Origin of the sequence: Hafnia alvei, assembly GCF_900095695.1 — a bacterium.
In the GTDB taxonomy this organism is placed as follows: domain Bacteria; phylum Pseudomonadota; class Gammaproteobacteria; order Enterobacterales; family Enterobacteriaceae; genus Hafnia; species Hafnia alvei_B.
On sequence record NZ_FMIQ01000011.1, the window covers coordinates 1 to 47,001 of the forward strand.

General features: G+C 46.7%; 69 protein-coding genes and 1 pseudogene. 48 read left to right on the top strand and 22 right to left on the bottom strand.

Going from position 1 to position 47,001, the window contains the following annotated elements; all coding sequences use genetic code 11:
• Positions 1–33 precede the first annotated feature (33 nt).
• The 20 genes and pseudogenes from BN1044_RS04220 to BN1044_RS04315 form a co-directional block, all read right to left on the bottom strand.
• Positions 34–1,317, bottom strand: a complete 1,284-nt coding sequence (locus tag BN1044_RS04220; RefSeq protein ID WP_072307681.1) for a tyrosine-type recombinase/integrase — start codon at positions 1,315–1,317, stop codon at positions 34–36.
• A gap of 33 nt (positions 1,318–1,350) precedes the next feature.
• Positions 1,351–1,602, bottom strand: coding sequence for an excisionase family protein (gene xisR, locus BN1044_RS04225; protein WP_061553955.1), 252 nt, complete (start codon positions 1,600–1,602; stop codon positions 1,351–1,353).
• A 220-nt stretch (positions 1,603–1,822) separates the two neighbouring features.
• Positions 1,823–2,365 (bottom strand): phage N-6-adenine-methyltransferase, encoded by a 543-nt coding sequence (locus BN1044_RS04235; RefSeq protein WP_072307682.1) that lies wholly within the window; start codon positions 2,363–2,365, stop codon positions 1,823–1,825.
• Positions 2,362–2,601, bottom strand: coding sequence for a DUF4060 family protein (locus BN1044_RS04240; protein WP_072307683.1), 240 nt, complete (start codon positions 2,599–2,601; stop codon positions 2,362–2,364). The genes BN1044_RS04235 and BN1044_RS04240 overlap by 4 nt, the downstream gene beginning before the upstream one ends.
• Before the next feature lie 207 nt (positions 2,602–2,808).
• Positions 2,809–3,117, bottom strand: a complete 309-nt coding sequence (locus BN1044_RS04245; RefSeq protein WP_072307684.1) for a hypothetical protein — start codon at positions 3,115–3,117, stop codon at positions 2,809–2,811.
• Entirely contained in the window at positions 3,118–3,306 is a 189-nt protein-coding gene (locus BN1044_RS23820) for a hypothetical protein (protein WP_072307685.1), read from the bottom strand.
• Positions 3,306–4,235, bottom strand: coding sequence for a hypothetical protein (locus BN1044_RS23825; RefSeq protein WP_247650304.1), 930 nt, complete (start codon positions 4,233–4,235; stop codon positions 3,306–3,308). The genes BN1044_RS23820 and BN1044_RS23825 overlap by 1 nt, the downstream gene beginning before the upstream one ends.
• Positions 4,236–4,246: 11 nt before the next feature.
• Positions 4,247–4,528 carry a hypothetical protein gene (locus BN1044_RS04260; RefSeq protein WP_139130886.1) on the bottom strand — a complete coding sequence of 94 codons (282 nt, stop codon included), beginning with the start codon at positions 4,526–4,528 and terminating at the stop codon, positions 4,247–4,249.
• Entirely contained in the window at positions 4,515–4,847 is a 333-nt protein-coding gene (locus BN1044_RS04265; protein WP_072307687.1) for a hypothetical protein, read from the bottom strand. The genes BN1044_RS04260 and BN1044_RS04265 overlap by 14 nt, the downstream gene beginning before the upstream one ends.
• Positions 4,848–4,857: 10 nt before the next feature.
• Complete coding sequence (locus BN1044_RS04270) at positions 4,858–5,040, bottom strand: DUF1317 family protein (RefSeq protein ID WP_072307688.1); 183 nt, start codon at positions 5,038–5,040, stop codon at positions 4,858–4,860.
• Positions 5,041–5,043: 3 nt separating this feature from the next.
• Positions 5,044–5,880, bottom strand: coding sequence for a recombination protein RecT (gene recT / locus BN1044_RS04275; protein ID WP_072307689.1), 837 nt, complete (start codon positions 5,878–5,880; stop codon positions 5,044–5,046).
• Positions 5,873–6,691 (bottom strand): annotated as a pseudogene (locus BN1044_RS04280) (PD-(D/E)XK nuclease-like domain-containing protein); the annotation flags it as partial. The gene recT and the pseudogene BN1044_RS04280, both read right to left, overlap by 8 nt.
• On the bottom strand, positions 6,691–6,969 hold the full coding sequence (gene gamL / locus BN1044_RS04285) for a host nuclease inhibitor GamL (protein ID WP_008814380.1): 279 nt from the start codon (positions 6,967–6,969) through the stop codon (positions 6,691–6,693). The pseudogene BN1044_RS04280 and the gene gamL, both read right to left, overlap by 1 nt.
• Before the next feature lie 109 nt (positions 6,970–7,078).
• Entirely contained in the window at positions 7,079–7,213 is a 135-nt protein-coding gene (locus BN1044_RS23280; protein WP_020303614.1) for a protease FtsH-inhibitory lysogeny factor CIII, read from the bottom strand.
• Positions 7,214–7,618: 405 nt separating this feature from the next.
• On the bottom strand, positions 7,619–8,065 hold the full coding sequence (locus tag BN1044_RS04290) for a hypothetical protein (protein ID WP_072307691.1): 447 nt from the start codon (positions 8,063–8,065) through the stop codon (positions 7,619–7,621).
• 32 nt (positions 8,066–8,097) lie between these two features.
• Positions 8,098–8,466: a DUF2528 family protein gene (locus BN1044_RS04295; RefSeq protein ID WP_072307692.1), complete on the bottom strand. Its 369-nt coding sequence runs from the start codon at positions 8,464–8,466 to the stop codon at positions 8,098–8,100.
• 37 nt (positions 8,467–8,503) lie between these two features.
• Positions 8,504–8,674, bottom strand: coding sequence for a hypothetical protein (locus BN1044_RS23540; RefSeq protein ID WP_168780261.1), 171 nt, complete (start codon positions 8,672–8,674; stop codon positions 8,504–8,506).
• Between the two features lie 236 nt (positions 8,675–8,910).
• Complete coding sequence (locus tag BN1044_RS04305) at positions 8,911–9,513, bottom strand: HNH endonuclease (protein ID WP_072307693.1); 603 nt, start codon at positions 9,511–9,513, stop codon at positions 8,911–8,913.
• Positions 9,514–10,069: 556 nt separating this feature from the next.
• A complete protein-coding gene (locus tag BN1044_RS04310) occupies positions 10,070–10,621 on the bottom strand; it encodes a hypothetical protein (RefSeq protein WP_072307694.1) in 552 nt (183 codons plus the stop codon).
• Between the two features lie 5 nt (positions 10,622–10,626).
• Positions 10,627–11,319, bottom strand: a complete 693-nt coding sequence (locus tag BN1044_RS04315; RefSeq protein ID WP_072307695.1) for an XRE family transcriptional regulator — start codon at positions 11,317–11,319, stop codon at positions 10,627–10,629.
• Positions 11,320–11,418: 99 nt separating this feature from the next.
• Between BN1044_RS04315 and BN1044_RS04320 the strand changes: the two genes are divergently transcribed.
• The 23 genes from BN1044_RS04320 to BN1044_RS04425 all read left to right on the top strand — a co-directional run bounded on the left by BN1044_RS04320 (position 11,419) and on the right by BN1044_RS04425 (position 22,881).
• Positions 11,419–11,646 (top strand): helix-turn-helix domain-containing protein, encoded by a 228-nt coding sequence (locus BN1044_RS04320; RefSeq protein ID WP_072307696.1) that lies wholly within the window; start codon positions 11,419–11,421, stop codon positions 11,644–11,646.
• A 106-nt stretch (positions 11,647–11,752) separates the two neighbouring features.
• Positions 11,753–12,046 carry a CII family transcriptional regulator gene (locus BN1044_RS04325; protein WP_072307697.1) on the top strand — a complete coding sequence of 98 codons (294 nt, stop codon included), beginning with the start codon at positions 11,753–11,755 and terminating at the stop codon, positions 12,044–12,046.
• A gap of 28 nt (positions 12,047–12,074) precedes the next feature.
• Positions 12,075–12,236 (top strand): hypothetical protein, encoded by a 162-nt coding sequence (locus BN1044_RS23545; protein ID WP_168780262.1) that lies wholly within the window; start codon positions 12,075–12,077, stop codon positions 12,234–12,236.
• Positions 12,220–13,122 carry a DNA replication protein gene (locus tag BN1044_RS04330; RefSeq protein ID WP_072307698.1) on the top strand — a complete coding sequence of 301 codons (903 nt, stop codon included), beginning with the start codon at positions 12,220–12,222 and terminating at the stop codon, positions 13,120–13,122. Before BN1044_RS23545 ends, BN1044_RS04330 begins: the two co-directional genes overlap by 17 nt.
• The gene (locus BN1044_RS04335) at positions 13,112–14,512 is read left to right on the top strand and encodes a DnaB-like helicase C-terminal domain-containing protein (RefSeq protein ID WP_072307699.1); all 1,401 of its coding nucleotides are present in this window, start codon (positions 13,112–13,114) and stop codon (positions 14,510–14,512) included. The genes BN1044_RS04330 and BN1044_RS04335 overlap by 11 nt, the downstream gene beginning before the upstream one ends.
• Positions 14,512–14,781: a hypothetical protein gene (locus BN1044_RS04340; protein WP_072307700.1), complete on the top strand. Its 270-nt coding sequence runs from the start codon at positions 14,512–14,514 to the stop codon at positions 14,779–14,781. The genes BN1044_RS04335 and BN1044_RS04340 overlap by 1 nt, the downstream gene beginning before the upstream one ends.
• Complete coding sequence (locus BN1044_RS23550; protein ID WP_072307701.1) at positions 14,768–15,094, top strand: phiTE_015 family protein; 327 nt, start codon at positions 14,768–14,770, stop codon at positions 15,092–15,094. The genes BN1044_RS04340 and BN1044_RS23550 overlap by 14 nt, the downstream gene beginning before the upstream one ends.
• Positions 15,087–15,371: a hypothetical protein gene (locus BN1044_RS04350; RefSeq protein ID WP_072307702.1), complete on the top strand. Its 285-nt coding sequence runs from the start codon at positions 15,087–15,089 to the stop codon at positions 15,369–15,371. Before BN1044_RS23550 ends, BN1044_RS04350 begins: the two co-directional genes overlap by 8 nt.
• Entirely contained in the window at positions 15,371–15,811 is a 441-nt protein-coding gene (locus BN1044_RS04355; protein WP_061554988.1) for a recombination protein NinB, read from the top strand. Before BN1044_RS04350 ends, BN1044_RS04355 begins: the two co-directional genes overlap by 1 nt.
• A complete protein-coding gene (locus BN1044_RS04360) occupies positions 15,808–16,230 on the top strand; it encodes an ASCH domain-containing protein (protein WP_072307703.1) in 423 nt (140 codons plus the stop codon). The genes BN1044_RS04355 and BN1044_RS04360 overlap by 4 nt, the downstream gene beginning before the upstream one ends.
• Positions 16,227–16,394, top strand: a complete 168-nt coding sequence (locus tag BN1044_RS23290) for a NinE family protein (protein WP_095661790.1) — start codon at positions 16,227–16,229, stop codon at positions 16,392–16,394. The genes BN1044_RS04360 and BN1044_RS23290 overlap by 4 nt, the downstream gene beginning before the upstream one ends.
• Entirely contained in the window at positions 16,387–16,677 is a 291-nt protein-coding gene (locus BN1044_RS04365) for a DUF1364 domain-containing protein (protein ID WP_025796672.1), read from the top strand. Before BN1044_RS23290 ends, BN1044_RS04365 begins: the two co-directional genes overlap by 8 nt.
• Positions 16,674–17,036 carry a RusA family crossover junction endodeoxyribonuclease gene (locus BN1044_RS04370; protein ID WP_072307704.1) on the top strand — a complete coding sequence of 121 codons (363 nt, stop codon included), beginning with the start codon at positions 16,674–16,676 and terminating at the stop codon, positions 17,034–17,036. The genes BN1044_RS04365 and BN1044_RS04370 overlap by 4 nt, the downstream gene beginning before the upstream one ends.
• Before the next feature lie 220 nt (positions 17,037–17,256).
• Entirely contained in the window at positions 17,257–17,460 is a 204-nt protein-coding gene (locus tag BN1044_RS04380; RefSeq protein WP_072307705.1) for a protein ninH, read from the top strand.
• Complete coding sequence (locus BN1044_RS04385; protein ID WP_072307706.1) at positions 17,457–18,242, top strand: antitermination protein; 786 nt, start codon at positions 17,457–17,459, stop codon at positions 18,240–18,242. Before BN1044_RS04380 ends, BN1044_RS04385 begins: the two co-directional genes overlap by 4 nt.
• Positions 18,243–18,563: 321 nt before the next feature.
• Complete coding sequence (locus tag BN1044_RS04390) at positions 18,564–18,737, top strand: type II toxin-antitoxin system HicA family toxin (RefSeq protein WP_061059845.1); 174 nt, start codon at positions 18,564–18,566, stop codon at positions 18,735–18,737.
• 50 nt (positions 18,738–18,787) lie between these two features.
• Entirely contained in the window at positions 18,788–19,195 is a 408-nt protein-coding gene (locus BN1044_RS04395; RefSeq protein ID WP_072307707.1) for a type II toxin-antitoxin system HicB family antitoxin, read from the top strand.
• Positions 19,196–19,372: 177 nt separating this feature from the next.
• The gene (locus BN1044_RS04400) at positions 19,373–19,588 is read left to right on the top strand and encodes a class II holin family protein (RefSeq protein WP_004094663.1); all 216 of its coding nucleotides are present in this window, start codon (positions 19,373–19,375) and stop codon (positions 19,586–19,588) included.
• Positions 19,588–20,130 (top strand): lysozyme, encoded by a 543-nt coding sequence (locus BN1044_RS04405; RefSeq protein WP_072307708.1) that lies wholly within the window; start codon positions 19,588–19,590, stop codon positions 20,128–20,130. Before BN1044_RS04400 ends, BN1044_RS04405 begins: the two co-directional genes overlap by 1 nt.
• Complete coding sequence (locus BN1044_RS23295; protein ID WP_072307709.1) at positions 20,127–20,588, top strand: lysis protein; 462 nt, start codon at positions 20,127–20,129, stop codon at positions 20,586–20,588. Before BN1044_RS04405 ends, BN1044_RS23295 begins: the two co-directional genes overlap by 4 nt.
• Before the next feature lie 69 nt (positions 20,589–20,657).
• Complete coding sequence (locus BN1044_RS04415) at positions 20,658–21,383, top strand: scabin-related ADP-ribosyltransferase (RefSeq protein WP_072307710.1); 726 nt, start codon at positions 20,658–20,660, stop codon at positions 21,381–21,383.
• 200 nt (positions 21,384–21,583) lie between these two features.
• On the top strand, positions 21,584–21,913 hold the full coding sequence (locus BN1044_RS04420; protein ID WP_072307711.1) for a hypothetical protein: 330 nt from the start codon (positions 21,584–21,586) through the stop codon (positions 21,911–21,913).
• Between the two features lie 278 nt (positions 21,914–22,191).
• Entirely contained in the window at positions 22,192–22,881 is a 690-nt protein-coding gene (locus BN1044_RS04425) for a phage antirepressor KilAC domain-containing protein (protein WP_072307712.1), read from the top strand.
• Between the two features lie 172 nt (positions 22,882–23,053).
• Here the strand turns inward: BN1044_RS04425 and BN1044_RS04430 are convergent, their stop codons facing one another.
• A complete protein-coding gene (locus tag BN1044_RS04430) occupies positions 23,054–23,314 on the bottom strand; it encodes a hypothetical protein (protein WP_072307713.1) in 261 nt (86 codons plus the stop codon).
• A gap of 326 nt (positions 23,315–23,640) precedes the next feature.
• On the opposite strand from BN1044_RS04430, the gene BN1044_RS04435 reads away from it, so the two are divergent.
• The 24 genes from BN1044_RS04435 to BN1044_RS04550 all read left to right on the top strand — a co-directional run bounded on the left by BN1044_RS04435 (position 23,641) and on the right by BN1044_RS04550 (position 44,992).
• Entirely contained in the window at positions 23,641–23,835 is a 195-nt protein-coding gene (locus BN1044_RS04435) for a hypothetical protein (RefSeq protein WP_008813116.1), read from the top strand.
• 2 nt (positions 23,836–23,837) lie between these two features.
• The gene (locus tag BN1044_RS04440) at positions 23,838–24,350 is read left to right on the top strand and encodes a terminase small subunit (protein WP_072307714.1); all 513 of its coding nucleotides are present in this window, start codon (positions 23,838–23,840) and stop codon (positions 24,348–24,350) included.
• A gap of 33 nt (positions 24,351–24,383) precedes the next feature.
• On the top strand, positions 24,384–25,844 hold the full coding sequence (locus BN1044_RS04445; RefSeq protein WP_072307735.1) for a terminase: 1,461 nt from the start codon (positions 24,384–24,386) through the stop codon (positions 25,842–25,844).
• A 12-nt stretch (positions 25,845–25,856) separates the two neighbouring features.
• Positions 25,857–27,320, top strand: coding sequence for a DUF1073 domain-containing protein (locus tag BN1044_RS04450; protein ID WP_072307715.1), 1,464 nt, complete (start codon positions 25,857–25,859; stop codon positions 27,318–27,320).
• Positions 27,253–28,260: a phage minor head protein gene (locus BN1044_RS04455; RefSeq protein ID WP_072307716.1), complete on the top strand. Its 1,008-nt coding sequence runs from the start codon at positions 27,253–27,255 to the stop codon at positions 28,258–28,260. The genes BN1044_RS04450 and BN1044_RS04455 overlap by 68 nt, the downstream gene beginning before the upstream one ends.
• On the top strand, positions 28,257–28,478 hold the full coding sequence (locus tag BN1044_RS04460; RefSeq protein WP_072307717.1) for a hypothetical protein: 222 nt from the start codon (positions 28,257–28,259) through the stop codon (positions 28,476–28,478). Before BN1044_RS04455 ends, BN1044_RS04460 begins: the two co-directional genes overlap by 4 nt.
• Positions 28,479–28,489: 11 nt before the next feature.
• The gene (locus tag BN1044_RS04465; protein ID WP_072307718.1) at positions 28,490–29,866 is read left to right on the top strand and encodes a DUF2213 domain-containing protein; all 1,377 of its coding nucleotides are present in this window, start codon (positions 28,490–28,492) and stop codon (positions 29,864–29,866) included.
• Positions 29,866–30,327 (top strand): hypothetical protein, encoded by a 462-nt coding sequence (locus BN1044_RS04470; protein ID WP_072307719.1) that lies wholly within the window; start codon positions 29,866–29,868, stop codon positions 30,325–30,327. The genes BN1044_RS04465 and BN1044_RS04470 overlap by 1 nt, the downstream gene beginning before the upstream one ends.
• On the top strand, positions 30,324–31,373 hold the full coding sequence (locus BN1044_RS04475) for a major capsid protein (RefSeq protein WP_072307720.1): 1,050 nt from the start codon (positions 30,324–30,326) through the stop codon (positions 31,371–31,373). The genes BN1044_RS04470 and BN1044_RS04475 overlap by 4 nt, the downstream gene beginning before the upstream one ends.
• 32 nt (positions 31,374–31,405) lie before the next feature.
• Entirely contained in the window at positions 31,406–31,720 is a 315-nt protein-coding gene (locus BN1044_RS04480; RefSeq protein WP_072307721.1) for a hypothetical protein, read from the top strand.
• A 2-nt stretch (positions 31,721–31,722) separates the two neighbouring features.
• Positions 31,723–32,100 (top strand): DUF7370 family protein, encoded by a 378-nt coding sequence (locus tag BN1044_RS04485; RefSeq protein ID WP_072307722.1) that lies wholly within the window; start codon positions 31,723–31,725, stop codon positions 32,098–32,100.
• Positions 32,101–32,102: 2 nt separating this feature from the next.
• On the top strand, positions 32,103–32,273 hold the full coding sequence (locus tag BN1044_RS04490; RefSeq protein ID WP_072307723.1) for a 50S ribosomal protein L13: 171 nt from the start codon (positions 32,103–32,105) through the stop codon (positions 32,271–32,273).
• Complete coding sequence (locus BN1044_RS04495) at positions 32,270–32,617, top strand: hypothetical protein (protein WP_072307724.1); 348 nt, start codon at positions 32,270–32,272, stop codon at positions 32,615–32,617. The genes BN1044_RS04490 and BN1044_RS04495 overlap by 4 nt, the downstream gene beginning before the upstream one ends.
• A gap of 2 nt (positions 32,618–32,619) precedes the next feature.
• A complete protein-coding gene (locus BN1044_RS04500) occupies positions 32,620–33,060 on the top strand; it encodes a hypothetical protein (protein WP_072307725.1) in 441 nt (146 codons plus the stop codon).
• Positions 33,057–33,440: a phage tail termination protein gene (locus BN1044_RS04505; RefSeq protein WP_043494603.1), complete on the top strand. Its 384-nt coding sequence runs from the start codon at positions 33,057–33,059 to the stop codon at positions 33,438–33,440. The genes BN1044_RS04500 and BN1044_RS04505 overlap by 4 nt, the downstream gene beginning before the upstream one ends.
• A 64-nt stretch (positions 33,441–33,504) precedes the next feature.
• Positions 33,505–34,254 (top strand): phage tail tube protein, encoded by a 750-nt coding sequence (locus BN1044_RS04510; RefSeq protein ID WP_072307726.1) that lies wholly within the window; start codon positions 33,505–33,507, stop codon positions 34,252–34,254.
• A gap of 59 nt (positions 34,255–34,313) precedes the next feature.
• Positions 34,314–34,985: a DUF6246 family protein gene (locus BN1044_RS04515; protein WP_072307727.1), complete on the top strand. Its 672-nt coding sequence runs from the start codon at positions 34,314–34,316 to the stop codon at positions 34,983–34,985.
• A 64-nt stretch (positions 34,986–35,049) separates the two neighbouring features.
• Complete coding sequence (locus BN1044_RS04520) at positions 35,050–35,520, top strand: hypothetical protein (RefSeq protein ID WP_043494594.1); 471 nt, start codon at positions 35,050–35,052, stop codon at positions 35,518–35,520.
• A gap of 58 nt (positions 35,521–35,578) precedes the next feature.
• Positions 35,579–38,521: a tail protein (tape measure) gene (locus BN1044_RS04525; protein WP_072307728.1), complete on the top strand. Its 2,943-nt coding sequence runs from the start codon at positions 35,579–35,581 to the stop codon at positions 38,519–38,521.
• Position 38,522: 1 nt separating this feature from the next.
• Positions 38,523–39,020: a hypothetical protein gene (locus BN1044_RS04530; protein ID WP_072307729.1), complete on the top strand. Its 498-nt coding sequence runs from the start codon at positions 38,523–38,525 to the stop codon at positions 39,018–39,020.
• Positions 39,021–39,022: 2 nt separating this feature from the next.
• Positions 39,023–39,493, top strand: a complete 471-nt coding sequence (locus BN1044_RS04535; protein WP_046360880.1) for a DUF1833 family protein — start codon at positions 39,023–39,025, stop codon at positions 39,491–39,493.
• A 3-nt stretch (positions 39,494–39,496) separates the two neighbouring features.
• The gene (locus BN1044_RS04540; protein ID WP_072307730.1) at positions 39,497–39,928 is read left to right on the top strand and encodes an NlpC/P60 family protein; all 432 of its coding nucleotides are present in this window, start codon (positions 39,497–39,499) and stop codon (positions 39,926–39,928) included.
• The gene (locus BN1044_RS04545; RefSeq protein WP_072307731.1) at positions 39,876–42,341 is read left to right on the top strand and encodes a host specificity factor TipJ family phage tail protein; all 2,466 of its coding nucleotides are present in this window, start codon (positions 39,876–39,878) and stop codon (positions 42,339–42,341) included. The genes BN1044_RS04540 and BN1044_RS04545 overlap by 53 nt, the downstream gene beginning before the upstream one ends.
• A gap of 56 nt (positions 42,342–42,397) precedes the next feature.
• Positions 42,398–44,992, top strand: a complete 2,595-nt coding sequence (locus BN1044_RS04550; protein ID WP_072307732.1) for a tail fiber/spike domain-containing protein — start codon at positions 42,398–42,400, stop codon at positions 44,990–44,992.
• 47 nt (positions 44,993–45,039) lie between these two features.
• On the opposite strand, the gene BN1044_RS04555 is transcribed toward BN1044_RS04550, so the two are convergent.
• Positions 45,040–46,122 (bottom strand): acyltransferase family protein, encoded by a 1,083-nt coding sequence (locus BN1044_RS04555; protein WP_023281007.1) that lies wholly within the window; start codon positions 46,120–46,122, stop codon positions 45,040–45,042.
• Positions 46,123–46,482: 360 nt separating this feature from the next.
• Here BN1044_RS04555 and BN1044_RS04560 point away from each other — a divergent pair, with 360 nt between their 5' ends.
• Entirely contained in the window at positions 46,483–46,860 is a 378-nt protein-coding gene (locus BN1044_RS04560; protein WP_072307733.1) for a HumD family translesion DNA polymerase, read from the top strand.
• Positions 46,861–47,001 lie beyond the last annotated feature (141 nt).

Below are 47,001 nucleotides of genomic sequence, written 5' to 3' on the forward strand. Positions count from 1 at the left end.
CTAGCATGGTAATGCTATTGTTTTATAAAGAGTTTAACTGTTGCTAACTTTGCTATGGGGCATGGGTGGGGCAAAGTCAGATAATTTCTGGTTCAGCATGGCTACTTGCTCGCTATTTGTTTCCTCCATCCAAGCTCCATAAACCTGATAAACCATTTGGGCGTTAGTGTGGCCCATTTGTGATGCAATGAAGTTTGGGTTAGCTCCAGCAGACAAAGACCAACATGCATACGTATGGCGGGACTGATACGCTTTCCTATGTTTTAGTCCGGCGCGCTTTAACGCAGTATCCCAACTTTGGCTGATCGAACCAACAGAATAATGGTCTCCTGATCTGCCATTTGTGGCGGAAACTGACGGTATGAATACAAATGTGCATTTGTGAGTAGTCTTCCTGCCATACTCTCTCTGAGTTACTGGGATATCGTGCTGCTTGCTCAGTCTAGTTAGCTCTGACTGGTCGCGAAGAATTTCTATCGCTGGCCTTATCAGATTAATGGTTCTTTCTCCTGCGGCAGTTTTTGGAAGGGTAAACTCTCCAACCTTTGCAAGATTTCGACGGACGGATAGTGTCCCTGCTTTTAGGTCAATATCCTCCCACGCCAGCGCGCATATCTCCCCATGTCTCATTCCTGTATAGACTGCTAGTGACCATATATTTCTAATCTGGCGTTCTCTAAAGGCATCTATCATTCTCACAAATTCCTCTCTGGTTAGAGGGTCTGGTTCGGGTTTTCCTTTCCTCAGAGGAGTAATGTTTGCAGTTGGATCTGAAGTAATATAATTATTGGACAGAGCAAAACGGAACAATGATGTCAGTCCGGATATATAGGAATTTACCGTTGGAACAGATCGGCCTTTCCTGATCACTTTGTGCATGTAACCGGGGGTTTGAAATCCGGTAAGTAACTCCTTTCTAAGGTTAAGAATATCTTCTTGAGTTATTGATGAAACCAAGCGGTTAGAACCGATGAATGGAAGTGAGTTTTTTATTTTAGACCGGTATCTATCCAGAGTGCTTCCAGCAATCTCTGTCTCCTTGATTGAAAGCCATTTATCAGCCAAATCTCCGATCGTAATCTCTCGCTTTGTTGTCACGAACCTTGTTAGGTTAGGCGAGCTTGGGAACTGTTCTGCATAATCAAAAGTCCCCATTTTTATTGCAAAACAAATCGAAGTTCTAAGCTCTCCAGCTATCTTCCTGTTCTTAGGTGTGTCAGGGACACCTAATGACTCCCTGACTCTTTCACCCTTATAGATGAACCATAGCCGCAAATTGCCACCATGGTTCTCTACACCCGTTGGGTATTTAGCCATTCACACATCCTCATAAGTTAGTGGGGAAGCTATTTAAGCAGATTTCCGACGAGGGATCGCTGCTGGCTGTCCGTCCATCCAGCGCTCAACCATTTTCCAATCATAAAAACAGGTGCTGTTATCTCGTGGTTGTCCGTCTGGAGAGATGTGCTTGTATTCTCGTCCCTCCATCCAGCAATCTTCACGAGCTTTCTTTATGGTGTTCTTTTTGAGGCCTGTTATCCCCATTAGAACGCTTTCTGATACCCATTTAGCTGGTACTAACTGAATTACGTTGTTATCCATCATTTATCCTCAAACTGCCCATTCAAAACACCAATAGTCCAAAGGAACCTAACGAATGGAATTCCGAGAGGTTTAATGGTTTCGTAGTGGCTGAGAAGAATGGGGCGGGTGATTGTGTCGATGTTGGTTTTTTTTTGGCGCGGACTTTATTGCAGATTTCATTGCTTCGTTGCATCTCCGCGCCACATTTCTTATCGCGTTGTCATGTTCTGCTGTCATGTCATGCCGCTTTCACTCCCGCCATAATGTCGCTGCCGATTGCGATCAGTTCGTCACGTGATACGGTTGTGAATTGGCAACGTGGTTTGATGAATGGCCGCCAGATAAATAACAGGCTGCCTTTGCTGTTTCCGTTTTTACCGGGTTTGCCGGTGCCAGCATTGATGAATGACAGCCGACCGCCTGTGATTAGACGAACTTCATCAACAGACTCGAGCGCCAGAGAAAACCAGCCGGTTGATGTATCAGCGGGGAGTAACATCACAATCGGCTGGCTTTGTGCTTTGCACTGCTCAGCGGCTTTTTCTACCCACGGAGTTATTGCGGAGTAGGGCGGATTGCACCAGATAGCGCCGTAGCTTACCCATTCGCTATTCAATGCATCATCGCGCTCTGTCAGATATCTGGCACACAAGGCGTTTCCGTGGTCGGCTGCCGCGTCGAGATAGAAACCAAACTCAGCATCAAGCGCGGCGAATACCTCTATCGGCGTCTGCCACCGGTCTTTATGTTCTAGCGGCGTATTGCTAGCAAACTCACTCACGCTGCATTCCCCCACACTTTGGATAAATCCCTAGGGCGCATCATCGATGTAGCCACATATGATTTTTCTCGGTTGATAATCTCTATGAAGAATTTCTCTTCGCTAACTTTGATTGTGTACGTGACGCCTTTCTTGGTTGGCCCATAGTCTCCGTACTTGGCTTGATGGAGATTGAGAGCAGCCTTTATAGCCGCTCTTTCTGTACTCTCTGGATTACCCTTGATGATGTGTCGCATGCATCCTCCGGCAATAAAAAAGCCGCTGGTTAGGCGGCTATTAATCTTGGTTAACTGGTAAGCACATTAGAACGTGGTTAGGCCGCTTCTCATGAATCAGCTTTATCCATTGTTCACAGGTTTCTTTTGGCATAACTTCAGGTGTAACGGGGAGGGCATCGCAAGCATCTAATCCGCAGGCGCTGACTAGAAGGATATAACCGGCTATCAGCATGGCTTATCAACCTTACGCCAGCCAGCATCATAGAGAGCTGCCGCCGCTTCATGGTTCTGCCAGGAGTCAGGCAATCCATCTAGCAAGCTGGTAATTTCGCTGATTTGCTTCTCTCGCTCCGCAGCCTTGCGTTCCTGAGCAATTTCATTGCAAAGCTCAATGCATGGTAGACATATTGATAATCCATCAGGCCCACCAACCATATTTTCTTTGCCACAAATTCCTTTGCAGAAATTGCATACATCTTCTGGCTTCGGCTCATACTTTTCGAATGCTAAAAATCCGTTAAATGTGACGGTCATCTATTTCTGCTCCTGTGCTGTAGGCGTTGAAAATGCAGCGCGAGAGGGTGACCAATCGCAATACGTATCCGATTCAGCGTGCCCGAAAATGGCTTTACAACGCCGAATATGTACGCAATCACCGCACGCTTTACCCACTGGCAGTTTCATTTTGTCCGGATCTGCTGGGTCATAATTAAGAATTGCCATTATTCGCTCTCCTGCGCAGGGGCTGCGGCAAAGTGTTCAATCCCTTTAGACCAAATATCCTTGATGGTTGTCCAACGGACGGGAACCGTAACCTCGATAATCCCGCTACCATCACAAGTTTCACACTCATCATCACCAAAGCATTCGGGGCAGCTAATCTCTGTCTGCTCAGTGAATTCACCAATCATGCATGACTTGGCTCCGTTCTCTGCCGTTAGCTTGCATGGAACCAGCTTCCAGCCTTGAGGCAACTTGTAAGGCTCGCTTACAGGTTGTGCTGATAACAACTTAGCGGCATCTGCTGCCAGTTCTGTAATGCTGATAGTGGCGCAACCTTCCATGCCGTTCCGATCCTCGCCGTAGACGTCAAAATCATCACTATCGATGTCAGATGCATCAAAAGCCGCAAGCTCATTCAAGAACCACAGGACGTTATCGCCGTAGCGTAGTTCTGACTGTTCTGGTATTACAGGTTGTGCGGGTGCTGTAATCTCAAGGTCTGAAATAATGTCAATCACAGAACTTAATCGGATAGCCATTGCCGAGGCTTTTTGAGTCGGAACTGGAAGCTCTTTTAATATCCAATTCAAGATTCTGTTTAGTATTTCCACTTGCTGACTCAAATCTACAAGTTCAGGCTGTTTAGGTAATACCGGTGCTGCATAAACCAGAACCTCGCCATCTTGCACAGGCCATTCCCCATCACGGCAATAATCTGTTGTGGCCTCAACTTGACCGCCTGATATGTGGAACGAACCAATCGGATTCTTAGCTGCTTGCTCGTATGCCAGAAGCTTTGCCTGTAACGACTCACACTCACCGAACTTAGAAAGAAGAGTTTCAGCAATTTTATGCTGTGTAGTGTTATGCATATCGTCTGTCATTGTTTCGATGAAAAACTTAACTTGTTCTTTTGTTAACTTAGTCATTGCTCTGCTCCTCAAATTGCGCTGCGAAGTTTTTCGATAACGTGATCAGGATTAATGTCGTAGTTTTCGCAATACTCTAAGAAGCTATCGCCGTCAGACCCGATAAAATCAGATAGAACTGATGCTTCTTCTGGTGTTAGCTGGTTATCCCTAATATCTTCGAATGCCACATACACCAATCTTCCACCGAGTATTTCTGTAGCACCGCTTACCGCCGGCTCTTTGCCTTTTTCATACTCAACGACAAATGTGTATTCGCTTGCGCCGCGCTCTTTGCTGTTACTGTGCATCATTAATCCCCTTGCGAAGCTGGGCGGCGAAATCTTTTGCGGATTTGATGTAGGATTCCATCCACTCACTTTTTTCTTGCTCAACCAAAGCATCAACACCTTTTGCCATCAGCTCTCTGGTGAATTTTTCGGTGGCTGGGGTTTCAGGAATGCCGTCAATTGCATCAAAATATGTCTCGTTTTTGTCATCCCATACCCAGCAATCATCTTTTATAAATTTATTTAACGCAGCATTCTCAGCCGCCATATCAGCCAGCTTCTTCTCTAGCGCATCACGCTGCTGAACTACTGATTCGTATGTCTCTATTGGTAGGTTGTTCATGAATATCTACCTATGCGGACCAATGCAGCTCGCGCGCCAGTTTCGTTAGAAAGGCGTTATGTTTTTCTGCTAGTCGCTGGGCTTTTATTGGATTGGATGTGAAGGTGTTATCGGGGAGTAACCAGCCGTTGTTTTTTCCTGAGTAGGGAATGGTTACTTTCCCCACTCGGATATCATTGTGAGGATGCCACAAGGCTTATTCCTCGCTACTTCCATCAACTACTGAATACTCTCCGTGAATTACTGAGGCGTTCTCTTGATCAAGTCCAGCCTCGGCTTTCTCATCCATAATGACGGCTTTCTGCATTTCGATACTGACTGGAAGATACTTAAATAGGCGGCGAATGACGGTCTTTTTCGCCATTTCTTCCCAGTGGGTTGACCACGGACCGCTGTTTCCTGCTTTGCTTTGGCTGCGAACCTTTTCAACTTGCTTGAAGGTCATAACTTCGAACTGTACGCCGCCATCTTTCAGCTTTGCTACAGCATAAACATGAGTGATTTTTGCATCTTCGTTCTCGCCCGGTATGTGTGTCAGGGTTTCATTTAGCCCGTACTCAAACTTGAACTCATCCCCTTCACGAACTGTACGGGCAGAGATGCTAACTATCTGACCAGACCGTCGTGCTAGGTCAATCATCCCGCGATACCCAATGATTAACTGCACATCCTTGCTAACGACTTCCCATTTCCCCGTTGATGGATTCTTTTTATTTTTATTGAATGGCAGGAGGTATGCGTGGCCTAAAGAGTTTCCGGGCTCAAGGCCAAGTTGTGAGCATTGAACTACGGAACCGATAAAGCTCTGCTGATTACAACCTGCCAGCTCCGGGTTTTTTCTTATTTCGGTAGTGATGATGCGGATCATCCGATCAGCAGTCATATGTCGCGGTAGCGCGGCTGCCAACTGATTTTTCATCGCTGGCTGATTCATGAATGCTACAAGAGTTTGTTCTGGGGATTTTTCTGCTGGCGGTTTGGATTGCTGTGTCTTCTGCAGGTCTGCGGTTGCAATTGGTGGCTGGCTACTCATTTCTTAATTCCTTAGCCCAATAAGGGAGTGATAATGTTTCGATGCCCGGCCACTCATTTGTGGACAGACATTCAGAATAGGTGCGTAGATTTCTCTTATATTCTTCACGCCCAGCCTGTCTAGCCTGTGCATCTGAAGTGAAGATTTTGACTGGATAACGACCACAATTTATTGATGTGCTGATCGCGAGGAATACGAAGGTAGGATGCTCGCCAAATTGCTTGTGATACCCATCTGAATAGAACGGGTCTTGGACGTGGTATCGGTAGTCGTAATATGATCGACCGAATCTATCCATATCCGCTGTGCTCTTAACGTCTAAGCACCAGTTGAACTCAGTTATCATTTTGTCAGGTCGGCAACGGCATAAAACGCCTGTCTCACTATCTTCCCAATAGATGCTCGCCTCCTGAACCCCTTGAGCTTCAAGCATCCATCTTGCTGTAGGGTGGGCGAGGGCGCTTTCGCGCATAATCTTTAATTTACGTCCCTCATCAGAGGTCATGATTGTCTTGTTCAATCCTTCGCATTGCTTAAGAAATTCCTTTTCTTCCTCTTTCCCTGCATTGCTTCTGCGATTGAACTCAGGGGCCACGATAAATCGCTTGTCGAACTCATCAGGCTCAAGTAACAAGCAATGTAGAGCTGAGCCCATGTCGAGAGATTTAATCTTCTCTTCATCAACTGGGGCGTTTTTACGCCATAAATAAAAAGCTGGGTTTACTGCAATATCATCCAGCTGCGACTTACTAATCCCTTCACCAGCATGATAATCTTCGTTTGAAATATCATAATAAATGCCTGTTTCTATCATGCCGCCCATCCATACTTATCGTTCCATTCGGTTTCTGCTCGTTCCCATGCCATTACCGTGATGAACTCGTTGTATGCATCTTTAGCTTTTGATGTATACAAGCCCATCCGAACCGATTCAGGAAGGTTAAAGCCAGCAAATGACTCTGGCCCATCTGGGTACTCTGAAAGGATTTCTTCTGCGCGATTATCAATCCAATTCTGACGCTCAAGTTCGGCGTCGCTTTGCTTTATTCGCTGATCTTCAATGTAATCCTGCAACTGGTATGCGTTCACTTCACACCTCCGTTAACCCTTGCTAGGTCGCTTGCTATATCCCATAAGACACCATCTCGTAACCGGCATGACTCCATAGCCAATGCTCGAAGTAGCTTTACTGAGTAGCTCATAAGGGATTACCGGGCTGATTCAATAAGTCGATAAGACGGCGGGCGGCATCTTTCGCTCGCTCGATTAAATTACGTAAGTGCGACTGTTTGAGGTTGCCCATGTTCGGGCAACCCGCGATTGCATAAATCATGGGTAACTCCTAGTTATTGATTGTTGGTTTCATTGCAAAACGCCTACGCTTTGCGATGAATTAGTTTGTTTAGATGGGGTATATCAACGCTTTATGAACAACAGGCGTAAGCACAAAATCACTATGGATAAACTGATATAATGGACATCCACCCCAGAAGTGGGCTTTGACTTGTCATATATCGCTATATGGCCTTTTTAGACCTGATACCCTGCGTCCGTATCAGGTCTTTTTTTTGCCTGAAATCCGGGTATAAAAAAGCCCCTAACGAGAGGGGAAAAACGTGTCATCTAACCAGAGAACAGTAATTCTCCAGTTATGAGCGGGATTGCTCACAGCAGATACTCAGTGAATACCTGCGATGTGCATTACTCGACTTCTATTCGATTTCTACGCTGTAACCGTTCATCCGGATAACTTGGAATTCCATGATTCAATTGCAGTCACTGGATGGTCGAAAGTTACAGCAGCAATCCACCCGCAGCACTTCAACTGAAACTTATTGAGGATGTAGGGTTCAGGGCTTAATCGGCAGCCTTGGTTCCATTCGAATGCCTTGATAGTTGGATTACGATTACAGAATGGGCACTCTCTAGCATCTGGTAGGTTTTCAAATGAAACATCTGGAAATGATGCATCATCTTCTGCCCATTGCAGTTCTTTAGGAACGAGTACCGAGTATCCATTCCAACGATCGAACTCGGGAGAAAGAACATTGTCATATCCAGCCCCGCGAAGCCTGAACTTTGCCCTCGCGATGACAGTAATACCCTTAGCTACACGGCTGCCCATGCGCCACAAATACACGCCCGCAGATTCTGGCTTGCGTTCTGAATAATTCACCCACTCCATATCTATCTCCATTCTGGATATAAAAAAGGCCGCTAGGAGGCCTTGATTGTCATGTCATCTGTGTCGAATACACCTGAAGTATCGAATCCTGTTATCTTAATGCCTTCACTTCCATCCATTGGCGGCCAACCCTCCTGACCGTTCCCTTCATCCCATGAGAACTCACTGACTACCCCATAAACGTTGTAGTCATTGGATACACCGATAAGCATTGATTGCTGAGCTAGCATAATGAGCACTGCGTTTAGTACAGAGCCATGCTTATCAATACGACTCTTGGAATTGCTCCAGAAATTGTTAATCTCATGAAGCTTTTCTTCTGTCATGACGTCGTGGTCAATCTCTACTTCAAGTTCGGCCTTCCAGTCATAATCAACCGTGTAGCGTTTGATATTCCCCATCTCACACCCCTTGTTCACCCAATAAAAAAGGCCGCCGTCAGGCAGCCTCAAATCCAGTTACTTCTATCCGGCATATCGGATAGGTATAAAGGTTTTTCTCCTGAATCATGCGCTGCGCCTCTTCCATGTTTTCGGCGCCATCAATGAACTTAATGTTCTCGCCTTCATCTTCATGCTTCCCCGCTAGAACTGTGTAAATTAGCTTCATACCTACCTCTCTAAATTAAGGGAATGCTCTTCCCGCGAATCTTCTGACGCCCGAACGCTGAAATGTTGACGCCGGACACAACCCGATGTTGCTTATGCTCTACCTCTACCAACTCTTTAGCTGCTCTTGGTGTCGGTAGGGATAGTGCTTTTACTGTTCTCTCTGAGCATCCAGAGAGCGTGGTAGCGATTTTGTTTGCAAACCGGCGCTCTGCATTGGCTGAGTTTCTTTCTTCACTACGGCGCTCTAGACGGCGTAATTTGCAGCGTTGTTTTGCGTTCATGGATTTCTCCGAATTCTTTAGAGAGAATTAAAATATTGTGCTGAACTTTCCTCATGGCAAACTCACCATGAATCTCCATGGCCTTTCTGTTATATGTCTCTACGGCGGTACGCTTATCAACAAACATACCTAGAGATATTTTTTTCTTATTTACCGATATTGAAGCCATCCAGCGGTTATACCTTTTCGAGTAAAAAACACCGATATAACCCGTACGATTAGCTCTCGTTAAACCAATGCTTCGGTTATTCTGGTTTCTTGTAACCTCTCTTAGGTTTTTGATTCTATTGTCAATCCTACATCCGTTGATGTGGTCAATATGATCAGGTTCTCTCCCTGTCAGCATCTTCCAAATCACACGATGTAATGTATAGAGCCTGCTATTAAACCTCACATACATGTATCCATTTTTATTTAAAGTCCCACAGCTGTTACTTAACACCCGACCGGGTTTACGGGTTGCCCACCAGAGAAGGCCGCTATCTGCGTCATATCTGAATTCGCTCAATAACTCTTCTTGGCTAGGCAAGGGGATTCTTTTGATATTCTCGCCCATGTGCTTTTCTCCAAGTTACTCAGCTATACGAGCTATGACTCGTATAAATAAGTTTCTTTGACTCACACTCTCGCAGTGAGCGCGCCCATGCCCTTGAGACCTCTGTCGCTCAATCGCCGCTAATAACCGGTGCGCGTCTGGCCTTCGCGCTGCTTCACCGAAGCTACTTTTAATTAGAAACCTTAACCCGATGCTAAGCAGGCTCGCTCAATGGCGACTCAGGGCAGCATTATTACTGCTGCATTACCTTTCGGCTGCGGTCTAACCGCTTTAGTGCACCACTTGGCACCTCCTGTTATTGGTTAGATATTTCGTACACCTCTCGGCATACCTCCTGATTGTTAAAGAGCATCCAACTTCCTGTTGGTTAGTGCGTCCTGCTTTGTGTGAAATCAATATATGCGTATTGCGCATATGCGTCAAACGCATATTTGTGCAATTTATGAGGTTTATGCGCATGTTGTTGTTTTAATGATGAATTTATTTTTTATTACTTATGAGGAGTTTTAGGCACAAAAAAACCCGCTCGAGGCGGGTTTATATATTTGAAGCTCAGTTATTTGGGTGTGTACTCAATAGAAACAGATCCTGCAATTCTGTCTTCAGAATAACCATTTCCGTTGTTACCCATACTTATAGATAGTTTTGCAGTTGTGTCCTTGTTCGAGAATGTTGAAGACCAACTTCCGCACTCAGGATTGCTTACGCATGGAAAGAAAGCGAATGAGGTATTGTATACATGCTCAGATACTACTGGCTGACTATCAAATTGTTGACCAAGCATAGACTTCAAGCGGTTATATTCTTTCTTGGCTGTCTCGACGCTGTCATTGCCTGTCATGTCATAGCTTCTATAAATAATCTTTTTCAGCTTGCTATCGTTAAAGTAAAAGCGATATTCTCCAGTGCCAATCTTTCCAGATGGAGGGGATGTTACGTATACGAGCGCTCCACCATCTCGCTGTGGAATTACCTGATAAGTAGGCAGTTTTTCATATCTATATCTATCTGGAGAAGTGTTCCATTTAACTCCAAATACCGCATCATTTTTTTGATCGCATCCTGATATGGCTAAAAGCGAAATGATAAATAGCGCTGGTAATCTCATTCTATTTAACCATGCCTTCTAATCTGTTGTGACTGGCTTATCAATACTTTACCTTGAATATGAAGCATATCCATTTCGTCTGGAGTTACAGACCATGTTTCGTAAGCCTTGTTGTCGGATATTACTTTAAGCTCAAACTTAACTTTTTGAAGACGCTTAACAAATGTATCTCCATTGAAATCGAACACATAGATCCCATCACCATCGAAAAATTTGGCAAGCGTATCAACAAATATCAGATCACCCGGCTCTAATGTTCCAATCATAGAATCACCCCTGACGTTGATCAGCATGACAGAGCCTTGCGGCCTATTGCCAAACATCGTTCTAGCATACTCTGGAACGTATTCAATAGAACGGATGATTTCTACTACATCTCCAGTATTTGCACCATCTCCGGCGCTAGCACTAACGTCAAGGACATCAACACGATACACATTTTTTCTCCCTGAATCAGATAGAGACTTAACACTGTATGAATCAACAGTATCACCATCTTCATCAGTTGAGAATAGCTCAGAAACCTGAACTGAGAGGCCATCGGCTATTTTTCTGAGCATGAGTTCACTATATCCCTGAATGCCACGCTCAAGTCGCGATATGTTGCCCACGTCGCTTCCCACCGCATTTGCCAGTTCAAGGATTGTCATTTTCTTCGCCTTGCGAAGCTGTCGGATCTTTTTGCCTACTTTATTCATAGCTTAATTCTTAACTATTTTATGCGTTTGACGCAAAGCGTATTGCGCAAATTAAATATGTGTCATAATATGCGTAATGCGCATTTATGGAGGTTTTATATGCAAACACCACTTAGAAAAATGCGTGTAGAGAAAAATTTAACAATCGCAGAAGTAGCCTTAGCGACGAAGATTGATGTTGGAAACTTAAGCCGCATCGAACGCGGAAAGCAGATTACATCACTTGATAAGGCTAAAAAAATAGCCGAATTCTTCGGTGGAGCAATCTCAGCGATGGAAATTCTCTACCCGCAACAGTTTATGAAATCGGGCAGCAAAGCAGCCTAAGCAACACCGCTCTTTAACAGTCATGGCCTCCCTGCCGCAATGTGGGGAAACCCAAACCACCTTCACCGGTGGCGTAACTATTTATTCAACTGAGGAAGTATCACAAATGGAACATGCAAGTTATAGCAAGCGCATCAACGAAGTGGAGACAGAACTCCGCTGCAGGATGATGCAGAAGACTAACCGAGAGTTAGCAAAGCAAGCAGGGTGGCACGAATCGAAAGTAAGCCGCCTCAATATCCGCGACATGGCAACGATGTTCGTACTGCTAGAGAAGGTATGGGAAACCAGTTTGATTCGTGAGGTAGCGCGTCAGGCTGTGGAATCGGTATTGCCACAAAAGAAAAAGTCGCCAACTGCGGGAACAGCTGACGACTCTCAGATCACTATGACTTTCTAGTACTGGATCAATTCACAGGAGTAATTCTATGTCAAAACGTAGAAAAAGCAATAGAGAAGAGGAACGGCGTTACCCCGACTCTCCAGATGGTCTGGTTGTTGTTGCCTCTAATAACCGTGCTTTTGCAGAGCGGTTAACGGGGATCATCCGATTACGGCTGAAGGAGACGGAACATGTTAAGCGTCGTTAGAAATATTGATGACTACAGAACGCAGGAAAGACCTGTAGAGAAACCGGAGGCAACCGGTAAGGGGTTTGCCTTGATACACCGTCAATTCATGGATAGCAGACTGTACAAGGATTCTCAGGCAGTACACCTATGGCTTCATCTGATACTTAAAGCCAACTATGCACCGGCAATCGTTAATACCGACATTGGAGAGATGATGGTAGGGCGAGGGCAGATGATAACTGGGCGCCCAACATTAGTTTCGGAAACCTTCATTCCTGACAACAAAGTGAAGAGTTTGCTCCGTAGTTTCGAGTCGAAAGGCATGCTGAAAATCGAAGCTATGGGACGTAAATTCAGCCTGATTACCATCCTAAAATACGATGATTTTCAGTCTCAAAATTGTCCAACGAATGTCCAACGGTTGTCCAACGAAAACACCAGTAATGACGAGCCTCTCAGCGGTGTTTGTCCAACGAATGTCCAACGGTTGTCCATAAACAACAATATAACTAATAACTCTTTATCTAAAGATAAAGAGAGTGTCTCAGCAGCAGAAAAATCAGAGCAGGAAAAACCAAAGCTTTCTTGCCAGGACGTAGTTGATGCCTATCACGAAATCCTACCTGAAGCACCAAAGGTTAGAGTCCTCACTGACAAGCGAAAAAACAAGGTACGCACTTTCTGGAAGAAGGCTGGCGTTGTTACCAGGCAGCTAGATGGTCATGCGTTCTCAATGCAGGACTGGAGGAACTACCTGGAGTACATATCGCTTAACTGCCGGTGGATGCTTGAAGAACGCCAGAATGCCAACCGAGGCACCACCTGGAGAAAGAAAGACCTTGAGTATCTGTTAGACGACAGTGTCTACGCCAAAGTTCGTGAAGGAGCCCATGATGACCGATGATTACAAATTACCACCGAGCAATGCAGAAGCTGAACAGGCTGTGATCGGTGCAATAACCTTAGACGCGCAGAGTGATAGAGTTCAGCGCGTTTTTTCTTTCTTGGCGCCGGAAATGTTTTACAACCGTAGACACGGGATGATTTACAAAGTCGTTCGTTCCATGAACTCGGCTAACGAGGTCATAGATTTGCTGACTGTGAGCGATCGCCTGGATGCAATGGGTGAATTGCAAAACATTGGCGGCTTTGGATACCTGGCTGAAATCCAGAAGAACACTCCATCCACGGCCAACGTCATCGCATATGCTAACGCCGTTAAAGATGCGTCAACTGAAAGAATGATGATTGAGCAAGCTAACCGAATGCTCGAGGTTCTCTACTCCAGAAATGGGATGACTACAGATCAGAAACGTGACGCTATCCAGGCTCTATCTATGCAGATTGACGAAAAGTCCAGATCTGGAAGTCACCAGGGGTTAACTCCGTTCTCGGATGTGTTTAGTGATTGGCTAGATACGATAGACCGGCGCCTACAGCAAGATGCTTCGGCGGTTGGTTTGCGTTCGGGAATTGAAGCACTGGATAACATGCTCAACCCAAAGCTTATCGTGAAAGGATCATTATTTGTCATTGGCGCCAGACCAAAAATGGGTAAGACAACGCTTTACACCCAGATGGCGATTAACTGCGCGATGAATGAAAACCTTCCCGCTCTGGCATTCAGCCTTGAAATGTCAAAATTACAGCTTGCAGAAAACATGATCAGCCAGAACTCCAGGGTTAACTCCAAAGTGTTTTACCTGGATGGATACGAAGACAACAAATTTGCTATGGCATCTGCCAAAGGATTTGAGTTGGCGCAAAACGGGAATCTATACATCGATGACACTCCAGGGCTATCTCTTTCTCATATCGTTGCTGAGTGCCGCCGTATTAAGCGAGAGCGCGGGGTTGTTGGCATGGTTTTGGTGGATTACCTCACACTGATGAAAGCTGAAAAGGCTGAGCGTAACGATCTGGCATATGGAGTCATAACAAAAGGGCTAAAGAACCTGGCGAAAGAGTTGAACTGCGTTGTTGTCTTACTTACGCAATTAAACCGCGACTTGGAGAAACGAGTAAACAAACGACCATTGCCAAGCGACAGCCGAGATACTGGGCAGATTGAGCAAGATTGTGATTACTGGCTTGGTATTTATCGAGAGGGCGCCTATGACGAACAGGCTAGCCAGGCAGAAACAGAATATCTGTTGCGTCTTAACCGGCATGGTGAGTCTGGCGTTATCCACGTAGAACAGAGAAGCGGAATTATCTACGAAGTGGACCAGGATCAAGCAGCCAGAAAATCCAAGGAAAGAGAGGACAAACCGCGTAAGAAAGGAGGCTTCTGATGTTTATGAACTATCGTGAGGCCATAGAGCGAACGGATGCCATTGAATACCTAATCAAACACTTTCCAGAATTCCCCTCCTCAGTTCCAAACGGCGGCCCCACAAAAGAAATATCAGTTTCGTATTTCAAACAGTTCCGCTTTGTTCTTACCCATGATGGAGAGGTTATTTTTGGTGACTGCATGGTACCAGGTATCACTGCGGATGATTTCAACGAATACAAACACAGCGTGTTGCAGCTGGTAGGAGATAGTCATGACAAGTCGTGAACAGTTTGAAGCGTGGGTTATGAGTATTATTTGCATATCAAAGCAGACCCTTATTGGATTAAGGGAGGGTGATAATTACAGAAACTCCACTTTGTCAGGACGTGACTATCAATCCATGTGGATGGCATGGCAAGCAAGCCGCGAGGCGGTGGAGGTGGAGCTACCAGATAAGAAATTCATCAGCGAAGATGAAGCTTTGATACCAGAAGACTCTGACTGGCCAGATGGATTTAACACTGCATTAGAGCAATGCGCCGAGGCTATCCGCGCCGCTGGCATCAAGGTTATCGAAGGAGAAAAAAAGAATGGCTAAATCATCAGACGTACACGACCTGTTAACCGCGTATCAAAAACAGGCTAGAAAAATACCTGCAAAGGGTGTTTATGCCTCAAGACGGCGTCAGATTGAAGTGCAGGCGGCTCATGCACGAAAGATGATGCGCAAGCGTCGTCGGTCAGTCGGTAAGTCAAACAAGCTCGGTTTTCGCTTAACAGCGGAAATACGCGTAGCACTGATTTGCGATATGAATTTCTGGGCGTTGGTATGCCGCTCTAACCGACAGAATGGCATCAAGGGTAAGGGGGAGTGATGAATAAACAGGCCTATTTTCTGATAGACCGACACCGACAGCAAAACGCCATCCAGTTCATCCAGTCACTCCCAGTCAATCCAGATTCACCCCTCGTAGTAACCATCCAAGAGCGAACCAGAACCCTAGACCAGAACGCGCGCCTATGGGCAATGCTTAACGATATCAGTGAGCAAGTCATTTGGCATGGGTTAACGCTCAGCAGTGAAGACTGGAAGCACATATTCACCGCATCACTCAAAGGCCAACGGTCGGCACCGGGTATTGAGGGCGGCTTTGTTGTGCTTGGGCAATCAACTAGTCGAATGACTGTGGGTGAAATGCGTGACCTGATAGAGCTGATACAGGCATTTGGTGCAGAGCATAACGTTAAGTTCGGTGATGATGCCATAGCCGCAATGCGCTGGGCTCAACAACACAACAGGAGTTCAGCCGCATGAAAGCAATAAGCATCAGGCAGCCGTGGGCTTGGCTAATAGTCAATGGCTACAAAGATATTGAGAACCGAACTTGGCGCACTAAATACCGTGGCCCTGTACTGATTCACGCTTCACAGGGAGTTAAGTCCATCGAGTACGTCAGAGCGTGCAATCTCATTCACCAAAAACTCCGTGAGCATGGGATACCGCTTCCACCAATCGATCAACTACAGACCGGTGGCATTGTTGGCATTGCAACCATTACCGACTGCGTAGAAGAAAGCGATTCTCCATGGTTCTTTGGTGAGAAAGGCTTTGTACTGGCCGATGCCAAAACACTGCCGTTCATACCGATGAAAGGTAAGTTGAGCTTCTTTGAGACAGGTGTCGAGCCGCTGCTTGTATCAAGCGCCGACCCCGAACCACCGGAGGCAGCATGAAGCGACAGCGAAGTCCGACACAAATAGCGATAGACAATTTAATCTTCAACAAATCCACTCCCCGCAGTAAACCCCAACCCATATCAACAGTAACTTTCAACTACAGCGCCCACCTGCATGATGTGCGTTGGCTTAGAGTGCGAGCGAGGAATAGACATGGCTAACCTTCGGAAAGAAGCTCAAGGCCGAGAATGTCAAGTGCGGTTGCCCGGCATATGCAACGGCAACAGCGAGACGGTAGTGCTGGCTCATTTTCGAATGGCTGGATTATGCGGCGTAGGGATGAAGCCTAACGACCTATTCGGCGCTTGGGCATGCTCTGCATGTCACGATGAAATAGACCGCAGGACAAGGCGCACAGACGCTGGTGAAGCGCATATGGCACATCTTGAGGGCGTAATACGAACTCAGGCTGCGCTGATTGCAGAGGGAAAGCTAAAACTATGAAGGAATACCGGCTAACGCTGCCGTACCCGCCAAGCCTAAACACATATTGGCGACACGCAAGGCAACGGCACTACATCAGCGAGAAAGGCACAAAATACAGACAAGACATTATCACCATCATTCAGCAGCAAAAACTCGATATTCACACCACCTCCAGACTCAAATTCTTAATTACTGCCCATGTACCAGACAAACGCCGCCGAGACTTAGACAACTTGCAAAAGGCCGTCTTTGATTCGCTTGTGCATGCTGGATTTATGGAAGACGACGAGCAGATTGATGATTTCAGGGTGCGGCGCGGTGAGCTAGTGAAGGGCGGCAAGCTGGAAGTGGTCATTACCGAACTGGAGGCGGCGTGAGAAAAATCATTTACCCATGTGAAACTGCGGCAATTTTCAATGATGTGGTTTTCGTGATCAGGCCAAACAGTGCGGAAGATTTAATGGAGGAATGCAAAAAGGCAGAAACCTTTTTCCTCAACTTCTTCCCAAGTGCCACCAACGAATGCGTATGCAATGAAATCCGATACAGCTTCGGCGGCCTATACATTGATTCGCTTGAAACCTTGTGGGAGTCATTATGGATGCTGACATCCGAACCATACCCGACATGTTAGTTGATACATACGGTAATCAGAGCGAGCTAGCACGACGCCTACACATCAACAGGGAAACCATATCAAAATATCTCAACGACAAAGAGGCCAAACACCACGCCATAGTTAACGGTGTATTCATGACAGCTCGCGGTGATAGTGGGAAGAACAGGTGGGGTAAGCGATGAATATCGAAAGCACAGTCAAATTTCATTCACCGAAATCTACTCAGATAAGCGACTCCCCTCGCGCAACAGCATCAGACGCCTTAACCAACACTGATGTCATGTGCGCTTTGGGGATGGTGCAGAGTAGAGCGCCACTCGGATTTGCTGCCTTCAACGGGAAAATGAACATCAGCGAAAACGATAAAAAACGCTCGGTACAGTTACTCACTCAATACGGACTCAAGCACTGCGATAAGGTTGCCGCCTTACGCAAGCTTGATATGAATATTAAGGTGAAGGTCGTGCAAACGCTCGCAAAGTTTGCATACAAAGACTATTGCCGATCTGCAGCAGGAACTGAACAGTGCGATTGCTGCAAAGGTGCGCGAGTTATCAGGTCGAAGGCCATGGTCATGAAACACGCCGGATGTGGGAAGACTCCGCCTAAATATGTGGAGGAGATTACCCATACGATGTGCCAGAAGTGCAACGGAAAGGGTGAAGTCTCCGTGGCATGTTGTAAGTGCAACGGGCGCGGTGAAGCCGTTAATCGCGAAGAGACGGAGCGGCAGGGAGTGCCTGTAAAACATACCTGTAAGCAATGCTCAGGCCGTGGTTATGAACGCATCCCAACCACAAAAGCATTCAGAGCAGTATCAGTGCTTGCGCCAACACTAACCCTTGATGTGTGGAAGCGTGGAGCAAAGCCATTTTATGAAGAGCTAATTTCCCATATCGAAAAGGAGGAAAGTTTTGCTGATAGCCAACTCAAGAAAGTTACGAGCAGAATTGCAGAAAGTTGAAATCCGACAACGATTGCTACTTGCAAAATGCACTAAACTAGAATAATCTAGCTCTAACACTAGAAATCCGTGAAGATGTTTAACGTGGATTTCAAGAAAGGCTGGCTTAATCGCTGGCCTTTTTGCTTTCTGGATAACCGGTGCGACGCCAGAAAACAATCGCACAGTGGGTAAGTTCGTCTCATTGACTGCAATCCCCCCTAACCGGCTGGAAGGTCGGTATCAATTCAATCCTCTTCTCTGATATGTAGTAATCAAAAATGTTGACACAGTAAACATAAATGATTACTATAATAACATGTTCAACAGAATGGAGGAGTGGTGAAGCAAAGCGAGTTTCGAAGATGGCTCGAAGCTCAGGGGGTTGAGGTTTCAAATGGTACGAATCACTTGAAGCTAAGACTAAACGGGAAGCGAAGTGTAATGCCAAGGCATCCCAGTTCTGAGATAAAAGAGCCGCTAAGAAAAGCAATCATTAAGCAGTTAGGATTGTAATAAAACCAGCCTCGAAAGGGGCTGGTACTTGCAGGCTTCATCATAACAATATGCGATATCCCGTAAATCTAGAACCAGACAGCGGCGGATTCTTCGTAAGCTTCCCAGATATACCGGAGGCACTCACGCAGGGCGATAGCCGCGAAGACGCGTTATCAATGGCGCTCGATGCTTTAGTTACAGCGTTTGAGTTCTATTTTGAAGATAACCGAAAAGTACCGCTACCCAGTGAAGTAACCGGCGAGTTTGTTGATGTGCCGCTTAGCGTGGCCTCAAAAGTGCTTATGCTTAATGCTTTTATTGATTCCAGCATGACGCAAACCGAGCTGGCTAATCGCATGGGCGTGAAGAAACAAGAGATCACTCGGCTATTCGATCTGAAGCATGCGACTAAAATCGATGCGGTTCAAAAAGCCATGCGGGTACTCGGTAAGCGGTTAGAGTTTCAAGTTATCTAACTAGACCAAAGATAAGTATCAATCCACGAAGCCCTGAGTTAATAGCTCGGGGCTTTTTGCATTTAGCGTCATCCACACCAACCAATCGCACTCACACATTCCTTGTCTGGCATGGGGACGGGTGACGCTATTCCCTAATTAATTACACAGCGCCTAACCCTACGGGGAGGTGAGACGATGCTACGTATGGACAAAATCACAACAGGTATTTCCTACGGAGCGTCAGGCGGTAGCGCCTTATTCTGGCTTAAACAACTCCTTGATGGCTTCTCACCTGAACAGTGGGCAGCGTTTGGCGTTCTTGGAAGCCTGCTATTTGGCCTCCTGACGTTTCTAACGAATCTCTACTTCAAGGTAAAAGAAGACAGGCGTAAAGCCTCAAGGGGTGAGTAATGAATCCATCCCTGAGAAATAAATTAAGCGCGGCAGTGATTACCCTCATCGTATCAGGTGCATCTGCTCCGGTATTGCTTGACCAGTTTCTGAATGAGAAAGAAGGAAACAGCCTAACGGCGTACCGAGATGGCGGTGGCATATGGACGATATGTCGTGGGGCAACGATGGTTGATGGTAAGCCAGTCGTTCAGGGAATGAAGTTAACGCAGTCCAAATGCGACCAAGTAAACGCCATAGAACGCGACAAGGCATTAGCTTGGGTAGAGCGGAATATTCATGCCCCCCTTACCGAACCACAGAAAGCAGGCGTTGCATCATTCTGCCCTTACAACATCGGCCCCGGTAAATGCTTCCCTTCAACGTTCTATAAGCGACTTAATTCAGGCGATCGGAAAGGTGCTTGTGAGGCAATCCGTTGGTGGATTAAAGATGGTGGCCGTGATTGCCGCCTGACCAAAGGCCAAAAGAATGGCTGTTATGGTCAAGTGGAAAGACGCGATCAGGAAAGTGCGCTGGCATGCTGGGGATTGGATGAATGAGCAAGATTAACCTAACGCCTGTATTCATCATTATCATCGCCGCCCTAGCATTTCTAACCGATTGCTATCACTCAAACGCAACTGAATATAAAAAACAGCGTGACGACAAAGTTAATGAGCTGAAGACGGCTAATGCCACCATCACTGATATGACAATCCGGCAGCGCGACGTTGCTGCTCTGGATGCCAAGTACACAAAGGAGTTAGCCGATGCGCAATCTGAAACTGACGCTCTACGCCGTAGGCTTGATGCTGGTGGCCGGGTGCTCGTCAGAGGCAAGTGTCCAATGTCCGCCGCAACCCAAACCGCCCGCCCCGCCCGCATGGGCCATGATGCCACCGTCGAACTCTCTCCTGCTGCTGGACGAAACGTTCTCGGTATCAGGGGCGGAATTATCAGCGACCAGGCAAAAATAAAATACCTTCAGGATTACATAAAGACACAGTGTGTTCCCTGAAATCTTAAATCGGAGGACAGACGAAATATTAGTTGTGATTTTTATCCACTCATCTTAGAGGAAGAAATAATGTACAAATCGATAAAGCTTTTGCTGGGGGCTCTTGTTGCGTCGGTAATGCTTATTCAGTCAGCTGCAATGGCCGCCCCGCCTAAATTTGTATACAGATTTGATACCCGACCACCCAGCGATATTTTTGTAAATGGGTTTACCAGTTGGGGTAATAATGAAAATGTTTTTGCTCATATAGGGGGTAGATCATGCATTCAGGTTGAAGGTTCGGAACGCGACTCAGCATTTATTGCCACAAGTTCAGATATCACCTGGAGTACTGCCCGGGCACTTCAGTTATCCATGCAGTCACCAGATCAACCGGTTTATCTTTACCGTATTCGTGCTGATGCAGGTTTTTATCCTGGCATGGAATCCCTGGATGCTTATGCAAGGGATAACCCTGAGGCCCGGATAAGTCCTGCAAATCGTACTGTTCAGGAAGAGGCTCATGAATATTTAGCTTTAAATCGTATTCTCCCGGAGAATATTGAAAGTGCAACCCGTTTTTATCAATGGCAAAATGACGTATATCCTAATTCTGGCTATATTGCCAGAGATACTCATGCGAATAACTCTGCTTTCGGCTCGCAATCAGATGGCGTGATACACCGGTTTACGTGGGTTCTTCGTGCCATGCCCACGGTAGGTGCCTGCTTTGGTTTTTTTAGTGATAAGTCTCGTAACGATAATTCAGATAATGTGATTAGGCTTGAATCCTTACTTATTCCGGCCATTGAGTAGCATTACTGTGTATACAAATCAATGATAAAAACTTGTTGACAGTTAACCTAAGAAAAGTTGCCACTTTTCTATTGTCAAACTCGAAAAGCTTTTAATATAACTCCCGCAAGTTAAAACTGATGGTTTTACGTGGTAAATCATAAAATGAATCTTTTATTCCACCCGCCCTTAAATATCCAGTAAACAGAGGTATGTCAGATATGAAAATCGCTAAAATTTTAATTGCCTGTATTGCTCTTTCTCCATTGGCTTCATTTGCTGCCAGCACTGTCACTCCGGACAATTCTACTGATCGCGCATGTGGTGCGTATGTATCCGAAATACGCGCCTACGCGGGTGACTATAGATATACCCTGGTGGATAAGGAAGGGAACAGAATAAGTGAATCAAACGTTGGCAGTTATGAAGCTACTGACGCGAATATAATTAAAATACTGAATATGTCTTATGTTTTAAATAAGTCTGTTTGTATTGACTGGGTTTATTATTCTACATACTGGCATATTGATGGAGTCGAAATTTTAAAATAAGACTCGTTCATCATTAATGTTTTATTGTTGGATTGATAAAACCGCCAGCGACTTTTTATAGCAATTCTATTTAGTATTAGTTTTTACGAGACTTCATCTTGTGTTGATAGCCTCGCATTCGCGGGGCTTTTTACATCTGCATTTCACCGCGCTTTCACCGCGCATCGTAAACCCCGAAACCCTTCACAAAAGCGACCTCTGAGAACTCCATCGAAGCATGGTGAGATCGGGTATGGGCGTTCTGGTGAACAGAGGTTTCTTTTTTGAAGGTATTCGCCATGCAATATCCAGTAAATGATCACCCAGCAATTATGACCAGTCTTGAGATTTCAGAACTGGTAGAGAAGCGACATGATAACGTCAAACGAACCATTGAAACCCTCATTGAAAGAGGCACGATAGCTTCTCCTCAAATTGAGGAAAAGCAAACGGCAGGCAGACCGGTAGCTGTTTATGTATTTGAGGGTGAAAGAGGTAAGCGTGACAGCATCATCGTAGTCGCTCAGCTTTCACCTGAATTTACTGCCAGACTTGTCGATCGCTGGCAGGAACTGGAGCAGAGCTTAAGCCATCCGGTAAAAATCCCGCAGACACTGCCGGAGGCGCTTCGTCTTGCTGAACAAAACGCCGCTCTCGAAAATAAGTTAGCAGTAGCAGCACCAAAGGCTGAATTTGTTGATCAGTACGTTGAAGCATCCGGGCTGATGGGATTTAGAGAGACAGCAAAACTTCTGAAGATAAAAGAAAACGATTTCCGCCTGTTCCTGATTGATAACGGGATCATGTACAAGCTGGCTGGGAAGCTAACCCCATACTCACAGCACCTTGATGCAGGCCGATTCGCTGTTAAGACGGGCGAGAACCAGCATAACGGCCACGCATTCACTCAAGTGAAATTCACGCCAAAAGGTATTCAGTGGATAGCTGGGCTTTGGGCTGCCAGCCAGTTACAAGGCAAGGCAGCCTAAGCGCAAATTTACGCTTTGCTGCAAATACAAATAGTTAGAGAGCCTATTTCACAAAGGCTCGCCTAAATGGGATTTGAAAACCCATTTAATAACAGTGATAGGTAAGTACTGGCAACAACGGGTAAGCCGTAAGTCAGTTAGCACCTCTGCGAAGCGGGGGGAGTCTGGCGAATCAACTATTAACAAGTTGGCAAAGGGCCTCTTCGGCTTCAGACAGAGAGAAGTTAGGTATGAAATTACCTTGATATAGTTCACCAGTGCGAGACATGCGCCATACTCCTCGGCGTTCAGCATCCGATGAGAGTTCATCTCCGGCATCCAAATCGACCGCAATACCAATCACATGTAAGCAATAAAAATTACCGCGCTTAACGATGAGCACGAACTGAGGGCTGGTTTGCATTCTTACTTTCTTAACGATAACGGCTTTCATGGTTACTCCATAGTTACAACGGCGACAGTTTTACCTCGTGACTATGAAAAAACAATGGAAAACATCTGAATATCAAATTGCGTAGGGTTGTCGCAGCATCTCTGTATTAGCAATAACCGGTCCCTCTCCTAGCCGCGAGCGTACAGAGACATCAATAACGACCAATGCCGAGCGCCCACCACGCGACTCTCATGGCGGTTACATGAACCGTGGCAGAAGAATCATGGAGCAATACAGTGTGTTTTCACTGAGAGCACACGATATTGCAGCATTAGTTCACATGGCGCCCGAGGGCGGATACTCAAAAATCAGAGGAATGTTCGCTTATGGCTGATAAGTACAACGTCAAAGCAACAAAGAAAGACGGAACCACATACGAAGGCGTCATGACAACCAAAGAGCCAAGACTGGTTAACGGTCTATTCGCTATTGCAGAACATGACGGATCATGGACATACATTCAGCCGGATGAGTTAAGTGAAATCACATTCAAGCCGGTAGTGGAAGAAACTCAGGAGTAATCATGGCGCTCAACGACAAACAAGAAATGTTTTGTCGCGAGTACCTCGTTGATTTGAACGCAACACAAGCGGCCATTCGTGCGGGGTACAGTGAGAAAACTGCCCGAGCAACTGGTTGTGAAAACCTAACAAAACCAAACATTGCCGAACGTATTATTCAGCTTAAGCAGGAGCGTAACGAACAGGTTGGCATTGATGCTGCTTACGTTCTAAAGCGCCTTGCTGAAATTGATCAGATGGACGTAGCTGACATTCTGCTTGAAAACGGTGAGCTAAAGCCGATTAAAGATTGGCCCAAGGTATGGAGAACCACACTTTCAGGGATTGATGTGGTTGAGTCATCCGGCGATGTACCTTCTCTGCTTAAGAAAATTAAATGGCCTGATAAAGTGAAGAACCTCGAATTGTTAGGCAAGCATATCAGCGTTCAGGCTTTCTCCGATAAGTTAGAAACCAAACTCTCCATTGATGACGAGATGGCTGAGCTTCTGCGGGAGATATCATCAGAGGCGTGATAAATGTCAGCAATCAGTCAGCGTTTTGCGGAGATGAAAAAGAACCTTAAAAATAGGTTCTGGCGATTAAACAATCTTTATTACATCACCGATAAGAGTGGTAAGAAAATTAAGTTCAGGATGACGCCTGAGCAGCTTGAGTATTTTGATGGGATGCACACGCGCAACATCATCCTCAAGGCCCGTCAGTTAGGATTTACTACTCTAGTTTGTATTGTTCAGCTTGATGCGGCGCTGTTTGAGTCCGCAAAGTGTGCGCTGATAGCTCACACGCTGAATGATGCTAAACGCCTATTTCGCGAGAAAGTGAAATACGCATATGACAACCTCCCAGCGATCATCAGAAAAGCTAACCCAGCAAAGAATGACTCTGTTGGGGAGTTAGTGTTCAATAATGGCGGGTCAGTCTACGTAAGCACATCATTCCGTGGCGGCACACTGCGCTACCTACATGTTTCCGAGTTCGGGAAGATATGCGCTAAGTATCCAGACAAGGCTCGTGAGATTGTCACTGGTGCGTTTGAAGCGGTATCCACTGATTGTTTCACGACAATCGAGAGCACCGCCGAGGGGCGCGCTGGTTACTTCTTTGACTACTGCCAGACGGCAGAGAAAGCGGCGATACAGAAGAAAGCATTATCTAACCTCGACTGGAAGTTCTTCTTCTTCTCATGGTGGAAGAATCCACTCTATGCCATCGACCCAGTAGAGCAACTACCAGAACGGCTCTGCGAATACTTTGCTGAGCTACAGGGTAAGTACGGAATAGTGCTGAATGAGCGCCAGAAGGCGTGGTATCTCGCGAAAGAGAAAACGCTCGGCGACGACATGAAGCGTGAATATCCTTCGATACCCCCTGAAGCATTCCAACAGTCAGTTGAAGGCGCGTATTACGCCAAACAATTCCGCTGGCTGTACGAGAATGGCCGAATCGGCAAGCTACCAGACAACTCACACCTACCGGTTCACACGTTCTGGGATATCGGCGTGGGCGACTCCACGGCAATCTGGTTCGTGCGTGAAGTTGGTGAAGAGTTTCATGTCATCGACTACTACGAGAACTCTGGTGAGGGTCTGAGGCACTACATGAAGGTGCTGAAGGATAAAGGCTACGAGTACGGCGAACACTGGGGACCGCATGACATAGATAACCGTGAGTTTGGGTCTGACGCGAAGTCTCGCCGCGAGCTGGCCAGAGAGGGCTATGAGATTGACGGGCAGATGTACACGATGACATTCAGAGTCGTGCCAAAAGTTGGTGTTGATACCGGCATTGAATCAGTCCGTGAAATTCTACCGCGCTGCGTTTTCGATGAAGATAAGTGCTCTGAAGGCATATCTCATCTGGAAGGTTACCGCAAAGAGTGGGATGACAAGCGCGGATGCTGGAAAGATAAACCACTTCATGACTTCACATCACACGGTTCCGACGGATTCCGTTATTTCGCAGTAGCGAAGAACAACCGCAAGCAGATCGGCACAGTATTCTTTTAAGGAGCATCGCCAGTGAGCGAACAAAATAACGGCCTTCAGATGGCTGTGAACAACCTCGCCACTGAAATGCGGCGAGCTAACTACCTTAATTCCATCGGAATTGGTGGTGGTAATACAAAGCGCCCGACGCTTTACCATGAATTTGGATATCCGCGCACGATAACCTTCAACGACTTCTACAACATGTACCGCCGCAACGCTGCTGGTTTCGCTGTGGTGCATCGTCTACTTGATGGTTGCTGGCAAGATTATCCAATCATCGTTGATGGTGACGAAGCTCAGGAGGCTGAAAAAACAAACGCCTGGGAAAAGAACGTTACCAAATTTATGAAGAAGTGGTGGCCAAAGGTGAAGGACGCCGATCGCCGCAACATGGTTGGGCGCTATTCTGCGTTGCTTCTGCAGGTTAAAGATAATCGTGACTGGGATCAGGAAGTTAACACGGCCTTGGTTAAAAGCCTGGGGGAGGCCGCTCTCGTTAAGCTTATTCCAGTATGGGAGCCGCAGCTAACCGTCGCTGAGTGGGATAATGACAGGCAGTCTGAAACGTTCGGTCAACCCAATATGTTCAACTTCAACGAGCAGCCGGTTGGTGATGAGGCTTTCGTTGGGCCGATGCGAGGGGAGCCGGTACACCCGAGCCGCGTAATTCTGTTCTGTGAAGGATCCGAGGATGACAATGTCCTGTCTGGCATCCCTCTGCTTGAAGCTGGCTACAACAAAGGCCTCGACCTTGAGAAAGTATCAGGAGGTGGGGCAGAAGGCTTCCTTAAGAACGCTAGTCGTCAGATTGCCGTTGAGTTCAGCAAAGAAACCGACATGAACACGCTGGCTGACCAGGCTAAGAAAGCTGGATATGCCGACCTCGGCGAAGCAATGGGCGACAAGGTTAACAAACTTAACCGAGGCACCGACGCTGCAGCAGTTATGCAGGCTGGACAAATGCACGTTCTGAGTGTGACACCTGGTGATCCGGGACCGACGTGGGAAGTCACCGCGAACGAGTTGGCGGCATCAGTACAAATCCCGTTCACAATTCTGTTCGGTCAGCAGACCGGGCGACTGGCTAGCGACGAGGATAAAACAGACTGGGCAATTCGTCGTAATACTCGCCGCAATGGCTTCCTGACTGACCGCATCACTGCACTGCTTGAACGCTTATGGACGCTGGGAGTTATTGAACCACCGACAAAAGGCGAGGTAACCATCTCATGGAGCGACCTGCTAGCACCCGGCGAGAAAGAGAAAATCGAGAATGCTTCTAAGCTTGCCGACATCGTGCAGAAAACATCTGGCTTCTATGGTGGTGAACCACCATTCACGGCCAATGAGCTGCGCGAGATTGTTGGGCTTGACCCACTGCCTGATCCGCAAGAGCCACAGAAACCTTATGAGAAGGTGACAACCGATGATCCACTGGCCGATGACACCAGAACAGACGGCAAAGGTGGGGCTACCGATAGTTCCGCGCAGTAAGGTTGACCCTACGCGCTCGGCGAAGCAAGTGAATGCAATGTTTCGTGATATCGAGGAAAGGTATCTCGGCATCAAGCGCTCGCTGAAAGCTTTGTTCGACCAGCGCCTGACCGGGCGAGAGCGAGAGGTAAATAGCCATAACTGGCACTTTCTTTGCCACGATAACGGCGAGGATATGCGGCTCTACCAAGTCAACGCTGGCAAGTTCATCTACGACATGTCGGCGCAAGAGCTGGCTGACCTGCTAGAGGCTGTGCAGGGCATTCTCGACGATTACCTGCTGGATGGCGGAGAACAAAACCTATGGGCGATGGATTTCGTCGCCGTAGAAGCACAGCGCGGCACACTGGAGGCATTCAACAACCTCTCGCAGCAGTCGCAGGTATACGCCAGCCAGACGACGTTACAGCAACTTTTAAACAGCCCTGGTTATCTAAACCAGATTGCAGCGGCAAGGCTGACAACGTTCAGTGACTGGAAAGTCATCAGCGATACAGCTCGCGGCGACCTGATCAACATCATCACCGACGCAGTGGCTCGCGGCGTGAATCCTCGCGAGACGGCCAGCGTTATCAGCAAGCGTCTCGATGTCAGTATGTCGAAGGCCAAGACCATCGCTCAGACTGAGCAGGTTGGTGCGCTGCGAGAGGCCCAATGGAATGAAACAGACTGGGCTGCTGACCGGCTAGGTCTTAATACTGGGCTGCTGTGGCTGTCAGCGCTTAAACCAACTACGCGCTCCTGGCACGCCAGTCGCCATGGAAAAGTCTACACCACTGAAGAGGTGCGAGACTTCTACGCCGAGAACGGCAACCGGTATAACTGCTACTGCAGCCAGATTCCGGTTCTGCTAAACGACGACGGCAGCATCTTCAATGAAGGTTTGGCTGATAAGTTGGCAGCAGAGCGTAAGCAGTGGACAACTAAGGAGGCCGCATGATCGCAGTCATCACCCTGTTTTTACTGATCATCGTGGTAGGTATCGTAATTGCTGCCAGTCAAGGAGCTCTTGAAACTTGCTCCTGCCGTCGCTGCGGTAAATATATTCCTGCGCCAGCTAGGTTTTGCGAACGCTGCCGGCCAGCACCATTGAGCGGGTATCAACCGAGTAAAACAACCTCATTAGGCAAAGTGATGCCACCACCCAAAAACCGATAAGAGGACGCCACGTGAAGCTATCCAGCATCCACGTTAAATCCCTCGCCATCAACGCCTCCAACATCTCAACGACAACCATCAACGGTCAGGAACACTACGTCATTCGTGGTGCGGTCCCTATCGTCGATGACATCGTGATGAATGGTGGCCTGTACCCGGCGGAGGAGATTAACAACAGTTACCTGACGATGGAGCGAAAGTTAATGCCGATCGGTCACCCGATGGTGAACGGTAAATACGTCAGTGCTAACGACCCACAAGCAGTCAACGATTACTACGCTGGGGCATGGGCGCAGAACGTAAGCAAAGCCAACGATAAAGTCGTGATGGACGTTTACGTCAACAAAGCTGTCGCTGATACCAAACCTGACGGTAAGCGCCTTATTCAGCGTCTGGACGACATGATTACCGGCAACAATGCCGACCCCATTCATGTATCCACCGGACTGCTGCTGAACAAAGAGCAAAAATCAGGTGAGTCGAAGCAGAAGAAATATGCATGGGTAGCTCACAACATGCAGTTCGACCACATCGCAATCCTGCTTGATGAGCCTGGTGCCGGAACACCTGATGAAGGCGTGGGGATGTTCGTGAACGCTGACGGACAAGAGGCAGATGTTGAATCGACGAGCCTAATCGAATCGGCTAACAGCATGAAAGACGGATGGTGGAACAAAGTTAAGTTCTTCATGAGTAACGCTTCAGAGATGTCTTTCGACGATATCTACCAGGCGTTACGTATGTCAATCAAGCAGGACGACAAGAAGTGGCGCTATGTCGTCAGTGTCTGGCCTGACCATTTTGTTTACGAAGAGGATGGAGGTAACACCAAACCTAAGCTCTTCGATCAGAAGTATCTCATCTCTGACAAGGTTGTAACGCTTGTTGGCGATCCCTTAGAAGTCGTGCGCAAGCCAACCGAGTACGAAGAAGTAAAAACCACAAATAAGGAACTAAACCCGATGAAAGAAAAGATGATCGCCGCGCTCAATGCCGCAGGCGTTAAAACCGAGGGGCTGACCGACGATCAGGTCTGGGACGCCTATAACCAGCAAGCGCTGAAGAAAGAAGGTGGTGGTGACCCAGGTCAGCCTCAGATTAACTCTGAAGCTATTACCGCGGCTGTCAATCTGGCGTTGAAACCACTGACCGAGGAGATCAGCACCCTGAAAACTCAATTGCAGGCCAACGCCGAAAAAGACCTAAAAACGAAGCGTGAAGCGGTAAAGACGAAATTCCCATTCATGACCGAATCTGCGATCAACTCGCTTTCAGGCGATGCGCTGAACGACATGTATTCACAGTGCCAGACCAGCACCGGTCTTAACCCTGCTTTTCAGGGTAACAGTGCACAAAGCGATATTCTCACCATGGAGGCACCTGAATAATGGCACTCGCTCCTCGTTTCCATACCGTAATCGCGGGCCCCGCCCGTAAGAATGACCCGCAGGTCATTGAAGCAATCATGGCTGCTGATGTTATGCCTGGTTCTCTTGTGATGCTAGACAGCACTGGGAAGTTGGCAGTTCACTCTACTGCCGGTGGAGCAGGCGTTGCTCTGGCACTTCAGCATAACTATATCGGTGGTGGCGATATTCGTGATGCCGTTCCTGCCGGTGACACTGGCGCAGCAATCATGTGTGAAGACGATGTTGATTATCACATGAGAGTTAAGGCCGGCGAGGTACTGCTGGAGAACGAAGGCTTAGTATCTGCTGGTGACGGCACACTCAAGAAATCAGCTGCTCCAGACACTGATGTTGTCCTCTTTTACTCACGCGAAAAAATCACTGTTGGCGCTGAAGTTCAGCTTGTTAAAGTTCGCAAATCAGGGAAAGCAACCGCATGATCGTATTCAATAAGAAGTTGGTCACCGAATATAACCAGGTGAAACAGGCGTGGAATCAGCTGCTGATGCAGCGCGAGTCCTTCAACGTTAATCAGAAAAACATTTCTGCACAGTACGGTGGTGCATTGGAGGTTAACCAATCGGCGCTGATCTCCAAAGATTACTGGCGCGAAGTGGACAATATCACTACCCGCGTATTCCGTAACGACGAAGGTAATGGTTTGCTAGATGACCTGTTGGGTCTTGGTACGCCGATCTCCATCGGTAAGACCGCCGCCCTGTACCGAGTATCAAGTGATGCTGGTAAGGTTCACCGTACCCTCACCGGTCACGTTCCGGAAGAGTTGGATAAAGTCATCTACGATGAAGCTGGCGACCCAATTCCAATCTTCAACACTGGATATAGCCGTGAATGGCGTGAGTGGAACGGCATGCAGTCAGAGAACCTAGACGCTATGGCTGATGATCAGGAGGCGCATGTTGCCGCCATCCGTGAGGACATGGCTGATTATATGTTGTCGGGTGACGCTAAGGTGAAGGTGAAAGGTTACGTCGGCGCGGGTATTATCAACCATGCTAATACCAATCAAGTGGATTTAAGCGCATCCGGCCTGAACATCGACCTAACCACTTCAACGCCTGATCAAACCGTCGCATTCTTCACTGGTCCGTTTGCTAAGTTGCTTGATGACAATTACGTACAGGAAAAGGTTAAGTTATGGGCCTCTCCTGACATCATGCGTAACCTGAACAAGCCATATTCTGACGCTGCTGGCTTTAAAGAAGGCACAGTGCTGGAGTATATCCTGCGTTACGGCCGTATTGAGTCTGTTAACCAGACCTTCAAGCTGACTGGCAACCACTTCATTGCGTATGTGCGCAACTCTCAGTACATCAAAACACGCATTGCGGCCCCAGTGGGCACCTTCATGATCCCGCGCCAAAATCCGTTCGATAACTACAACACTCTGGTTTGGAGTGCTGTCGGTCTGCAGATTAAGCGCGATTTTAATGGCCGCTCGAAAGTATTCAACGCACAGGGTTAAGGGGCTTCGGCCCCTTTTCTACGGGAGAGATCATGAAAAAGTTAAAAGTCGAGAAAGCTGGCTGCTGGGGAGTGATTGATGGTGTTTTTCAGCAACTTCCGGTTGGTCACGAGTTCGTCGCTGTAGATGTACCGGCAGCGTTCGCTGGTCGAGTATCTATCATGGCTGAAGTTGGTACGCAGGAGTTGGAAGTAGCGACGCCAGGCGATAATTCTGCAGAGCAGCCAGAGCAGCCAGAGCAGCCAGAGCAGCCAGAGCAGCCAGAGCAGCCAGAGCAGCCAGAGCAGCCAGAGCAGCCAGAGCAGCCAGAGCAGCCAGCCACTACCAAATCGAAGAAGGGTAAATAAATATGGTTAACCCAATTACAGAGGCAGACGTGCAACAGTTTCTCGGTGAGTTGGGTTATTCCATACCATCAGCTCTGCTGGAGCCGATTCTATGCGTCGTAAACAAGATTATTCCTTGCCTCAATGGTGCTGGATATGACGATTGCTCCGCAAAACTCATCCTGATGTATGCAGCTGCATTAATGGCTACATCGTCTGGTGCACGCCGTATTAAATCGCAGGGTGCTCCGTCTGGTGCGTCCCGTTCCTTTGAGTATGGTGATGACAGTATCACCTGGCTGCGAGACTCGCTGGCGAAACTCGATACCAGCGGATGCACCAGTGAGCTACCGATTAGTGCAGGTAACAGCGTTGGCCTATTCATGGTTGTCGGGGGTTGATGATGGCGTGGATTGACGTAACAGAACGCAGTCCGAAACCATTCTCTCGTGTATGGGTTCGCACCGATACCGGACGTGAAACCACCGGCTACGTGAATAGCTCCGGTGAGTGGGTGATTAGCTGCAAGCGCATTCGTGATAGCGGCGCGAAAGTTGAGAGGTGGCGAGAATGACAGCGACAGCCAACTGGAGCTATACCGCACAAGCAACAATCTGGCGTAGCATCGGAACTGACGATTATGGCGATCCGCTTGGCTGGTCTGCTCCAGAAATCATCATGTGTGATTACGAGAGCGGGCTGAGTAAGCGCATTGGCAGCCTAGGCTCAGAAATCGTCGTTAAAAATACGATATGGACTGAGTATTCATCAGCCACCGCTGGAGATTACTTGTTATTTGGTGAATCGGCAGAATTAGACCCTGTAGCGGCTGGTGCTGACGAAATTAGACAGGTAATTAGATACGCAGATACCTTTGAGCGGTTAGCCGATGATTACGCATTAATCACAGGTGTATAGCCATGGGACTCAAGGTGAAGGGAATATCTAACGCCAAAAAGAACCTCAACGATTTGATTAATGACGTTAAGGGGCGCAAGGCCGTTAGAGCGATTCAATCAGCGCTTATTCTTGGTTCAGCCCGAGCGGCATATTACACGCCCATTGATACATCTACCCTTATCAACTCTCAGTTTAGAGAAATGGACTTTAGTGGCTTGCTGATTACTGGGCGGGTTGGGTACTCTGCAAACTATGCTGCTTATGTTCACGAGATGTCAGGCAAGTTAAAAGGTCAACCTCGTGCGCACTTTGGTAAAACACGAGAAGGTAAATCATTTGGCGGCGGAACGGAAAAAGGAAATTACTGGGACCCTCACGCCGAACCGCAATTCCTGAGCAAAGGGTTTGATGAGGAGAGAGAGGCCATCGATAAGGTGATGTTAAAGGAGCTCTCGTTATGATCCCAATGATGTATGAACGTGTCAGGAATATGTTTGTCAATGCGGGACTAACGGATGGGTTTACTGACCAGTTGCTAATGTTCGACGATCCAAAAGACCCATCAAAGGCTGTAATGGTTTTCAGGTCTAACGGTGGATCAGCGATTCGTAACGACCTAGGCGCAGAGCATTACGTTTTGGTCGATGTCGTGGGTGCTAGGACGAAACGAAACGAGGCTGCTCTGGCAGTACAACGCATTATTGACTACATCCAACAGCATCCAATGGCTGATGAATGTGTCGGATATATTCAAAACATGGGGGCCATACCAGCACCAGTGCTAACTGACGAAGGTCGGATTGTATTTCGTTTGCAGTTCTCATGCACTTACGGCGAATAGCCAGAAACATATTAAATCACCCGCTTCGGCGGGTTTTCTTTTTTATACGAAAGAGGAATCACAAATGGCTAATTGCCAAAATTCGAATGAGCGCCTATTCGGCGGTGCAGTCGTTCTTGAGGTTGCTGATGGCTGCGCAGATACAGTTCCGTCAGAATCCGAATGGAAAGCGTTGGCCGCTGGCACATCCAAGGGCTTCGACTTCAACCCAAACACTGTCACGTCTGACGCAGATGATGGCGGCGGTTACGTTGAAACCATCATCACCAACAGTGATTTCACCATCTCGTTTGAAGGTGAGGTTCGCAAGAAAGACAAACTGGATCAGTACGGTGTCGGCAAGTTCATCGAATATTTTGCCGGTGAGCTTAAAGCTAAGCGTCAGCCAGGTATTTGGGTGCGCATGGATTACGGCCCTGTTGAGTTTGTTGGGTATATGAACATCACAGCGCTGAGCTCAGATGGTGGGACTAACGATATCGTTACTTTCTCTACTGAGTTCAAGGTTGGCGATGCAAGCACAATCGAAGTGAATGCCGCTGATGCTTTAGCCTTCACCACAGATTTGACGCCCACAAAGTCAGTTGCAACTGGTTCTGCGCTGAATATGTCGGTTGTTGCCTCAGGTGGTGTCACTCCATACACCTACGTCTGGAAAAAGGATGGATCAGCTGTCAGCGGGCAGACTACGGCTACTTTTAACAAAGCCAGTGCGGCATCTGGAGATGCAGGTGTTTATACCTGCGAGGTAACTGATGCATCACTGCCGGCGCAGAAAATCACCTCTGCGGCATGCACCGTAACCGTCAGCTAGCAGCTATTACAAAGGGTGGCTGTGCTGCCCTTGATAATAACCGTTCACTGGAATGAGTCATGACAGCATTAATTGATATAGGAGAAGTTTCGATTAGTGATAGTCGAGACGGGGGAAAGGATTATTTATTAAGCCCATCATTTGAAGCCATGACGCGCATTGGAAATCCTAATGAAATTGTTGAGGCATACGCCATTGTCCATGGAAGTGAACTGAGCGGGTTTCTTACCGGATATGCGAGTGCTTTTGGGAGACTTCCTGATTGGCTTTCATCTTCGCTATACCGCGTGGCAGAGAAAATGCTTTCTACATCAATGAGGGTTATTCAGGCCTGTTGTCAGGATGATTTAGCGCCAATGATCGGAGAATGGAAGGGGTGGAGATCTTGTGTGGTGTATCGACCAGGTCAAATGCCACGAAATGACATCATTGTCATGGCGCAGCACTTACTACAGCACGGCGTTGTTGGAAAAGCGAAGGTAAGAAGATTGCAGCGCCATGAGACCGGAGAAACAACCAATTCGTTCAGTGCATTCGATTATATCAGCGCTGCACGGAGTCACTTCGGAATGAGTCGTGATGAAGCATCCAAATTAACGATGACAGAGTTCCAATTTCTGCTGGCAGCTAAGTACCCCGATCAGAAGGGATTCACTCGAGAAGAGTACGAGTCTGTAGCTGATGAATATCTGAAGAAACAGGCCGCGCGTCGGGCGAAGGAGAAGATATAATGCAGTTTGTTCATTGCCAGATCCCTGCTACTCTTTTGGCACATTTATCGAAGGGGATAGGGATATGAAGAAACTTTTAGTGGCTGCGATTCTTTTAATTGCTGCACCGTGTTTTGCGAACAATGCTGATGCTGTTTCTGCAGCAAGAGATGCGGTAACAAAGAACTTAGAATCTCGCTATAAGTCTGGTGAATGTGACAAATGGAAGTTGATGGCGTCAGGCGGCTCTATTGCAAAAGAGAGTGCTATCGCAAAATGTGATAATGACTTCAACCCTGAGTATGGACTGGATTTCAGCTCGTTAGATGTAAAAGGTTATGCGGGAAAAGAGTCGGTATGTGGTGTCGTTAGTGGAAGAACGGACCTCAGCAGAATAGGTGCTCGCTTCGTTTATGAGGTTAAAACAGGCCATGTGACGATCAAGCCTTCAAAATTCCCCATGGCATCACTTCGCTCATCTGGAGAGTTAGGCAAGAACCAAATCAAGATAGAAAACAAGCAATACGAATTAAATTACAACTTATATTGCAAATGACAGCTCTTAATTAAATAAACCTCGCTTCGGCGGGGTTTTTTATTGCCTGGAGAAAAATATGGCAGGTGAAAAAAGTGCCGGTAGCATCGTTTATGAAATCAGCGCCGACGTTGAGCCTCTGCTGCAAGGTGGGAAGCAGGCCATTGATGCTCTGGATAAATTAGATGCTGCCGCCCAGCAGTCAGGAAAGGGGATGGATAACCTAGACCAGAGTGCATCGCAAACCGGATCTGCGTTTACAGAACTTGCCGGTTACGCCAACTCCATGGACAACCAGTTGCGCAAGCTGAACACCAACGTCAGTGGTATTGCAAGAGCGATGGAAGAGGCTCGCAGCGGTACAGGGGGAGCCAGCAGTGAATTTAGCCGTGCCGAATCTATCATTGAAGCGCTAGGTAATCAGTTAGCGGTACTGGATGAAGCTCAGGAGAATGGCGCTCGTAGTGCTGCCGTACTTGCCGCTCAGTTGAGAGCTGGCTCAAAAGCTTCTGATGAAGAGAAGCAAAAAATAGGCGAGTTAACTGGTCGCCTTTTCGATATGAAGACTGGGGTAGAGACTGGATCAAAAAGCCATGGAAAATGGAAAACCAGTATGCAACAAGCTGGTTATCAGGTTCAGGACTTTATTGTACAGGTTCAAGGTGGGCAATCTGCGCTTGTAGCATTCTCACAGCTGGGGTCGCAGCTGGCGGGGGCGTTCGGACCCGGCGGAGCGGTTATTGGTGCCGTCATTGCATTGGGTACAGTCATCGCTGGTACGCTGATTACATCTTTAAATGGCGGCAAAAACGCCATGGATGCACTTAAAGATGCAGCAGAGGCAATGGATAAGGTTATTACCGTTTCCCAGAACGGGGTAGCCGCGCTGTCAGATAAATATGCTCTGCTGGCCAAGACGAATGCTGAGGTTGCTACGCTGATGCGCAACCAAGCACTTCTTGAATACAACGAGGCGATCAACAAAATCCCGAAAGCGATTAGCGATGCTTCCAGCTCACTTCTCTCCTTTGGTGACAAGGCGCTCTCTGCATTTTCCGGAGGATACGCTTCGGTTGATGGATTTAACGATCGCCTTTCTGCCCTGAATATCACGACCGATGATTACTCTCAGGCAATGAAGCAGGCTTTTGGAGCAGGACAGGCTTTCAATGCTACGACGATGAGCATTGGCAATACTGTTGGGGCAGTGGCAGATAAGTTCGGCATCTCAGAGCAGAAAGCATTCGAGTTCAGCAAGCAGCTTTCTGATATTGCTAAAAACCCTACTCCAGAGGCTTTGCAACGTCTTGCGGCGGAGTTGCAGAACACACAGAGCTCTACTGAGAAAGGCCAGACGGCGTTAACGGCATTCATTGGCACGTTGGTTAACCTGTCGCGCGAGGCTGTTACTGCGAAAGGCAACGTGGCGGCGCTTAAGCAGGAAACTGACAACCTAACCTCAGGGCAGAAAAACCTAATCAAGCAGTCCGAGCGTAATCTTGCGCTGTCAAAGCTTCAGGGAGAGGCGCGCGCGCGATTGCAGGCGCAATATGCTGCAGAAGATGCAGGGTTTGCGAAGGGTGATCCTCACGCTAAGCAGATGGAGGATGACGCTGCCGCTACGTACAAAAATACACAGGCGCAGAAGACACTTCAGTCAGAGCGTAAAAAAGGCGCTTCTCAGGCTGATTCTATTGCCCAAAAACTGGCGAACCTGAAACAACAGTCAGAACTCGCTGCTGACTCAACCAATAAACTGAGTCGTGAGCAGGCGATGCTCAATGCGGAGCAGTCACTTGGAAAAGGTGCTACTGAGTCGCAGATTGCGGAGGCCCGTCAATATGCAGCTGCAAAATGGGACACGGCCAACGCCATAAAAGCGCAGGCGGCAGCGGAGAAGCTTCTTCCTGAGAATAGAGAAAACGCAAGCTATAAGCAGGATATACAAGATTTAAATACAGCTCTTTCAGCTAAAAAAATTAGCCAAGAGCAATACAACCAAACAATGGAGCGACTAGAAGAATCGCATCAAGCTAATATTGCGAAAATTCGCGCACAGCAGGCAGTTTCTCCACAGCAGGAAGCATTAGGGCAGATAGACCCTGTCCAACAGTTAGCTAATGAACATGCTAAAAAGTTAGCTCTCATACAGCAGTTCGAAACTAAGAAGGGAGTTATCACAGCCAATGGACTGGCATTAATGAATGCTGCTAACACTGAGTATGAAGCACAGAGAACGGCTGCGCAGTGGGAGCTATTTTCTCAACAAAGTAAGGCTAATCAGATGCTAGCGTCTTCTCTTGATGCACTGGGTAATAACGCATCAAGCGCATTTGCTGGGATGCTAACTGGAACAGAAAGCGTAAGCGATGCAATGCGTGGTTTAGCTAACTCTGTTGTGAACCAGCTAATAAACTCATTTGTTCAAATGGGAGTCGACTGGGTTAAGTCTGCAATCATGGGGCAAACTGCAACCGTAGGCGCGGTGGCGGCTTCTACTGCAGCGCAGACCGCGGGCATTGCCACAACAACTACGGCAGGTGCAGCGGCAGCGGCGACGCAAACAGCGGCATGGACACCGGCAGCAATGCTTGCATCCATCAGTACATTAGGTGGAGCGGCAGCGATTGGTATCGGCGCGGTGGTTGGTGCTCTCGCGGTGGGAATTGCTGGGGCTCGTAAAAATGGCGGTCCAGTATCTGCAGGATCTATGTATCAGGTCGGTGAAGGAGGAATGCCTGAAATCTTCCGAGCCAGCAATGGCAGTCAGTACATGATACCGGGCGATAATGGCTCGGTTATAAGCAATAAGGACATTTCCAGCGGTGGCGGCGGCAACATTCAAGTGTCAGTAGTATTCAACGATTACACATCGGGAAGTCACTCATTCGATGCTCAGACATCGCAAGATGGCAACAATCTCACCATTCAGGCATTTGTCATGGACATGGATAACAAAGGGCCTATGCATTCTGCGATAACCCGCAATACCACAGCAACTTCACGCGCCACGGGGGGCTAAGATGGCTATTCCATATCCTGATTGGCTGCCACTGGCGCAGAAGTCTGACAAAAGTCCGGCGACAGATACCGGATTCAGAACAGATCAGCCTTTGGTAGGCGCGCCAATCTTCCAGAAGTTAACCGACGATTTAAAAACGTCATTCTCTCTCAAGTGGATATTCACGTTCACACAGCACCGTGCATTCATGCAGTGGCTGCGCAGTCCGAACTATCTGGATAACTGTAACCAGTGGTTCTCAATGCGGTTGAACAATGGCACTGGAGACACAGGCATAGAGTTGCAGGAGCTGCATTTTACGGCGTGGCCCACGTGGAACCAGACGGGAAATATTTTTACTTGGTCTGGAGATGTCATCTGCAGGAAGCTGAATAACGCTGATGATGAGTTTGACGACATCATTGTCGAGTTGCCGCCGCCTTGGGCTAGCTGGCTGGATATCATTGTCACTGGCTATCCTGATGACCGTGATCCGGAATCATTGCCGAGGGTGCCATAACAATGCCAACGCTAAGAGAGTATCGGGCTCAGCGCCCGAACCGGATAATCTACGAGACCATTGAGTTCCATCATGTATCTTTCGGTAGCTTTGAGCTAGTCAATAACCAAGTCTTCCCGAAGAAGCTCGGCGGAGTAGAGTACAAACCTTGCCGATTCGAGTTATCAGAAAGCCAGCAAAGCAGCACGCCAATCATCGATTCGACGGTTAAGTTCAGTCGTTTGGCTCAGGACTTTAAGCAGCAACTTAAAGCTTGGCGTTCATATAGCCGAGTCAAACCGATAACGACCACATACCGTTTGTTTGACTCCAAAGATATGACAACTGCGGTTAAAGCATGGACGTTGTACACAAAAGACTGTTCTCTCGATGCTGATAACGTCAACGTCTCTCTATCAATGACAAACCCACTCAATACAAACGTGGCCTTGCTGTATGACCCAGCAGATTGGCCCGGACTCGAAATCGGATAAGAAATGACTAAATCTGACTTTATCAAACGGATGATCGGCGTTCCGTGGGCTAACCGTGCCTGTTCCATGGAATCTTGTGACTGCTGGGGTCTAGTCGCGCTGTATTACAGGCATGTTCTCGGCAAAGAAGTGCATCACAAGGCTGGGTATGAAAGTAACCGTGATTTCCTTACCTGCTACAGAGAAGAAGTGGTGTTTTGGCAGCGGGAGAAAGTCCCCATCGAGGATGGCATTTTTGTTGGCTACATGGGGCGTAGAGCTGAGCATGTAGGTTTAGTGCTCAACGGTATGGCGTTGCATAGCCGCGGCCTCAATGGCTCTGTGAGGCTCGACAAACTGCGTGTAATGGAAAAAGTTTTCACTAAAGTGGAGTTTTATTCTTATGGCACTTCTAGAAATACAGCACTTACCGGGAGTGCCGAAGGAAAGGATTGATCTGCCAAATGGCTCAAACTTTTATAATTGGTTAGAGCAACAGGACTTTGCCAAGGATATTGTTATTGTTATTAATGGCAAAGTGGCAGACGAGGAGACCGAGCTTTCGTTTGAACTCACAGAACTACATCGCATCCAGATATTCGATCAGCCGCGCAGCATAGTCAGCGATATCCTGAGCCCAGTATTCAAACTCGTCACAAAAGTATTCTCGTTCTTAGCGCCTAAACCTTCATTCTCGACTTCTGCGGATAATAACGCAAAAGAAAGCCCAAATAATAAGCTGACCGGTCAAACAAATATCGCCCGCACATATCAAGCTAGACCTGATATTTATGGGCAGGTTCGCTCATTCCCAGACTTAATCCAGCAGTCTATGTTCGAATTTACTGGCAACATCAAGTACGTCACAGAGTGGATGAATTTCGGGATCGGGAACTACACGGTTGAGAGCGTGCGCTATTCAGAGTCCAGCCTCGGAGCTATCGCCGGAGCAAGTTACCAGTTTTATCCTCCCGGTACCGTTATTCCAGAAATCATTCAGGGATTTGAATTTGATGATGTTGACGGGCAAGAAGTGCTGGGGCCAAACGAAGACAACAGCGAGCAAGTCGCTACGGCAACAACGAATGATGTGGTGTCAGGAACAATCACTGGTACATCTGCCGCGGTTAAAATCGTGCAGTCATCAGATTTTGATTACTTCTATGACATCCCTAAGCCTCTACCAGTGCAAGTTACCGTCAACGTAACACGTCATTTAGCATCAGGTGATGTGACGGAGAATGTCACGTTTTCAGCGTCGTTGGATTCGGCTACTGAGTCAGATGATGGTGCAGTTATTGACCCTGTTAACTACTTCACATTCCAACTTTCATCAATCAACAGCCCTGTCGAGATTCCATCTGGATCGACAATCAATAACACGATATTCACGCTGACTGAAAACAAAGGGAATATATCCGGGCCATACTTCGCAGCAATCGAAGGTGATGAACTGTGGGTACATCTGCAGGCGCAGCTTGGTAAGCGCGAAGGCGCTGACTTCTTGATTGAGTATTGGGCTGTAAATGACGATAACGATAGGATATCTCCGAAGTACAGCTACTCAAGCTATGTTTTCAACGCTAGCGATAGTCGGGCTGATTATATATACGGCACATTCAAGTTCACGCCTCTGTATGGTAAGGCGCGATATGCTTTCCAGTTGCGAAAGACTAACAACAGTTCTGATAGCAATCTTCTGCAGATCGCCGAAGCGCACTCAGTAACACGCCGCAAGAATGTGACCTATCAGAACGATACGCTGGTAAAGGTAACGGTACGTGCTACTGAACAGGCTACAAGCTCACGTGATCGCAAATACAACGCACTCGTTACGCGTCACACAATCAGCTATGACATTAATACTCGCACAGTTGACTACACGCTCAGGCCGTCACGCAGCTTTGCCGATGCCGTTACTCATGAGTGGCTAGTGATAGGGAAGCAGCCAGCGGACACAATAGACCTGTACGAGCTTTACAGCATCTATCAGTCATTACCGGATCCGCGCCTTGGATACTTTGACTATACGTTTGACGATGAGGACACATCGCTTGGCAATCGTGTCGAGGCTATCTGCAACGCTGGCCGCGTCATTGCGTACTGGGATGATGGTGTGCTTACGTTCGCAAGGGACGAGCGCAAAGAGTTCCCGTCTGCTGTATTCAATCGTGCCAACCTCGTCTCTGATGAGTACAAAATCAGTTACGACATGACCATGCCCGGAGGATACGACGGTGTAGAAATTGAGTATGTCAGTCCAAAAACAAACAAGAAAACCTATATCCGATACCGCATCACAGACACAGGGATTGTTGAGCAAGCGGCATTATCTCCGTTGAAGATATCGTTGAGCGGGTGCAGAAACGAATATCAAGCAGAGGATAGAGCGCTTCTGGAAGTTAACCGGCTTATCAGCTCACGCATGAAGATGAACATGAAGACGCTCGCTGATGGTGAGTATGTTTCACCAGGTGAGATGATTGTTGTCGCTGATACATACGACACAAACCAGCAAGCTGGTTACATCGTCGCGAGGAACGGCAATAACTTTGATACTAGCGAGCAGATTAATTTCGCTGGTGACATGTATGTCAGGGTAACCGATTCGATCGGCAACTCTACGGAAAAAATCAGAGCATACCCACGCACAGACACAAAGTTTGGATTCACAGCCGAGGTGCCGAACATCACACTCAATATCTTTGATGGCTACAACGTTCAATCCCCATCCCGCTATGTAATCGCCACAACCGCAGAAATGGAGGCCATGCGCTGGCGAGTATCAGACAAGAAACCAAACTCAGACGGCACATTCTCCCTGACCTGTGACGAGTATTTCGACGCGAAACCAGACTATAACGTCTAACTAAAGCCAACTCTCAATAACCCAGCCATCGCGCTGGGTTTTTTTATGGAAAAATTATGGCCACTACTCCTACCAACCTACCAGTTCCAAGCGAATCACCACGCGACCTTAAGTTTAACGCGGGAAAAATTGACGAATTCGTTACATCTCCTGAGCAAGTTTATATCGATAGATTTGGCAAGGAGCATTATACGATCGAGGGAATTAATAGAATGGCTATACAAGCCATTCAGAGCCTTGGTTTCGTGACACTTGATTCATTTCAGGACGGGGCAACATTAACGTCACTTGATGAGGCCCTAAGGTGGAAACTCCCCGATGGCGATGGAAACTACTATCGCTGGGATGGGGCATATCCAAAAACTGTTCCTGCAGGGTCTACGCCCGATAACTCCGGTGGAATTGGGAAGGGTAAGTGGCTGAGCGTTGGAGACGGCAGCGCTCAGCAAATTATTTCCTATGAGGGAGTTAAACATAGCCAAAAAGGGCTATTTGCTGCAGGCGTTACGGTGTTCACGCCAACGGATGTGGTTCTGGATGCAGTGACAGGTTGGTTCTATAGCTATCTTGGCACTTTGCCGCATGTGATTGCGGTAGGTGAAGTTATTGATAGCAACTGGAAGGCTTTGGGTAACCTTAATGGCTTCGCTTACAACCATTTTTTAAATTGGCAGAATGAACTAGTCACGGATGAGCAGGCGTTAACAGCTGCATTTAATACGGGGTATGAGGTTGATTTATCTGGTGCCGTGGCAACAACGACCGTGAATTATACGATACCAGCCGGCTCTAAGGGCCTTAAGGGCGGGACGTTAATGCTTGGAGGGAGGCTATCTACAGTACCATACGACTTTGCTACTGCAGTGCTATTAACAGCATCTGTCAGGGCTGGTGTTTCTGTTATAAAGCTCGACGGCATCGACAGAACAGGGCAGCTAATCAGGTTTGATAATGGATATACCTTTTGCATTGATGATGCATTAGCATCTGGAGTTACTCCCGGGTCAATAGATGGTGCTGCGTTAACTAGTTCGCTTAACTCATATCAATCACAATATATTCAAGTTGTTAAAGTCATCGGACATACCTCAGCTGGCGAAGCAATTCTTGCTGAGCCGTTGGTTGTCAATCTTGTATCTGGAAAATCAAAATGGCAGCAGTGCACTGGTAACTTAACTCCATTTATTCTCTCAAAAGTAAGCGTAATTCCAACTGAAGGAACGCGCCGAACCCTATGGCTCGCGCAAGTTGATCTTGTTATCGAGCATTGTTATTTTAAAGATTGCACTGTTGAGATGCACTATGGATGTTACAATTCTCGATTTATTCACAACGACTACGTTATTACAACAAAAGATCATTTAGATAATGATCAGCCAAGAATCAGCTTTAGCATACAAAGCTCAGTAGCTGAAATAGCGCACAATAAAATATCTTCCACAGGCGTTGGTGACTCTGATATAGCAATATATAAGCAGATCGCTTATGCGAATGTTCATGATAACCAGATATCATCACCAATAATTGGTAATTCATGGTACACACTAGATCACTGGAGTATATACTTTCATAGCGCGGTTTATCACTGTCAAGCGCACAACAACAATACATCATCACAAACAGGAATAGGTGCTTTTGCTTTTTGCGATGACATTCAAATATCAAATAACTTAATAAAATGTAATATACTAATATCAGCATTCTCTAACACAGTGCTTTATCTTGATAATTCGGTAATATCAGAAGGTTCATCATCATTTATTGGAAATACAAGGCTAGTGGTTAGAGGGGGGCAGTGGCAGATTAGAGAAGGTGGACAGCGATTTGGGCTTCAACTATCTCCGGGGGCAAAGCCGTTTAATGCTTCTGGATTTAAAGTAATTGATTCTTCAGTTTTATCAGTTGATGGGGTATATTTTTACAGCACAAGCAAAAACCCATACTTGAACCCAAAAACATTGATGACGGTACCGACTCCGGGCTCCGATACTGTATTCCCAGTAAATGGGGCGCACCTCGCCAATCAGTCAGCTGGATTAAGCTTGTTCAACGTTAAACTCGATTTCATTGAGGTTAAAAACTGCACATTCCAAAACCTTAACTACGGAATAAATATATACCGAAGTAATAGCGGGTTGGGGCAGGTAAGGGTTGAGTTCGCTAACAATGATTTTAATTGTGATGCTGGAATATGCTTGAGGGGGACAGCAGGATTTAGACATTACTCTGGGTATATCTCAGATAATACCTTTGGCGTTGATTGCCTGTATGGCGTTATAAATGCAAACATCCAAGGTGTTGGGATTATTAACTGTAAGTTTATGTCATTCGGCGGTAGTGGGGTTCTTGTTGCCTCTGCATCAAACACGGCGCTACAGTGCGTAATGTCAACAAACTGCTCATTCGACGGCTCTTCTGGTAGTGGGTTTAAATATTATGATTTCAATGGAAATATAGGAAGCTATTCATTATCTCCAACGCAGTCCGGCTGTAACTTTTTACCTCATGGAATATGGTTCTATCAGCCATCAGAAAATATATTGACATCATCCGGAACAGGTTTTGAGTATTGCAACGCTACATATTATAACGGGTCGTCTTTTATTGGTGGGATAATTAAGAAACAAAATACAATAACGACAATACCATAATCAATTGGATGGTTGTAGGATTGCAACCATCCTCTTATTAAATAACGTTACTCCGTAACTGCTTTAAGTTTATTTCTCTTTGCAAGTTTCATGAAAGGCGCTTCAATGTATTTATTTGTAATGTGCGAAACACATATAGTTGAAATGAGCGCTAAGAGAATAAAAATATTATTAAATATAACATTCCCAAAGTCTATTATTCTTGAACTCCCCTCGTAGTGGCTGAAGTTCAATCCTAAAACCTTACCTATTATTATAGATATGAGTACGAAAAAATATAGAACAATGGAGTGAGACAAGTATATTGAGTAAGATAATTTACCAAGGTACTTCATAAATCTATTAATGATAACTTTCGAAATAACACCAGAATCATGGCTGAATATTATTATCGTGATGAAAAATGAAATTGAAACTCCAATGAACTTAAAACTGTATTCTTGAGTCACCGCAAAATAACAGGCTATAATCATGGGTATTTCCATGTATGGCATCTTTTTTATATAGTCTTTAATATAAAAAGCTAATGCGCCCAATGGGATGCAAATCATACCTCTCATTACATCGTTTGGATATGATTCCCTATGGTTAATAATTGCAATTGACAATGATGCAAGCAAAAATATCACTGTAGATGCTTTAAAATATCTGTGAGATATCAACACCCATAAAACAATATACATGTAAAATTCAATGCTAATGCTCCACGATGGGTATAAGAACCCATTACTTTTAACCCATGGAAGCCATGCCTGTGTTAGTGTGTAATAATATGGTATGAACTCAGGAGAGGAACCTCCAGTGAATGGGCTTGCTCCAAATTCTATTCCTAGCTTTGTGTTTGCAATATACTTTAATGATTCATTTACTACAGACACAGTCATTAAAACAAAAAACAAAGGATATATTCTAAAAAAACGAGTTGTTATGTAATTTTTGAAAGTTGTAGAAGTATTCGTATACTTCATTGCAATAACAAAACCGCTAAGTATAAAGAAAAAATCTACAAATGCATATGCATTTCTAGATATCGGTAGTTCCGTCACCGTCCCAGATACTCGTATGTGTATAAACATCACTAGGATTGCACAAATACCTCTAAAAATATCTAAAGATTCGATTCTTTTCATTTTTCAATGCCAAATTATTGTAATTAAAGGTGATAAGTTCTGGTCACCAAGAAACACGTTTAAGTTTTATGCTATTAAAATTACCGTGCCAATACCAATTATCTATGTAGGCGTGGTAGCCAGCTGAATGTTAAGGAAACAAACCCTATTAGTGTAGCACCTGAAAAACATTTGATCAGCCATTGATCGCATGAAGCCTTCACTTGCATGGGTAACATCTGTGCTATGTCTCGATTCATGAGATGCATTTTTATTCCCTTCTTAATCATAATCTTCCCACATTTCTTCGCTGTACTCCTTCACAACCGCCTACGCCATAAATGTACTGTATGCATAAGCAGTATATTTTATAGGTGACATATGGGCTTTCCATCCCCAGCAGCGGACTACGCAGACAAACCAATTAGCCTTGATGAGCTATGCATCAAAACACCGCATGCAACATACTTCATGAAGTGTCCAGATCATTGTCCGAGCGCCGGTGTGCTCAAAGATGCGCTATTGGTCATCGACAGTTCGAAGCGACCGGTCCACGGAAGCGTGGTGGTCGCGTCCCTCTGCGGAGAGTTCGTATTGCGTCGGTTGCTGACAATGCCGGTGCCATGCCTAGCCAAGTTGGAAAATTATGATGATGTGACGCTTGCTGATGAAGAGACGGGATTTGAGATATTCGGTGTTGTGACGCATGTAGTCAACGATATGACGATGAGCGAGTTCGATGACAACCCGTGCATTTGAGGTGGATGGGGCATATATGGGGCAAAAAATTACCGCAAACCACCTTAGAGCACAGTAATGCTTTTCGGTACTTTGCGGTAATGCAGTGCCTAAACTCAAATACAATGTACATAACCACAGTACTGAATACCCATACATCAC

Coding starts and splice junctions, on each gene's coding strand:
- BN1044_RS04295 (WP_072307692.1), bottom strand. CDS start 8,466: ATGGGGAATATCAAACGCTACACGGTTGATTATGACTGGAAGGCCGAA.
- BN1044_RS04245 (WP_072307684.1), bottom strand. CDS start 3,117: ATGACCGTCACATTTAACGGATTTTTAGCATTCGAAAAGTATGAGCCG.
- BN1044_RS04455 (WP_072307716.1), top strand. CDS start 27,253: ATGATCCACTGGCCGATGACACCAGAACAGACGGCAAAGGTGGGGCTA.
- BN1044_RS04380 (WP_072307705.1), top strand. CDS start 17,257: ATGGATGCTGACATCCGAACCATACCCGACATGTTAGTTGATACATAC.
- BN1044_RS04490 (WP_072307723.1), top strand. CDS start 32,103: ATGGCGTGGATTGACGTAACAGAACGCAGTCCGAAACCATTCTCTCGT.
- BN1044_RS04310 (WP_072307694.1), bottom strand. CDS start 10,621: ATGAGATTACCAGCGCTATTTATCATTTCGCTTTTAGCCATATCAGGA.
- BN1044_RS04540 (WP_072307730.1), top strand. CDS start 39,497: ATGACTAAATCTGACTTTATCAAACGGATGATCGGCGTTCCGTGGGCT.
- BN1044_RS23280 (WP_020303614.1), bottom strand. CDS start 7,213: ATGATTTATGCAATCGCGGGTTGCCCGAACATGGGCAACCTCAAACAG.
- BN1044_RS04420 (WP_072307711.1), top strand. CDS start 21,584: ATGAAAATCGCTAAAATTTTAATTGCCTGTATTGCTCTTTCTCCATTG.
- BN1044_RS04365 (WP_025796672.1), top strand. CDS start 16,387: ATGGCTAACCTTCGGAAAGAAGCTCAAGGCCGAGAATGTCAAGTGCGG.
- BN1044_RS04560 (WP_072307733.1), top strand. CDS start 46,483: ATGGGCTTTCCATCCCCAGCAGCGGACTACGCAGACAAACCAATTAGC.
- BN1044_RS04445 (WP_072307735.1), top strand. CDS start 24,384: ATGAAAAAGAACCTTAAAAATAGGTTCTGGCGATTAAACAATCTTTAT.
- BN1044_RS04335 (WP_072307699.1), top strand. CDS start 13,112: ATGACCGATGATTACAAATTACCACCGAGCAATGCAGAAGCTGAACAG.
- BN1044_RS04545 (WP_072307731.1), top strand. CDS start 39,876: ATGGCACTTCTAGAAATACAGCACTTACCGGGAGTGCCGAAGGAAAGG.
- BN1044_RS04415 (WP_072307710.1), top strand. CDS start 20,658: ATGTACAAATCGATAAAGCTTTTGCTGGGGGCTCTTGTTGCGTCGGTA.
- BN1044_RS04530 (WP_072307729.1), top strand. CDS start 38,523: ATGGCTATTCCATATCCTGATTGGCTGCCACTGGCGCAGAAGTCTGAC.
- BN1044_RS04400 (WP_004094663.1), top strand. CDS start 19,373: ATGCTACGTATGGACAAAATCACAACAGGTATTTCCTACGGAGCGTCA.
- BN1044_RS04405 (WP_072307708.1), top strand. CDS start 19,588: ATGAATCCATCCCTGAGAAATAAATTAAGCGCGGCAGTGATTACCCTC.
- BN1044_RS04510 (WP_072307726.1), top strand. CDS start 33,505: ATGGCTAATTGCCAAAATTCGAATGAGCGCCTATTCGGCGGTGCAGTC.
- BN1044_RS04350 (WP_072307702.1), top strand. CDS start 15,087: ATGGCTAAATCATCAGACGTACACGACCTGTTAACCGCGTATCAAAAA.
- BN1044_RS04460 (WP_072307717.1), top strand. CDS start 28,257: ATGATCGCAGTCATCACCCTGTTTTTACTGATCATCGTGGTAGGTATC.
- BN1044_RS04505 (WP_043494603.1), top strand. CDS start 33,057: ATGATCCCAATGATGTATGAACGTGTCAGGAATATGTTTGTCAATGCG.
- BN1044_RS04515 (WP_072307727.1), top strand. CDS start 34,314: ATGACAGCATTAATTGATATAGGAGAAGTTTCGATTAGTGATAGTCGA.
- BN1044_RS04520 (WP_043494594.1), top strand. CDS start 35,050: ATGAAGAAACTTTTAGTGGCTGCGATTCTTTTAATTGCTGCACCGTGT.
- BN1044_RS04220 (WP_072307681.1), bottom strand. CDS start 1,317: ATGGCTAAATACCCAACGGGTGTAGAGAACCATGGTGGCAATTTGCGG.
- BN1044_RS04430 (WP_072307713.1), bottom strand. CDS start 23,314: ATGAAAGCCGTTATCGTTAAGAAAGTAAGAATGCAAACCAGCCCTCAG.
- BN1044_RS04315 (WP_072307695.1), bottom strand. CDS start 11,319: ATGAATAAAGTAGGCAAAAAGATCCGACAGCTTCGCAAGGCGAAGAAA.
- BN1044_RS04480 (WP_072307721.1), top strand. CDS start 31,406: ATGAAAAAGTTAAAAGTCGAGAAAGCTGGCTGCTGGGGAGTGATTGAT.
- BN1044_RS23820 (WP_072307685.1), bottom strand. CDS start 3,306: ATGGCAATTCTTAATTATGACCCAGCAGATCCGGACAAAATGAAACTG.
- BN1044_RS04340 (WP_072307700.1), top strand. CDS start 14,512: ATGTTTATGAACTATCGTGAGGCCATAGAGCGAACGGATGCCATTGAA.
- BN1044_RS04425 (WP_072307712.1), top strand. CDS start 22,192: ATGCAATATCCAGTAAATGATCACCCAGCAATTATGACCAGTCTTGAG.
- BN1044_RS04320 (WP_072307696.1), top strand. CDS start 11,419: ATGCAAACACCACTTAGAAAAATGCGTGTAGAGAAAAATTTAACAATC.
- BN1044_RS04440 (WP_072307714.1), top strand. CDS start 23,838: ATGGCGCTCAACGACAAACAAGAAATGTTTTGTCGCGAGTACCTCGTT.
- BN1044_RS04385 (WP_072307706.1), top strand. CDS start 17,457: ATGAATATCGAAAGCACAGTCAAATTTCATTCACCGAAATCTACTCAG.
- BN1044_RS04360 (WP_072307703.1), top strand. CDS start 15,808: ATGAAAGCAATAAGCATCAGGCAGCCGTGGGCTTGGCTAATAGTCAAT.
- BN1044_RS04370 (WP_072307704.1), top strand. CDS start 16,674: ATGAAGGAATACCGGCTAACGCTGCCGTACCCGCCAAGCCTAAACACA.
- BN1044_RS23295 (WP_072307709.1), top strand. CDS start 20,127: ATGAGCAAGATTAACCTAACGCCTGTATTCATCATTATCATCGCCGCC.
- BN1044_RS04325 (WP_072307697.1), top strand. CDS start 11,753: ATGGAACATGCAAGTTATAGCAAGCGCATCAACGAAGTGGAGACAGAA.
- BN1044_RS04500 (WP_072307725.1), top strand. CDS start 32,620: ATGGGACTCAAGGTGAAGGGAATATCTAACGCCAAAAAGAACCTCAAC.
- BN1044_RS04330 (WP_072307698.1), top strand. CDS start 12,220: ATGTTAAGCGTCGTTAGAAATATTGATGACTACAGAACGCAGGAAAGA.
- BN1044_RS23540 (WP_168780261.1), bottom strand. CDS start 8,674: ATGAAGCTAATTTACACAGTTCTAGCGGGGAAGCATGAAGATGAAGGC.
- BN1044_RS04475 (WP_072307720.1), top strand. CDS start 30,324: ATGATCGTATTCAATAAGAAGTTGGTCACCGAATATAACCAGGTGAAA.
- recT (WP_072307689.1), bottom strand. CDS start 5,880: ATGAGTAGCCAGCCACCAATTGCAACCGCAGACCTGCAGAAGACACAG.
- BN1044_RS04525 (WP_072307728.1), top strand. CDS start 35,579: ATGGCAGGTGAAAAAAGTGCCGGTAGCATCGTTTATGAAATCAGCGCC.
- BN1044_RS04305 (WP_072307693.1), bottom strand. CDS start 9,513: ATGGGCGAGAATATCAAAAGAATCCCCTTGCCTAGCCAAGAAGAGTTA.
- BN1044_RS04290 (WP_072307691.1), bottom strand. CDS start 8,065: ATGGAGTGGGTGAATTATTCAGAACGCAAGCCAGAATCTGCGGGCGTG.
- BN1044_RS23550 (WP_072307701.1), top strand. CDS start 14,768: ATGACAAGTCGTGAACAGTTTGAAGCGTGGGTTATGAGTATTATTTGC.
- BN1044_RS04470 (WP_072307719.1), top strand. CDS start 29,866: ATGGCACTCGCTCCTCGTTTCCATACCGTAATCGCGGGCCCCGCCCGT.
- xisR (WP_061553955.1), bottom strand. CDS start 1,602: ATGGATAACAACGTAATTCAGTTAGTACCAGCTAAATGGGTATCAGAA.
- BN1044_RS04485 (WP_072307722.1), top strand. CDS start 31,723: ATGGTTAACCCAATTACAGAGGCAGACGTGCAACAGTTTCTCGGTGAG.
- BN1044_RS04395 (WP_072307707.1), top strand. CDS start 18,788: ATGCGATATCCCGTAAATCTAGAACCAGACAGCGGCGGATTCTTCGTA.
- BN1044_RS04555 (WP_023281007.1), bottom strand. CDS start 46,122: ATGAAAAGAATCGAATCTTTAGATATTTTTAGAGGTATTTGTGCAATC.
- BN1044_RS04550 (WP_072307732.1), top strand. CDS start 42,398: ATGGCCACTACTCCTACCAACCTACCAGTTCCAAGCGAATCACCACGC.
- BN1044_RS23825 (WP_247650304.1), bottom strand. CDS start 4,235: ATGACTAAGTTAACAAAAGAACAAGTTAAGTTTTTCATCGAAACAATG.
- BN1044_RS04435 (WP_008813116.1), top strand. CDS start 23,641: ATGGCTGATAAGTACAACGTCAAAGCAACAAAGAAAGACGGAACCACA.
- BN1044_RS04240 (WP_072307683.1), bottom strand. CDS start 2,601: ATGCGACACATCATCAAGGGTAATCCAGAGAGTACAGAAAGAGCGGCT.
- BN1044_RS04535 (WP_046360880.1), top strand. CDS start 39,023: ATGCCAACGCTAAGAGAGTATCGGGCTCAGCGCCCGAACCGGATAATC.
- BN1044_RS04260 (WP_139130886.1), bottom strand. CDS start 4,528: ATGATGCACAGTAACAGCAAAGAGCGCGGCGCAAGCGAATACACATTT.
- BN1044_RS04265 (WP_072307687.1), bottom strand. CDS start 4,847: ATGAACAACCTACCAATAGAGACATACGAATCAGTAGTTCAGCAGCGT.
- BN1044_RS23290 (WP_095661790.1), top strand. CDS start 16,227: ATGAAGCGACAGCGAAGTCCGACACAAATAGCGATAGACAATTTAATC.
- BN1044_RS23545 (WP_168780262.1), top strand. CDS start 12,075: ATGTCAAAACGTAGAAAAAGCAATAGAGAAGAGGAACGGCGTTACCCC.
- BN1044_RS04355 (WP_061554988.1), top strand. CDS start 15,371: ATGAATAAACAGGCCTATTTTCTGATAGACCGACACCGACAGCAAAAC.
- BN1044_RS04495 (WP_072307724.1), top strand. CDS start 32,270: ATGACAGCGACAGCCAACTGGAGCTATACCGCACAAGCAACAATCTGG.